Origin of the sequence: Collinsella aerofaciens (assembly GCF_039758965.1) — a bacterium.
Classification (GTDB): Bacteria; Actinomycetota; Coriobacteriia; order Coriobacteriales; family Coriobacteriaceae; genus Collinsella; species Collinsella aerofaciens_BR.
Window position 1 is genome coordinate 1 of the sequence record NZ_JBDMSL010000006.1, and the last position, 57,671, is coordinate 57,671.

A 57,671-nucleotide genomic window follows, 5' to 3' on the forward strand; every position below is an offset into this window, starting at 1 on the left:
GCGCCTTTAGACGCGAGCCCGGGGCCCGTGGGTTATACCCTAAGAGCAAACCACCCTTTTTAAGGGTGGTTCTGATTACAATGCGGCGGAACGTTTTATTGCGCGTTGGGCGGACCGGTAAACCGTTCGGACGATAAATCGAGCCGACTGCGCCTTTGCTTTGCCGGGGGTGTTCGTTAGCGGCTAGTATGGCCTTATTGTTACGACGTGCACCGCGTCAGGAAGCGCGGTGCCGCTTGTTGGGAGGAATGTCATGAAGAAGAAGCTGCTGCTTGCGCCCCTGATGGCTGTTCTGGTCGCGTGCGTGGTTGTGCTTTCCGGCTGCGGAGGTCCTTCGGTTGAGGAGCTTATCACCGAGGATCTTACGACGCAGTTTGACGAGGTCAAGAATGGTGGCGACGACTTCCTCGCCGGCCTGGAAGAGGCCTCGGGCGACGAGTTTGAGCAGCTGGGCATCGATCCCAAGGAGTACGCCAAGAGCTATCTCGAGGGCTTTGACTACAAGATCGGCGACGTGACGGTCGACGAGGACAAGGGTACCGCAACTGCCGAGGTCACCATTACCTGCAAGTCCATGAACCAGATTGTTGAGGATTTTGCCACTCAGTACCAGGAGAAGGTCGCCGCGCTCGATTCGATGCCTTCCGATGACGAGCTGTACAAGATGGCCGGTCAGGTTATGGTCGATGTGACCAAGGCTGCTAAGACCAAGGACACCAAGGTCACCTTCAAGTACTCCTGCAATGACGACGGCGAGTGGTCTGCTGACGATTCCGCAACCAACGAGATGATGAATGCCATGATGAGCTAGTTTGTTGCGGCGTTTTACCAAACGCCGCAACTGCTCGACGCTGCGCGGGCACCAGGGCGACACCTTGTCATTCAAAGAGGGCGGCATGACCAGAAGGTCTATGCCGTCCTCTTTTCATGCCAATTTGTTCGCCCTGGTGCCCGCTAGCTGTCCGTCCTCTACCTGTGGTGTTGCCATGGTAGTCATTGGGGACGTTCTTAAATGACTAGTCAAAAGGGACACTCTTGCGGCACTTGGGGACGTTCCTTTTCTGCCGACAGTTGGGGGCACTCCTTGCACCAGCGCTGCATCGAATGCTCGGGAAAATGCGAGCCGGTTTTTGGGCGAATAATGGGTTGCGGTTTCCGGATGGGATGGGTTGCGGAAAGTGCGACCCGGAATATTGCTCTGAAACGGGATGCCGTTTCCCTGACGCGCCTCAAACGGAAAGCGCATCCCATTCCGGAGCTCCGAAACGGGATGCGCTTTCCGCGTGGAAGAATTGTCGCAGCTGCGTTAAGCGGTGTCTCTCGTTACTCGCCCAGCACCAGTGCTGCGAGCTCGTCCTGGGTGTCCACCACGTAGTCGGCGCCGGCGGCCTCCAGCTCTGCGCGGCCGCGGAAACCCCAGCTGACGCCCGCACTCTTAAGGCCGGCGTTGTGGCCGGTCAGGATATCGACATTGGAATCGCCTACGTAGAGCGTGGTCGCCGGGTCGGCGCCTAGCTCTTCCATCACATGCAGCGTGACGGGTGCTTCGGGCTTGGGCGGAAACGCATCGACACGGCCCTGCACCAGCGCAAAGCGCTCGGAACCAAAATACTTTTCGATAAGCGGAGCCGCCGAGACGTGGTCCTTGTTAGTGAGCACGGCAAGCTGAACGCCCGCGGCGCGCAAGCGGTCGAGCATCTCGATCGTGCCGGCATAGGGAGCGGTGTGGTCTTCCTTGTGCTCGCCGTAGTAAGCCCTAAACTCGGCAAGCGTCTGCTCAAACATGCGGCCGTCGCCTGCGTACTCGGCGGGCATAAAGCGCTCAACCAGCTTGAGCATGCCGTTTCCCACCTTGTAGCGGTACTCGTCAACGGCAAACGTGGGCCAGCCGTGCGCCTCGCAGGTATGGTTGCCGGCGGCCGCCAGGTCCTCGAGCGTGTTGAGAATGGTGCCGTCCAGGTCAAAGATCACATGGGAAAAAGCTGCTGCCATGGGTGCTCCTGCCGCTTGAGTTGTAAAACGCACCCCATGATACTGGGCATGCGTGCCGGGCATGTTTGGAATCTGAATATCTTTAATAGCCCTGAGCCTTTGTCGTTAGCAAATTCTCGGCAGCTGCTCTCCTACGAGCATGTCGAGGATGCGGGTCGAGCCCCAGCCGGTGCGCACGCGCACGGCGGGATGGGCGCCCTCGGCAAGTGGCAGCACGCGGCCGATGATGGCGGCATTCTCGCCGTAGCGGGCGGCGCGCATGGCGCTCAGCGCGGCATCGGCTTGCTCGGCCGGCACGACGGCAACCATCTTGCCCTCGTTTGCCACCTGCAGCACATCGTAGCCGAGCATCTCGCAGGCGGCCTGCACGTCGGGACGCACGGGCACGGCATCCTCGTCGATCTCCATGGCAACGCCGCTGGCCTGCGCAAACTCGTTGAGCGTCGAGGCCAGGCCACCGCGCGTGGGGTCGCGGAAGCAGCGTGTGTCGGGTGCTGCGGAAAGCACATCGGCAATCAGGTGGTTGAGCGGCGCGGCGTCGCTTTCGATGGTGCTCGAAAACGCCAGACCCTCGCGTTGGCTCATGATAGCGATGCCGTGGTCGCCCAGTGTACCCGAGACCAGGATGACATCGCCGGGCTGGCAGTTTGCGCCGCTGAGCGCCACGCCCGCAGGCACCTCGCCCACGCCGGCGGTATTGATATAGACGCCGTCGGCCCCGCCGCGCTCGACCACCTTGGTGTCGCCCGTGATTATGGACACGCCCGCCTCGTGCGCCGTCTCGGCCATCGTCTGCACAATCTGGCGGAGCCTATCCATGGGATAGCCCTCTTCGAGGATAAAGCCGCACGACAGGTAGCGCACGTTGGCGCCCGAGGTCGCGACGTCGTTGACGGTTCCGCACACGGCGAGGCGGCCGATGTTGCCACCGGGGAAGAACTGCGGCGAGACTACAAAGCTGTCGGTCGACATGGCGATGCGCCCGCTCGCGGGCAGCGCGGCGACGCCGGCATCGTTGCCTTCGAGCAGCTCGGGCGACCCAAAGGCATCCAAAAAGACCTCATCGATGATGCGTTTCATCATCTGGCCGCCGGAGCCGTGGCCCAGCAGGACGGTGCTATCGGTAACGCTATGGGACATATCGAAAACTCCAATCGTGGGTGGAATTATATGGGTGAGGTGCAGTGTCGACCGGTCCGCCGTTCGTTAGAACGGCGGAACCCATTAGCCTCGGTATCGGAAATATGCTGCGCAGCTGCCCTCGGAGCTCACCATGCACGGGCCGACGGGGTGTTCGGGCGTGCAGGCGCGGCCAAAGAGCGGGCAGCTGCTCGGCGTAATGGCCCCGCGCAGCACGTCGCCGCAGCGGCACCCGCGCGGCTCGACTGTCGCCTCAACGGGCACGTCAAAGCGAGTGTGGGCATCAAAGCGCGAGAACTCGGGGCGGATGGAAAGGCCCGAGTTGGCAATCAGCCCCAATCCGCGCCATGTGGTATCGCACGGCTCAAATACCTGCTCGACCAGCTGGCGCGCCACGGGATTGCCGTCGGCATTGACGCCGCGACGGTAGGCGTTGTCGATCGCGGGCTGACCCTCAACAACCATCTGGACCAGCATGCAGATACCCTGCAAGATGTCGACCGGCTCAAATCCCGTTACCACGCCTGGAGTCTTAAACTCGTCGACCAAAAAGCTAAAGGGGGCCAAGCCCGTGATGGTGGCGACGTGGCCCGGCAGGATAAAGCCGTCGATGGCGGTCTCGGGGTCGTTGGCGATGGCGCGCAACGCCGGCGGCGTGGTCTTGTGGGCGCAATAGACCGAGAAGTTCAAAAGCTCGCGCGCCTCGGCCTCTAGGATAGCGGCGGCGATGGTGGGCGTCGTAGTCTCAAAGCCCACGCCCATAAAAATGACCGGGCGATCGGGGTTTTGCTCGGCAATGTCGAGCGCGTCGAGCGGGGAGTAGACGATGCGAATGTCATGACCTGCCGCTTTTTGCGCAGCGAGCGAGGTGGATGATCCGGGCACGCGCATCATGTCGCCAAAGGTGGTGATGATGGCGCCGTCTATGTTGGCGAGCGCGATTGCGTGGTCGATGTCGCGGTTGGCGGTAACGCAGACGGGGCAACCCGGACCGCTCAGCAGTTTGAGCCCGGCAGGCATAATGGAGCGAAAGCCATAGCGCCCGATGCTCACGGTATGCGTGCCGCAGACTTCCATAAGGTTGATGGTGCGGTCGCCGACAAGCTCATGAATGCGCTCGATGAACTCGCGAGCCAGCTTGGGATCGCGGAATGCCGAGAAATCGATACCGGAGCGAGCCGGCTGCTCGGGCGCCACTAGTAAGCCTCCGCCGGGTTGGTGGCCAGCTGGTCTTCTTCGACCAGCTCGGACATGGCATTAACAAGCTCGAGCGTTTCCTGTGCTTCCTGCTCGTCGACAATCTGGATGCCAAAGCCGGCGTGTACGAGAATATAGTCGCCAACCTGCGCCGTCGGCACGAGCCGCAGCGACACGGGGCGCTCGATGCCCATCATGTCGACGGTGGCCTTGAGGTCGTCGTCGCGTTTGACTACTTTGCCGGGAACGGCAAGGCACATATTGTTCCCCTTTTATACGCTTTGCGCTGGATGGGCGCTTAATAATCCATCAGTTGATGGTAGCGCTCGCGGGCGCTGCGGGCAAACGCGCTACACCTGTGAGACGGCGGCTTGCGGGCTGGCCGAACAGCCTACTGCGATGCAATCTGCGCAAGACGAGCGCTTGCGACTGCCGCCTGACCGTAGGCGATGCAGCCGTCGTTAACGGGCACGGTTTGGGGAATCAAGACAGTGAGACCCATGCTTTTGAGCTCGCGGGTGAGGAGCTGGAGCAAAAGTCGGTTCATGAACACGCCGCCCGAGAGCGCGACGGTATCGATGCCTTCGCGCGCGCAGATTTCGCGTGCGATTCGTGCCGAAGAGCGCGCGATGGCGATATGGAAGTCGAGCGCGAGCCTGTAGGCGGGCGCTCCGGCTTCAATTCCTCCCAAAAGTGCCTCAAAGAGTGCTTTCTGGTCCAGAACATAGGGGCCGTCCAGCCACGATGGGCCAGATGCGAAATAGCCGGCGTTGTCGTCGGGAAAATGGGCGATTTCGTTGTCGAGCGCGCGCCAGGCGGCGGCCTCAAGCTCGATGGCGGGTTCGCCCTCGTAGGTTGCCTTGTCGCAGATGCCCAGAATTGCTGCCGCGGCATCAAAGAGACGCCCCATGCTGCTGGTACGCGGGCTGTTGATGCCGCGCTCGATCATGGTGGCTGTCACGTTGCGCGTTTGCTCGTTGAGGCTGTCTAAAAGCCGAGCGGCACCTGGGTGCTCGAGCAGGCCGAGCTCACTGAGCAGGGCAAAGGCGTTGCGGCGGGCGTCGCGCACGGAGGCCGCCCCACCGGGGAGCGCCCAGGTGCGCAAATGCGCGGCGCGCTCAAAGCCGCCAAGGCTGGCAACAAGAAACTCGCCGCCCCAAATGGTCCCATCGGTGCCGGCGCCGGTGCCGTCAAAGGCGATGCCAAGGACGCGCGCGTCGGTTGTAAGCTGGCCCGCGGCGATGGCCTCGGCCATTACGCTCGCGATATGCGCATGATGGTGCTGCACCTCGACGAGCGGCAGATTGCATTTTCGCGCCTGCTCGCGCGCCCACTGGCCCGATAGATAGCTGGGGTGCACATCGCAGGCCAAGGCGGCGGGCGCCAAGTCAAAGAGATCTTCCAAGCGCGTGCGCGCGGCGTTCCAGGCATCGAAGGTCCCGCCGTTTTCAACATCGCCGATATGCTGCGACACAAAACAGGTCGCCTCGCCGTTCGTCCCTTCACGCGTGAGCGAAATCGTGGCCTTTTGTTGTGGCCCGCAGGCGAGCACGCAGGACGGAGCGCCGTCGAGCGCCGGCAACGGCAGCGGCTGGGGTGCATATCCGCGAGCGCGGCGTACGGGCATAACGGCGCCGTCAACCACGCGCACTACAGAGTCGTCGTAGCGCGAGAGAATCGCGCGATCGTTGCCGAGCAACGCGTCGGCGATGCCGGCGGCAACGAGGTGTTCCCAGGCAAGGTCGTCGTCGGTCTCGATGGGTTCTTCGCTTAGGTTTCCGCTGGTCATGACGAGCGCGTGCATACCGCAGGCTTCTGCCGCGGCAAGCAACAGATGTTGAAGCGGCGTATAGGGGAGCATGACGCCGAGCTCAGGAAGGTCGCGCGCGACGGACGGCGCGAGCGCGAGGGCGTCGGGGGAGCCGCCGCTCTCGCAAGCAGCACGTCGGCGCAGCAGCACAATGGGGCGGATACTGCCGGCGAGAAGCTCGCGCTCAGCGTCGTCGATATGGCACAGGCGCCCGGCATCAGCAAGACTGCGCACCATGACGGCAAGTGGTTTGTTGCTGCGGCGTTTGCGACGGCGCAACTCGCGCACCGCTTGTTCGTTGGCAGCATCGCAGGCCAGGTGGAATCCGCCCAGGCCCTTGATGGCGACGATGCCACCGCTGGCCAGCAGCTCAACGCAGCGCTCGATGATAGTGTCGCTGGCCTCGCGTGTGGTGCCGACGGCCGGTGTCGCGGACGAATTCCCGCACGCATCGCCGTTTACAGCCTCGCGCCACGTAATATGCGGCCCGCAATCAAAGCAGGCATCGGGTTGCGCGTGAAAACGCCGGTCGAGTGGGTCGGCATACTCCGCGGCACACCTGGGACACATGGGAAAACAATCCATCGACGTGGCCGCTCGGTCATAAGGCAACGATCGGATGATGGTAAAGCGTGGCCCGCAGTTAGTGCAGTTGATAAAGGGGTAGTGATAGCGTCGGTCGGCGGGATCGAACAATTCGCGCAGGCAATCGTCACAGGTAGCGATGTCGGGCGAGACGAGCGTCGTGTGCGCGGTCTGGTCCTGCGATGCTACGATGCGAAAGCCCTGTTCATTGGCGGCATCCCAACCGTTGGCTGCCAAGTCCACAACCTCGACATGCTCTACGCGAGCCGCCGCAGGCGCATGCTCGGAAAGCGCGGCAACAAAAGCATCGAGCGCATCGGCCGGAGCGTGCGCCTCGATATGCACGCCGTCGCCCGCATTGAGCACCCATCCGCAAATGCCATGCGCCATGGCCTCGCGATACACAAACGGTCGCATGCCAACGCCCTGCACAATGCCCGTCACATGAATATGCACATGCCGCATGCGACACCCCTCATCAAAACCGACCAAATAGGGACAGGTTTATTTTGGTAGGTAAAACTTCTAAACCTGCCAAAACAAACCTGTCCCTATTTGGCAGGTGCGCTGCGGGAAATCCCGCTACAGCCCCAGGCTCTGCTTGGTGGCGGCGCACGTGAGCTCGCCGTGCTTAACGCCGCGCAGGCCCAGCAGGCGGTCGGCTAGTTCGTAGACGCGCTCGCCGCGACCCTTGAGCGCCAGAATCTCCAAGCAGTTGTGGTGATCCAGATGCACGTGCATGGTCGATACGATCTCGTCGGTGTAGTCGTGCTGCACTTCGTCCAGACGGCGCGTCAGGTCGCCGGTGTGATGGTCGTAAATCATGGTGAGCGACCCGATAACGTGCTCATCGGGCGTGCGCATCTGCTCTTTGGCGATCGAGGCGCGAATCAAATCGCGCACGGCCTCGGAGCGGTTGGCCACGTCGCCGCGGCGCGCGATCTGCTCGTCAAAACGGCGCAGCAGGTCGTCGGGTGCGGTAACCGAAAAACGGACCAGCTCGGAGCCGGAGCCACTACAGTGGCAGCCCGCGTCACCGTCCGCCCCGTGCGGATGCTCGTGCTCGTACCCGCAGCAGTGCTCGTGTTCGGCCACCTTACACCAGCTTCACGGAGCCGACGGAGTTGTGGTCGGCCTCGATGGCTTCCTCGTAGCCCTCGAGCGCGTCATGCGCCTCGTGCAGCGCGGCCATGGCGGCCTCGAGCTTGGCGCCGATGCGCTCCATGTCAAAATTCTCGGTCGCATGCAGCAACTGATGGCTCCATTCGTGAGCGAGCTCGATGGTGTCGTCGACCTGCTTGACGCTCATGGCAAGCTGGCTCATGTTCATTCCAACATCATGCATGGGAAATCTCCTTTTGTATGGGGCAGTTCAGTGGTTCAGATTTTACTACGCCCGCTCTGCGCGCAGCCGCATAAGAAAACGGGTACGAGTCTGTGCGACCCGCACCCGTTCACTGGGGGCTGTTTGTGACTACCATACTATCCGTGGTTGCACTCGGTGCATCCAGAAGTCCGGCGAGCGGTGCAAAAGCGCTCATAGACGGCGGGTAAGTAACAAGCGTATTACAGATGCTTTTCCAGCAGCGCCTGCAGCCTCGCCTTGGGCAGAGCGCCAACTGAGCGGTCAATCTCCTCGCCGTTCTTAAACACAATCAGCGTGGGGATGCTCATGACGCCATACTTCATGGCCAGGTCCTGGTTGTCGTCGACGTTGCATTTGGCAACGGCAAGCTTGCCCGCCAGCTCATCGGCAACCTCGTCAACGATGGGCGAGAGGGATCGACAGGGCCCGCACCACGGTGCCCAAAAATCGACCAGCACGGGCAGGCTGTCGTTAACGATGGAATCGAAGTTCTCGGGGGTAATCTGATTAATGTCAGCCATGGTGACCTCCATAATGCGACGCGGCTTGGCCGCGTAAAACTCAGTACGACCGTGCTTATACCCAGCCGCCCGCAAAGCAACCACTCGCGGGCAGCTCTTTTATATAATGGTGGGCACGCAAACGATTGGAGAGCGCATGTCCACGTCACAAAGCCAGAAAAAAGAAGCCATCGCCCAGGCGGCCGAGCAGGAGCTCACATCGCTTGCGGTCCGTGGCGTGCGTATCGCGGGCAACGCGTGCTCGCCGATCGTGCTGGTCAAAGGCGATTTGGACGAGGCCGAGCGTTCGGGTGGCGAGCTTGCCGCCGGCCCGGATGGCGCGGCGTTGCGCAAGGCGCTTGGGGCCATCGGCTACGCGCCCGAGGATTTTTGCGTGCTGGCAAGCGTCGCCGGCGTGGGTGACGGAGCGGTCGCGGTGGGCGAGACTCTGCCGTGCGAGCTGTTCCGTGAGGCGCTTGAGGCTTTGGACCCCGAGGCGGTGCTACTGCTCGACAACAACGCGGCTGACGCCATGCGCGAGACCTACGCCGATATGCTCGTGGCGATCGATGACTTCGACACCGCCATGCTCAAGCCCGGCTTGGTCGCCCATGTGCAGGGTCGCCGCGTGCTCGCGCTCGACGGTTTTGAGGCGGCGCTCACTGACAAAGCCGCCAAGCAGCGCATGTGGGCATACATCAAGCAGCTGACCCCGGCAGCCGCTCCGCTGTAGCGAGGCTGGCGGCAGCCTCTACATCACGGCGCGCAGCTCAAACCGATCGCCGTTAATGCGGAACTGGCAGTTGCCGTTCATGCGCTCCACGGCAAGTTTGATGCTCCTGGTGCCAAAGCCGTGGCCCGCATGCCGGGTCACGGGCATGCCGTCGACCATGCGCGGCGCGCGGTCAAACGTGTTGGAAACTAACAGCAGCAGCTGGCCGTCCTCTAATCGCAGGTCAAAGTCGACGAATCGCTTTCCTTGGGGTGCGGCGCTTGCGGCGGTGATAGCGTTTTCCAAGGCATTTGAGAGCACGCTAAACAGGTCGGCGTCACCTACGTGGATGGTTTCGGGTACGGCGGCGCGCAGGTTGGCGGTAATGCCGTTTCTATTGATATCCGAGTTAAATGACGAAAGCGCGATGTTTACGGTCTCGTTGGCGCAGAAGCGGCGTACGGCGGTGCGGTCGCCGGCTTCGCAGAGTTCGTCGATGCGATCGAGCGCCTCGTCGGTGTGACCCTCCTCAATTAAAGCGGCCAGGCCGCGTAGGAAGTGGCGCATGTCGTGGCGCAGAATCGACAGCTCGCGCCCAGATTGACGCCAAGCCTCGAGCTCTTTGATGGCGGCGCTGTCGCGGGTTTCGAGCATCCAGCGCTCTCGCTCGGCGGTTTCCTTTTCTTCGTATTCGCGCAGGTAAACGGCAAGAAACATAAGATAGAAGGCACAGAGCGCAAATGCCAAAAACTCAACCGTCACCACCGAGCCCGAGTGGAACAGCGTGGTGTAGACGTTGGTGGCATAGTCAAAGACGTAATAGACGAGCGGCAGGATTAAAAGGATGCCCAGCTCGGTGGTGCTTTTAATCGCCAAGCGTGGACCGATGTCGCCGGCCCAATGCAACAGGACGGCAAAGACGGCGAGTGTGGTCGCGATGCGCGCCAGATAGTACGCGATCTGAGAATCGGTTGCGGCAAATGCGGCGATGCCCATCCAATTGCTGAACTGGCAGCTCAGATAGGCACTCGTAATGCCGAGCACGGCAAGCAGCGGGCTCAGGCGGTAGCGCGCGCACAAATAGATGACGAGCGGCAGATGCACGACGAGCGGATATACCTGGCGGGCGAAAAGCTCGCCGCCGACGGCATTGGCGATCGAAAAGGCAGCGCCGGTTGCGACTCCGACCCCCACCAACTCGAGTGCATGGCGTCGATTGATTTCGATACCGCACAGCGCCGCCGAGGCAAAGACGCCAAAGAGCAACGTCGTGGCGTGGTGGATTGCCCAAAGGATCATTTCGACCGAGGAGACCATCAGTGTCTCCCACCCTCAAAGCGCGCCGCAAAGTAGGCGTCTTGGAATCCCTGCTTGCAGCTGCGCGAAAGCGGGATGCACGCGCCCGAGCGCATGACGATGTCCGTGCGGTCAAAGTGATCGATATTGCGCAGGTTGACCTGGTAGCTGCGGTGGCATTTAAAGAAGGTGGCATTTTGCACCAAACGGTCCTCGACGCTGCGGAATGACTCGAGTGCCTCGATATCGCGTCCGTCGCGCAGGTGGAAGACCACGTGCTTGTTGCGCGCTTCGGCATATTCGATGTCGGACAGGCGCAGGGCGTGGTAGCCAAAGGAAGTTTTGATCACGAGCTCGTCGGTTGCCGCCGGGCGCATGCTCGAAAGCTCGTCGAGTAACTGCGCCAGGCGTTCGTAAGTCACGGGCTTGAGCAGGTAGTCGAAGGCGCGGACCTCGTAGGATTCCAGCGCGAACTCGGGCGACGAGGTGAGGAACACCAGGCGCACGGCGGTGTCGGCCTGGCGCAGTTCGCGTGCGGTGTCCATGCCGTTGACGAGCGGCATGATCATATCGAGCAAGATGATGTCGGCGCGCGATGCGGCATGGCGGGCCAGCAGGTCCTCGCCGCGCGTGACGAGCGCAACATCGACCGCCGTGCCCGTCTCGGTCGACCAACGGTCGATCATCCGGTGCAGTCTATCTAGAAAAGCGACATCATCATCGCAGGCAATAATCTTGAGCATTCGGCCCCCTTAAGTAGTTCGATTTTGCCACATCGGGCACGCGCCGCTTGCGGGGGTGCGGACCGTTTGCGCCCCACGGCGTGCAGCTCGCGCCAAGCGGTGTTGCGGTGGCGAAAGATGCCTCCTGCGCTATCGAAAGCCCGGCTATCCTCAGCTTGCCAGTTCGAAAATGGACTTGCCGCATGATTGAATCTTTATTTCAACTTTACACCTAGGTTTACAGCTGTCTTGTCAGCTGTAAACCTAGGTGTCATACTAAAGCCCCAAGATTCGCCAAAAGAGAGGGGCCTTGATGGCACAGAGCGCGAACATGGATGCGTCGGAGCTTGCACGCGATATCGCGGCCGGCCTGGCATCGGCAACGACGGCAACGGAGCGTGCGGCACTGGTGCCCGCAGAGCTCGTCGAGGCCATTCATCAACTAAAAACCCAACGTGACGCGGTGATCCTGGCGCACTATTACGTGGCGCCCGAGGTTCAAGCCGTTGCCGATTACGTCGGCGATAGCTTCTACCTGGCAAAGCTCGCCAAAAGCCTGCCGCAGCAGACCATCGTGTTGTGCGGCGTGGAGTTTATGGGCGAGAGCGCCAAGCTGCTCAATCCCACTAAGACCGTGCTGCTGCCCGAGCCGGGCGCGGACTGTCCCATGGCGCACATGGTCAAGCGCGAGACGGTCGACGCGGCGCGCGCCGAGTACGGCGACGACCTGGCCGTGGTGTGCTACGTCAACTCCACGGTCGAGATCAAGAGCTGGAGCGACGTGTGCGTCACCAGCTCCAACGCCGTTAAGATCGTGTCCGAGCTGCCGCAGCAGCATATCCTGTTCATTCCCGACCAAAACCTGGGACGCTTCGTAGCCGAGCAGGTGCCGCAAAAGCACGTCATCCTCAACAACGGCTACTGCCCGCGCCATCACATCATCACCGTCGAGCAGATCGTCGACGCGACGGAGGCCCACCCCGACGCGCTCGTGCTGGCGCACCCCGAGTGCAAGGCCGACGTCCTGGCCGAGGCCGACTACATCGGCTCCACCGCCGGCATCATCAAGTATGCCGAGGAGTCCGACGCGAGCGAGTTCATTATCGTGACGGTCCGCGGCGTGCTCTACGAGCTCGAGCGCCGCTGCCAGGGCACCGGCAAGAAGTTCTACTTCCCCGCGGTGCAGCCCACCTGCGTCAACATGGACCTCATCACGCTCGAAAAGCTCGTGCACTGCCTGGAGACGGGCGAGGGCGAGGTGCAGATCGGCGTCTCGGACGAGGCAGCAGGCCAGGCCAAGCTCACGCTCGACCGTATGCTCGAGTACGCAGCACGCTAGAACAATGTTGCATGAGGGACGGTCCCTTATGCCACATTACAAGGGAGAGGATTCCTGTGGAAACCAAGCAATACTCCGATATGGAGTGCGACGTCGTCATTGCCGGCTGCGGCGTGGCGGGTCTGTACGCGGCCCTCAATCTGCCGACGAGCACGCGCGTGATCATGCTCTCCAAGGGCGCGGTCGATGAGTGCGATTCGATGCTCGCGCAGGGCGGCATCTGCGTGCTGCCCGAGGGCTCGGACTATGATGCCTTCTTTGAGGACACCATGCACGCCGGTCACTACGAGAACCGCCGCGAGAGCGTCGACATCATGATCCGCTCGAGCCGTTCGGTCATCAACGACCTGCTAGCGATGGGCGTGGATTTTGAGCGCAAGGCCGACGGCAGCCTCGACTTTACCCGCGAGGGCGCGCACAGCCGTCCGCGCATTGCCTTCCATGCCGACATTACGGGCAAGGAGATCACGACCAAACTGCTCCAGGCCGTTCGCAAGCTGGACAACGTGCAGATTTTGGAGCACGTGGCCATGACCGACATCTTGACGGGCGAGCGTGACGGCGCCACGGTGTGCACCGGTATCGTCGCCGTTCCCGTGGACGAGAACAACTCGGTTCGTCCCGCCGACGAGCTGGTAAATGCCGCCGAGGGCGCGCATGCCGGCGAGCCGTTTAAGATCCATGCCCGCCACACGCTGTGGGCAACGGGCGGCATCGGCGGCGTATACGACCATTCGACCAACTACCCGCAGCTCACGGGCGATGCCTGCTACATTGCTCAGGAGCATGGCATTAAGATGGAGCACCTGGACTACGTGCAGATTCACCCCACGGGGCTGTTCTCGCCGCAGCCGGGCCGCACCTTCCTGATCAGCGAGAGCTGCCGCGGCGAGGGCGCGATTTTGCTTAACGCCGCCGGCGAGCGCTTTACCGATGAGCTCCAGCCGCGCGATGTGGTCGCCGCCGCTATTCGCGAGCAGATGAAGCAGGACGGCACCGAGCACGAGTGGCTGAGCTTTGCCCCCGTCGAGCGCGACGTGGTGACCGGGCACTTTGCCAACATTCGCGCGCGCTGCCTGGAGGACGGCCGCGACATCTTGGACGAGCCCATTCCCGTTACGCCGACGCAGCACTACTTTATGGGCGGCGTGTGGGTCGACAAGGACGGCCGCACCTCAATGCCCGAGCTCTACGCCGCGGGCGAGACGGCCTGCAACGGCGTTCACGGCAAGAATCGTCTGGCTTCCAACAGCCTGCTCGAGGCGCTGGTCTGGGGTCGTCGCGCCGCGTGGTACATGCGCACCGGCGAGTCGCTCGCAGTGGAGCAGGCGGGCGATCCCGCGCTCGATGGCCGTCATCGCGCCCTGGGCGCCGACCCTCTGGCAATCGATGATTTGGCCCGTGCCGCCGGCACGCAGGCCGTGGAGGAGTAGACCATGAATCCCATTACCATGAAGCTCGTCGTCGATGATCTGATTCTGCAGGCCCTGCGCGAGGACATCACGTTTGAGGACGTGAGCACGGCGAGCGTGTGCCCCACGGCGCGTCCCGCCACGGTGGAGCTTATCGCCAAGGCCGACGGCATCATCGCCGGCTTGGATGTGTTTGCCCGCACCTTTGAGCTGCTGGATTCGCAGAGCTCGGTGCTGTTTGATGTCTCGGATGGCGACGAGGTGCATGCCGGCGATCACGTGGGCCAGGTGCGCGGCGACGCGCGCGTGTTGCTTTCGGGCGAGCGCGTGGCGCTCAACTACCTGCAGCGCATGAGCGGCATCGCTACCTATACACACAGCATGGCCGCGGCGCTCGAGGGAACCAAGACCGTGCTCGTCGACACGCGCAAGACCACGCCGGGCATGCGCGTGTTTGAGAAGGCGGCGGTTGAGATTGGCGGCGGCAGCAACCACCGCTACAACCTGTCGACGGCCGTCATGCTCAAGGACAACCACATCGATGCCGCCGGTGGCGTGACGCGTGCGATTGAGATGGCGCGCGCCCATGCATCGTTTACCACGACGGTCGAGATCGAGTGCGAGAACCTGGACATGGTGCGCGAGGCCATGGAGGCCGGCGCCGACATCATCATGTTCGACAACATGACCCATGACGACATGGCCGCCGCTATTGAACTTATCGCCGGCCGCGCCAAGACCGAGTGCTCGGGCAACGTGGATGCCAGCAATATCCGCGCGCTTGCCGACCTGGGCGTTGACTTTATTAGCTCGGGCGCCCTGACGCACTCCGCGCCGATCCTCGACCTCTCGCTTAAGCACCTGCGTCTGCTGGACGGTAAATAATGAACGCCCGCGAGCGTCGCCGTGCCATCATGGCCGTGCTCGAGGGGGCCAAGGGGCCCGTATCGGGCAGCGCGCTTGCCCGCGAGGTGGGTGTGAGCCGCCAGATCGTGGTGCAGGACATCGCCCTGCTGCGCGCCGATGGGCACGATATCGTGGCGACCAACCGCGGCTACGTGCTGCAGGAGGCCCCCAGCAGCCCCGCCGTGCCTACGCGCTTGGTCAAGGTTCGCCACAGCGTGGAGCAGGCAGGCGATGAGCTCACGAGTATCGTCGACGCCGGCGGCGCCGTGCTCAACGTGATTGTCAATCACCGCGTGTACGGTAAGATTACGGCCGACCTGGACATCCGCAATCGTCGCGATGTCGAGCGCTATCTGCGCGATATCGAGAGCGGCAAGAGCTTTCCGCTGCTGACGGTGACCAGCGGCTACCACTTCCATCGCATTGCGGCGGAGGACGAACAGACCCTCGACGAGATCGAGGCCATGCTCAAGGAGAAGGGCTACCTAGCAGACCTGATGCCCTACGAAGACGATTTGTCCTAGCCGACGCTGCATCTATAAGTTGCGGTGAAATAGTTCCTAAAATCGGCATCTAAGCCATAAAACAGGAACTATTCCACCGCAACTGCCAAGGGTCCCGCTCCAAATTAGCTGCCCACATATGCAAAAGGAGGCCTCCGCGGCGATGCGGAAGCCTCCTTTTTGTGCACGGTGTACTTTTGAGTGTGCAAGTGGGGGAGTTGTTACTCCTCGACGATCTCGGTGATCGCGCCAGCGGGGCAAGCGTCCTGGCAAGCGCCACAGGCGACGCAGGAGTCCTCGTCAGCGACGGTAGCGACGTCCTGGAGCTCCAGGACGCCAGCGGGGCAGGAGTCGACGCAAACGCCACAAGCGATGCACTCGTCGGCATCAATTACGGGATGAGCCATGGTAGTTTCCTCTCTGTTGACCGACGCTACAGGCGATGCGCGCCGGTTTGATTCGGGCAAAAACATACCACGGGAGCGACCGTTTGCAATACCCTCTGACCGGCATCTTCATACCGTTCGCCGAGTATGCCAAGGTTTACTAAAAAACACGCAGGTGGGGCCGTTGAGCTGCGTAAATGTTAGCTAAAGGTGACTTGAAATATAGGGCGATTGAGCGTGCTTGCGGAAACCGCATCCCATTATTTTGTCGAAAAACGGGTTGCAGTTTCCGGTTAGGCCCGCTAGCGGAAAATGCGAGCCGGTATCAGCTCCCAAAACGGGATACGGTTTCCGGTTGAGCCTTCAGACGGAAACTGCGACCCGGAATCCACGCTCAAACCGGGATGAGCTTTCCGCAAGACGGCCCCCAGGCACCCCCGGACGCAAACCTCAGCCATCTCTACATAGATCTCGATAGATTTGCCGAGAACTCAAACAGTGCGTCTACCTGCGCATTTAAGAACCTAAACTCTCAGCAATAAGAAATCTTATATGAATTGACTTAGATTTTGTATATTCCGGCCCATAAGGGGATACACTACATCCTGAAAGACAAGCCGAAGCGCCGCGCGACAGATCGTCGAGGCGGCGCGAACGCAAAAGAGAGAGGGAATTTCTAATGAGTAAGATTCTTGGTATCGACCTTGGTACTACTAACTCCGCTATGGCCGTCCTCGAGGGCGGTTCTCCGACCATTATCGTGAACGCCGAGGGCGACCGCACCACCCCGTCCGTCGTGGGCTTCCGTGCCGACGGCGACCGCGTCGTGGGTAAGGCCGCTAAGAACCAGGCTGTCACCAACCCCAAGAACACCGTGTTCTCCATCAAGCGCTTCATGGGCCGCAAGTACTCCGAGTGCACCTCCGAGATCAAGACCGTGCCGTATGAGGTCAAGGAGGGCCAGGGTGGCCGTGCCGTCGTCGACATCGAGGGCAAGGATTACACCGCCGAGCAGGTGAGCGCCATGACGCTCGCGAAGATGAAGGCCGACGCCGAGAAGTATCTGGGCGAGACCGTCACCGACGCCGTCATCACCGTCCCGGCCTACTTCAACGACGCCCAGCGTCAGGCCACCAAGGACGCCGGCAAAATCGCTGGCCTCAACGTCAAGCGTATCGTCAACGAGCCGACCGCTGCTGCTCTTGCCTATGGCCTGGACAAGCAGGGCACCGACCAGCGCATCCTGGTCTTCGACCTGGGCGGCGGCACCTTCGACGTCTCCATCCTCGACCTCGCCGACGGCGTGTTTGAGGTTCTGTCCACCTCGGGCGACAACCACCTGGGCGGCGACGACTGGGATCAGCGCGTCATCGATTGGATGGCCGATAAGTTCCAGCAGGAGAACGGTGTCGACCTGCGTCAGGACCCCATGGCCCTGCAGCGTCTGAAGGAGGCCGCCGAGAACGCCAAGAAGGAGCTCTCCGCCGCCCAGCAGACCACCATCAACCTGCCGTTCATTACCATGAACCAGTCCGGCCCGCTGCACCTCAACTACACGCTGACCCGCGCCGAGTTCGAGAAGATCACCCGCGACCTGCTCGAGCGCTGCAAGCAGCCTGTCACCAACGCCCTGCGCGACGCCAAGCTTAAGCTCTCCGATCTGACCGAGGTCATCCTCGTCGGCGGCTCCACCCGTATGCCCGCCGTCCAGGAGCTCGTCAAGACCATGACCGGTAAGCAGCCCAACATGTCCGTGAACCCCGACGAGGTCGTTGCCGACGGCGCTGCCGTCCAGGGCGGCGTGCTTACCGGCGACGTCGAGGGCATCCTGCTGCTCGACGTTACCCCGCTGTCGCTGGGCGTCGAGACCATGGGCGGCATCATGACCAAGATGATCGACCGCAACACCACGATCCCGACCTCCAAGACCGAGGTCTACTCCACCGCTGCCGACAACCAGACCAGCGTCGAGATCAACGTGCTCCAGGGCGAGCGCGAGCTTGCCCGCGACAACAAGTCGCTCGGTAAGTTCCAGCTGACCGGTATCCCGGCTGCCCGCCGCGGCGTGCCGCAGATCGAGGTCACCTTCGACATTGACGCCAACGGCATCGTCAAGGTCTCCGCTAAGGACAAGGGCACCGGCAAGGAGCAGCAGATCACCATTTCCGGCTCCACCGCTCTGTCCGACGACGAAGTCGATCGTATGGTCAAGGACGCCGAGGCTCATGCCGAGGAGGACAAGAAGCAGAAGGAAGAGGTCGAGGTCCGCAACCAGACCGACAGCCTGTGCTACTCCACCGAGCAGACCCTCAACGAGCTGGGCGACAAGGTTTCCGCCGACGTGAAGTCCAAGGCCGAGGCCGCTATCGCCGACGCCAAGAAGGCGCTCGAGGGCTCTGACGTCGAGGCCATCAAGGCCGCCGGCGAGTCCCTGCAGTCTGTGGCCTACGAGCTGGCTCAGGTTGTCTACGCCGACGCTCAGCAGCAGACCGACGGTGCCGCCGGCGCCCAGCCTGCCGACGATGACGTCGTCGACGCCGACTACGAGGTTGTGGACGACGAGGACAAGTAATCATGTCCGCTCGTAAAGCTCGCACGGAGGCGGCTGCCGCTGGCGCCGCCCCCGTTGACTCTGAGGAGAAGGACGTGAAGATTCCCGTAGAGGCCGTCGACGATACCGAGGCCAACGAGGCCGAGGCCGCCGAGGCTGCCGAGAACCAGGTAGAGGATTCCAACAAGGAGGCGACGATGACCGAGGACGAGATGGTGGAAGCTGCTATCCGCGCCGGTGAGGAAGCCGCCGACAACGACTTTAAGCTCAAGTTCGAGCAGGCTCAGAAAGAGCTTGCCGACGTGCGCAATGAGCTCGATGCTGCGGCAGAGGCTCAGAAGGCCGCCGAGGACAAGGCAAAGGACGCCACCGAGCGCACCGCCCGTCTGCAGGCCGACTGGGAGAACTTCCGTCGCCGCACCGCCAACGAGCGTATCGCCGAGCGCGAGCGCGCGACCGAGAAGCTTGTCACCGCGCTGTTGCCGGTGATCGACGATATCGAGCGCGCGATCGACCATGCCCGCAGCCAAGAGCTTTCCGACGACTTTAAGCAGTTCGTCGATGGCGTTGACGCGGTACATGCCAAGCTGCTGGACGTGTTTGCGCACGAGGGCGTTGAGCCGATCGATCCCAAGGGCGAGGCGTTCGATCCGCTCGAGCATCAGGCTGTGGGTCGCGTCGAGGACGCATCGCAGTACGACGAGACCGTCAACGATGTGTACCAGAAGGGCTACCGCATGGCGGATCGCATCCTGCGTTCCGCGATGGTGACGGTGACCTACGGTGGCGAGAAGCGCCCCGCACCGGAGCCCGAAGCGGCGCCCGAGGATGCTACGGCCGATACGGCCGAGAGCACCGAGGAGTAATTGAGAAGGGCCCCGGGGCAACACCCGGGGCCCTTTCTGGCCTAGTGCCATATGAAAGCATGAGCCGCCGCCCGCTGGGCGGCGGATGAAACAGGAGAGGAGCTACGATGGCTGCAGGCAAAACCTTCTATGACATCCTGGGCGTATCCAAGAGCGCCTCCGACAAAGAGATCAAGAGTGCGTTTCGCAAGCTCGCGCAAAAATATCACCCCGATGCCGGCGGCGACGAGGCCAAGTTCAAGGAGATCAGCGAGGCCTACGAGACGCTTTCGGACGAGAAGAAGCGCAAAGAGTACGACCAGATGCTCATGTTTGGCGGCATGCCGGGCGCGGGCGGCGCGTATGGCGGAGGCTACGGTGCCGGCGCGGGTGCCAGCGGCTGGGGCGACATCTTCGACAGCATCTTTAGCGGCAACGGCGCCTGGGGCAGCGATTGGGGCTCGGGCTTTGCCGGGGCTGCGGGCGCTGCCGGTGCCGGCGCGGGTCGCAGCCGCGCTCGCAAGGGCGGCGACCTGTCGCTGACCGTTGATGTGACGGCCGAGGACGCGTTTCGCGGCGTGACGCACAAGGTCACCTATCGCATTCCCTCGACGGGCGAGCAGCAGACCATTACGGTCTCGGTGCCTGCAGGCGCGGTCGACGGCGGCAAGCTGCGCTACAAGCGTCGCGGCGAGTATGGCGTTGCCGGCGGCGAGCGCGGCGACCTGGTCGTGACCACGCACGTGGAGGAGCACCCGCTGTTTAAGCGTAAAGGTGCCGACGTGACCATGGAGGTGCCGGTCTCGGTCTATGAGGCGGCGCTCGGCTGCACGGTGGACGTGCCGACGCCCGGCGGGGCGACGGTCCGTTTGAAGGTGCCCGCGGGTACCCAGACGGGCAAGAAGTTCCGTTTTAAAGAGATGGGCGCGCCCGACGTTAAACACCGTGGCCGCACGGGTGCGCTGCTCGTCGAGATCAAGGTGCAGGTTCCCACGAACCTGTCTGATGACGAGCGCGACGCGATGACCAAGCTGCGCGAGGCCGATACGCGCGACTACCGCGAGAAGGTCAACCGTTACAAGGCGACGTACTAGGGCGGTCGCGGCACACGCCCGCGCCCGCGGGCTTATGATGGACGATAACGAGACGGAAAGGGGTCAGGTAGCATGGCCGAGGACAATAGGAACAAACCGCTGTACATGATCAGCGTGGCGGCCGAGCTGACCGGCATGCATCCGCAGACTCTGCGCGTCTACGAATCCAAGGGCCTGGTGAACCCCCAGCGCTCGGGCGGCAACACGCGCCTGTATTCGCGTGCCGATATCGAGCGCCTGGAGCTCATCAACCAGCTGACCGACGAGGGCATCAACCTTGCCGGCGTGGTGCGCATCCTCGATATGAAGGAGCGTGCCGAGGAGCGCGAGCGCGAGAACGAAAAGCTCCGTGCTCGCGTGCGCCAGCTCGAGGACGAGCTGCACGAGTACAAGATGCAGAAGAAGATCACCGCCCTGGCCCCGCGCGACGGCTCGGTTAACCCCGAACAAGTCATGCGCAAGCTGCTGGGCGCCGGCGGAGATCTCTAGGTTACGCCGTTCTGCCGAACGGCGTAACGGCTCGACGCTGCGCGGGTCGCATTTGGACAATCTGACGTTCAACTTCAAGGGCGCGACCAGAAGGTCAGCGCCCTTTCGTTTCACGTCACCTTGTCTCAAATGCGGCCCGCTCGCTGTCCGTCCTCTACCTGCGGCGTTGCTTTCTCCGGATACGGTAGGGTAGTCATTGGGGACGTTCTTAAATGACTAGTCGAAAGGGACACTCTTGCACCAAATCTGCCGGTCCTGCACCGGGTTCGTCCTTTGCTTTACCGAGATAAAGTGAACGTGCAGATTCGTAACCCACTCGCAACCGTTCTATGGCACGATATTGAACGAATGTATGCTATGCGCCCGAGCCTTTCGGGCAGAGTGGGAGACAGTATGGTCAAGCTGTACGAGGGCGGCATCTACTTGCGTAACGGCAGCGAGGTTGTGCCTGCGGCCGAGGCTGCCGAGCGCGGTATTACGCAGACGCCCGAGGATGCCAAGCGTGGCACCATCGCGTATTCGATCCTTCAGGCACACAACACGTCCGGCGACCCCGAGGCGCTCAAGATTCGCTTCGATGCCATGGCGAGCCACGACATCACCTTTGTTGGCATCATCCAGACGGCGCGCGCCTCGGGCATGGAGCAGTTCCCGCTGCCCTACGTGCTCACCAACTGCCATAACTCGCTGTGCGCCGTGGGCGGCACCATCAACGAGGACGACCACGTCTTTGGCCTCTCGGCTGCCAAGAAGTACGGCGGCATTTTCGTCCCGCCGCATATCGCCGTCATCCACTCCTTTATGCGTGAGAACTTCGCCGGTTGCGGCAAGATGATTCTGGGTTCCGACTCGCACACCCGCTATGGCGCCCTGGGCACCATGGCCGTGGGTGAGGGCGGCGGCGAGTTGGCCAAACAGCTGCTGCGCGACACCTACGACGTCGCCTATCCCGGTGTCGTTGCCATCTACCTCACGGGCGCCCCGCGCCCCGGCGTCGGCCCGCACGACGTGGCGCTCGCCATCATCCGCGCCGTCTTTGCCAAGGGCTACGTTAAGAACAGGGTCATGGAGTTTGTGGGCCCGGGCATCGCGAGCATGACGACCGATTACCGCAACGGCGTTGACGTCATGACCACCGAGACCACCTGCCTGTCGAGCATCTGGGCCACCGACGAGGACACGCACGCGTTTTTGACCATGCACGGCCGCGGCGAGGACTACCGCGAGCTCAAGCCCGCCGATGTTGCCTACTACGACGGCTGCGTCGAAGTCGATCTGTCGAGCATCAAGCCCATGATCGCGCTGCCGTTCCATCCTTCTAACGGCTTTGAGATCGACGAGCTCAACGAGAACCTCGAGGACATCCTGCATGAGGTCGAGCTCGAGGCCGCCAAGATCGGCGAGGGTAAGACGCACTTTAGCCTGCTCGACAAGATCGTCGACGGCAAGCTGCACGTGCAGCAGGGCGTTATCGCCGGCTGCTCGGGCGGCAACTACGACTCCGTGGTCCAGGCTGCCCGCGTGCTTAAGGGCGCCAACACCGGCTGCGGCGAGTTCTCGCTGTCGGTCTATCCCACAAGCCAGCCCGTGGCGCTCGAGCTTACACGCCGCGGCTATATCTACGACCTTATGGAGGCCGGCGCGATCGTGCGCACGGCGTTCTGCGGTCCGTGCTTTGGCGCCGGCGACACGCCTGCCAACAACGGCCTTTCGATCCGCCACACTACGCGCAACTTCCCCAACCGCGAGGGCTCTAAGCCGGGTAATGGCCAGCTGAGCGCCGTGGCCCTGATGGACGCTCGCTCCATTGCGGCGACGGCTGCCAACGGCGGCGTCCTGACGCCGGCGACCGACCTGCCCGAGGAGACTTGGGACGAGGCCTGCGAGTACACCTTTGACGACGCGCCGTACAAAAAGCGCGTGTACTGGGGCTTTGGCAAGGCGGAGCCTGCCGACGAGCTGGTCGAAGGCCCCAACATCAAGCCGTGGCCCGCGATGGAGCCCCTCGGCGACGACATCCTGCTCAAGGTGTGCTCCAAGATCATGGACCCGGTTACCACGACCGACGAGCTCATCCCCTCGGGCGAGACGAGCTCCTTCCGCTCCAACCCGCTGGGTCTGGCCGAGTTTACGCTCAGTCGCCGTGACCCGGCCTACGTGGGTCGTTCCAAGGAGGTCGACGCGGTGGAAAAGCGCCGCGTGGCCGGCGAGGCCGCGGGCGACTTGGCCGCGCTCGATGCCGAGCTTGCCGGCGTGTTTGAGGCGCTGGCCGGCGCGGGTGTCGCGGCCGATGCCAAGGCGACCGAGTACGGCTCTATGCTCTATGCCAAGAAGCCCGGTGACGGTTCCGCCCGCGAGCAGGCCGCGAGCTGCCAGCGCGTGATCGGCGGTCTGGCCAACATCGTCCACGAGTACGCTACCAAGCGCTATCGCTCCAACGTGATGAACTGGGGCATGGTGCCCTTCCAGATGGAGGCCGAGCCCAGCTTTGAGGTGGGCGACTACGTCTTTGTGCCGGGTATCCGCGCCGCGCTCGATGGCGACCTGAAGGACATTGCCGCCTACGTGGTACGTGCCGATGGTGCGGTCGAGCAGATTGGGCTCTACATTGCCGATATGACGGCAGAGGAGCGTGCCATCGTCAAGGCCGGCTGCCTGATCAACTACAACAAGTTCAAGGCCGCTGCCGAGTAACGCACATACTTGTCCGCCCCGGTTATACCTTTCCCTGCCGCTCACGCGCTTCGCGAGGGTCGCGTCAGAGAAAGGTATAACCGGGGCTACTTGTTAAGTGCTGCTCGTTGGGTCTTGAGGGCGCTAAAATCGAGGTTGCAACTCTCCTCTATGGGGGAGTGCGCCTTTGTTCATATGCTATCTAGAATTGACAGTATGAAGTTGGCGCTTTAAAGTGAGCTCAAAACACTCTCGTTTGTGGAGTTGAAGATGAAGCGTTGCACTTCTGTTTTGTTGCTGTTGGTGGCTTGCGTCGTCGCTGCTGCGGGCGTGGTCCTATTTGGCTCGCTTATCTTCTATGGGCCGAGTGGGGTTGAGCAGACGGTTGAGATGGCGTCCCTTGTTGCATCGATGCCCGGGCAAATGATTTCGGACGTTACAAAGCCCGATGAGATAACGCTCGATATCGAGGAAACGCCGGGCATTCTAAGCATAAGCAACTACCCCATGATTGAACTTGGCTCGTCTCGCTATACCAAGGACGAGAAGTTGTCCCGACAGGCGCTGGACTTGCTAAACGGGCGTTCGTTCAAACGCTGGGACGGTTGGGATGCCTATGAGCGCCGACGTGGTTCTGTGAACGGTGGCTACTATACAACGCTGAAGTTGTATTCATCTGATGGCAAACTGATGCGCACCGTTAACTACAATCCGGAATACGCAAAAGCCGGAGGTGGGGACGGCGTCTATATCCAAGATGGCGGCGTGACCTACATTCTTGAAGGCGACCAGCAGCAGGTGATCGATTTTTTGGATCGTTGCGTGATGGACGCGTACGACCAGACCTGCCTGCCCGACCCGCAGACTGCACGCGATGGTGGATCTGCTCGTACATGGCTATTCGAGGATGAGATGCCCTGGACCGCCGAATCGGGAAGCACGGGCTCGGCAAAAGAGTAGAGAACGCGACCACCACAAAGGTGCCCCTTTGCGGTGGTTTTCAGTCTGTCTCGATCTGTAACATCTGGGCCGTTAAAAGTGGGCTTGGTGTTGCAGATTTAGATTATCGATTCGGGTGTCTTCTGTTTATCTCGATCTGTAACAGGTGGACCCTTATTTGCCGAGTAGTTGTTACAGATTTAGATAAACGGGCGCCGCTGAGCATTTCATCTCAATCTGTAACATCTGGGGTCAAAAACGGCCGCTAGATGTTACAGATCGAGACAGATGAGCGCCGGAGTCGAAAATCACCACAAAGGTGCCTGTCCCCTTTGTGGTGGTGGGGGGCGGGCTCGATGTTATTGTGATCGCTGGGCAGCATTTTAATGAATGTCTCTACAGGATTTCATCTGGGGTGGCGGGTTTGGTTGTTTTGGGGATGCCGAGTTTGGACGACGCGAAATCGTCAACATTGTCCTTAATTCCGTCTTTGGTGTAGACGGTGACCATATAGGTGCTGTGTCCGAATTCGCTCTTGTCGCGTGTTGCCCAGGCCTGCCAGTAGGCGGCCCCACTTCGCCCTTCGATTTTTCCGACACGGCGGAGTTCTGTTCGCTTTAATTTCTGGTTGCTATAGATGGTTCGACCGTCCTCCTCGGTGAGCCCGCACTGTCCAAGCATCTTGTCGAGGACTTGGTTCATGTGGCGCTCATCGGTGTTTGGTGCGTAGTCGTAGGCGAGGGTGATGGAGTCGAGTGGCTGGTCGTCGATCAGATAGTTTAGCGCCTGAGGTTCAAGGCAGAAATGGGGGGAGCATCCGTCGATCTGACCGAGCAGTGGCAACTTTGACTGCCAAAATCCGGTGGGAATTCTATCTTCGTAAAACACGCCGCGGCAGATAAAGGAGAGCGAGGTGGCACGCGAGCCGGCGTCGACCATCCCGCACAAATCGAAGGGCGAGGCGATACCGAGAGAAAAGGGCGTGATGACGATAAGGAAGAGCATCACGATGGGTACGGCGAGAATGGCGATGACGTTGCGACCGGTGGAATGAGACGGCTTCATATGATCTCCCCGAAACAAAAAGCTGTTGAGGATAGATAGAAATAGATAAATTCAGATAACAAATTAAGTTTAATCTCATGGCGTGAGATGGTCGACCGTTAGCGTCGAAACCCACCACAAAGGTGCCTGTCTCCTTTGTGGTGGTGGGGAGCGAGCGGCTTCTTTTGGTGATAGTGTTAGCTGACGGTATCATTAGGGCAAATGACGCAGATCTGCATTGCGAGGTGTTTTGCTGTGAGTCGCTCTGCCCGTATTGGATTGATTGCTCTGGCGCTTGCGATCGCCGTGGTTGGTGTGGGCGTTGTCGGTATGGCATTTCTGCCTGCTGCGGTGACGGAGCCGGTGGTTAAGCCTGTGACTCAATCAGTCGAACTTCTGACCGGCGACGAAAAACCCGAGACCATTACTGTTGATTTTGATGAGAAACCGGCAGCGCTGGGCATTAGCAATTATCCGCGCATTCAGCTTGGGGCCATGCGCTACACCATGGACGCGAGCCTAATCAGCAAAGCAACCGAGCTGCTCAAAGGCAAAACCTTTAAGCGTTGGTACGGATATGCGTCCTATCGGGCAAAAGCGAACGACATGGTTGGCGGATGCCACTCTTCCATCGAGCTGGACACTGCAAACGGCGCAAAGTTATGTGATGTCTCGTACGATCCGGGCTACGAGGGCAATGAGGGTCCGGGCATCTACATCATGGACGGCGATGTCGCCTATGTCATGGAGGGCGACCAGACCGAGCTCAACGATTTTATGGGTCAGTGTATCCAAGATGCCTATAAACAGACCTGCTTGCCTGACCCGCAGACTGCACGCGATAGTGGGTCTGCCCGTACATGGCTGTTCGAGGATGAGATGCCCTGGACCGTCGAATCGGGAAGTACGGGTTCGGCGAAGGAGTAGAGACCGCGACCACCACAAAGGTGCCTGTCCTCTTTGTGGTGGTTTTCGGTCTGTCTCGATCTGTAACATCTTGGCCGCTAAAAGTGGGCCTGGTGTTACAGATTTAGATTTTTGATCCGGGTGTTTTCTGTTCGTCTCGATCTGTAACAGTTAGACCCTAATTTGCCGATTAGATGTTACAGATTGAGACAAACGGGCGCCGCTGAATAATTCGTCTCGATCTGTAACATCTGGAGCCGGAAACGGTCGATAGATGTTACAGATTGAGATAGTGAGGGGACGAGGCCGTAGCGGGTGAGCGTGCCTGTCCCCTATCTCTTAATCACTCATAAAATCTTATATATAGAGACTTAGATTTATGTATAAGATCGCGCAAAGCTGGCAACAATACATCTCGAACAACGTGAAGCCGCCCCGTAGGGCGGCCACCCCAAGAGAGGTGATTCCATGAGAATCGATAAGCTAGCAATGACGTCGCGCGAGGCGCTGCAGACCGCCATGAGCACGGCTGCCGACGCGCAGGCCGGCGCGGTGGAGCCGATTCATCTGCTGTCTGCCCTGCTCGGTGCCGGCGAGCGCAATATCTCCGTGATCATCGAGCGCATCGGTGCCGACCCGGCTCAGCTCGCACGCTCCACACAGGATGCCATCGACCACGCGCCCAAGGTTTCGGGCGAGGGCCAGCAGATGGGCCTGTCCAACGAGCTCGTCCGCGTCATCGAGAAGGCCGAGAAGAAGGCCACCAAGATGGGCGACAGCTTTGTGGTGACCGAGCATCTGCTGATGGCGCTTGCCGAGGACAAGGGCGAGGCGGGCCGCGTACTGCGCGACGCCGGCGTCACCAAGGAGCGCATCGAGCAAGTCTACGAGGAGCTGCGTGGCGATGACCGCGTGACGTCTGCCGAGGACAAGACTCAGTTTGAGGCACTGGAGCAGTACGGTCGCAACATCTGCGATCTGGCCCGCGCCGGCAAGCTCGACCCGGTCATCGGCCGTACCGATGAGATTCGCCGCACCATCCAGGTCCTGTCCCGTCGCACCAAGAACAACCCCGTGCTCATCGGTGAGCCGGGCGTCGGCAAGACGGCCATCGTCGAGGGCATCGCCCAGCGTATCGTGGCCGGCGACGTGCCGAGCACCCTGCGCGACCGCGACCTTATCGAGCTCGACATGAGCGCGCTGGTCGCCGGCGCCAAATACCGCGGCGAGTTCGAGGACCGCTTGAAGGCCGTGCTCAAGGAAGTGCAAAAGTCCGAGGGCAAGGTCATCCTGTTCATCGATGAGCTCCACACCATCGTGGGCGCGGGTGCCACCGAGGGCTCCATGGACGCCGGCAACATTCTCAAGCCGGCGCTTGCCCGTGGCGACTTGCACGCGATCGGCGCGACCACGCTCGACGAATACCGCAAGTACATCGAAAAGGATGCGGCGCTCGCGCGTCGTTTCCAGACCGTGATGGTGAGCGAGCCTACCGTCGAGGACACCATCTCGATCCTGCGTGGCCTCAAGGAGAAATACGAGATCTTCCACGGTGTGCATATCACCGATAGCGCGCTCGTGGCAGCTGCCGACCTCTCCGATCGCTACATCGCCGACCGCTTCCTGCCCGACAAGGCCATCGATTTGGTCGATGAGGCGGCAAGCCGCCTGCGCATGGAACTCGACAGCATGCCGGTCGAGATCGACGCCACCACGCGTCAGCTCACTCAGCTGCAGATCGAGGAACAGGCGCTCATGAAAGAGACCGATGACGCCTCCAAGGAGCGTCTGGAGGCCCTGCGCCAGGAGATTGCCGAGGTCCAGGAAAAACTCAACGTGCAAAAGGCCGGCTGGCTCAACCAGAAGAACGCCATTGACCACGTGCAGGAGCTTAAGAGCCAGCTTGACGAGGCCAAGAGCGAAGAGGAGCGCGCGACGCGTAACGGCGACCTGGGCCGTGCGTCCGAGCTGCGCTATTCCGTGATCCCGGGTCTGCAGCAACAGATTCAGGATTCCGAGGCTGCGCTCGAGGCACAAAAGCAGCAGGACGGCGAGGGCCTCAACGAACAGGTGACCTCCGATGAGATCGCCGAGGTCGTGAGTGCCTGGACCGGCGTGCCCGTGTCCAAGATGATGCAGGGCGAGCTCGACAAGTTGAAGGGCTTGGAGGGTGAGCTGCATAAGCGCGTCATCGGCCAGGACGAGGCCGTCTCCGCCGTCGCCGCAGCTGTGCGCCGCAGCCGTGCGGGCCTCTCCGATCCGGACAAGCCCATTGGCAGCTTCTTCTTCCTGGGCCCCACCGGCGTGGGTAAGACCGAGCTCGCCAAGGCTCTAGCCGAGTGCCTGTTCGATGACGAGCGCGCACTCGTGCGTATCGACATGTCCGAGTACATGGAGAAGTTCAGCGTCCAGCGTCTGATCGGTGCGCCCCCGGGATACGTGGGATACGACGAGGGCGGCCAGCTCACCGAGGCCGTGCGCCGTCGTCCGTATTCCGTGATCTTGCTCGACGAGATGGAGAAGGCTCACCCGGATGTCTTCAACGTGCTGCTGCAGGTGCTTGACGACGGCCGTCTGACCGACGGTCAGGGTCGCCAGGTATCCTTCAAGAACACGATCATCATCATGACGTCTAACGTGGGCTCCAAGGCTATCGCTGAGCTTTCCGGCAAGGACGAGGAGGAGATGCGCCATCAGGTCGACGCGGCCATGGCTCAGACCTTCCGCCCCGAGTTCCTCAACCGTATCGATGATATCGTGGTGTTCCATCCGCTTGGCATGGCGCAGATCGAGAAGATCGTCGACATTCAGCTCGCCGACGTCCGCGCGCGTCTGGCCAAGGAACGCATGACGCTTGCCATCACCCCGGCGGCCAAGCAGCTGCTCGCCGTGGGCGGCTTGGACCCGGTCTTTGGTGCCCGTCCGCTCAAGCGTCTGGTGCAGCGTGAGGTTGTCGATGCCATCGCAGCGGCCATCATCGACGGCACGGTGCGCGAGGGCGATCAGGTGACGGTCGATGTCGACAAGGACGGCGGCTTTACCGTCGTGTGCGATAACACGCCGGCGGCCACCTACGAGGTTCCCGACGCCGAGTAGATTTTGGGCAATGCCTTAAAATCTGCCAGTCGTCTCTAAACGCCAAGGGCGGTGGATCCAATCGGGTCCGCCGCCCTTTTTCGTGCGACAATCGATGATGTTGAGCGGATGCGATGCAAGGAGCTATGCAGATGAAAGACGAGAACAAGACGAACGCACCGGCGGCTGAGATAGCGTCCGCCGCACCAAAGCCCGCGCCGAAACCGGCACCCAAGCCGCGCGACCCCTATATCCGTGCCGAGAACGAGGACGATGACGGTTACGACCCCTACAGCGACCGACGCCCCGAGCGCGAGCCGATGTTCGAAGCCGATCCGTGGCGCTAAGTGCCACCCAAAAGGCCACCAATTAAGTTGCGGTGAAATAGGGACTGTTTTTGCAGTTTGACCAGCAAAAACAGTCCCTATTTCACCGCAACTGCGTTAGGGATTTTTCTACAGGGGGAGGGTAGTCAAAAAAGCCCCGTCCCAAATTGACTGCTCGGGGAGTCGCATTCGAGCTCGTGTCCTCTTGGCCACTCGATATCCTTCGGAGCAATAACAGTGAAAAAACTTGCTTAAGTGTTAATCAAGCTACACACAATCTTGCTCTCTAATTAATCAAGAATCAGTATAATTTTGATTAGCTAGAGAGCAAGATTGGAGAATCATGGCATTCAACGACTTGATCGCCCAGAAAATAAAGGACTTTGAACAGCAGGGGGTTCCGCAGGTCTTTGAGCGAGACCTTGATCTAGGAAACCCACAGGAGCCAAAGCGCGACAACATCGTAAATGTGATTGTGGGGGCCCGCCGTTGTGGAAAGACGTATCGCCTGTATCAGGAGATGCGGCGGCTTCAGAGCCGGGGCGTCGAGCTTGACCGGATGCTTTACTTCAATTTTGAGGATGAGCGCTTGCGCCCGTATGAGCCATCGCTGCTGGCGGACGTGCTCGACACGTTCTATGCGCTGTATCCTGTTGCTCGAACCGAGGGCGCTTACATTTTCTTTGACGAGATCCAGGAAATTCCCGAATGGGGTGCGTTTCTGCGGCGTGTAGTCGATACGGAGAAAGCGACCGTCTATGTGACGGGATCTTCTTCTAAGATGCTGTCCTCAGAACTTAAGAGCGAGTTCAGGGGTCGTTCTCTTGTGCGAGAGCTTTTTCCGTTGAGTTTTTCGGAATACGTTCGATATAAGACGGGGAGCGTTCTCGAGTCAGATGCGACCTTTTCCCCGAGCGATGCAGCGCTGCTTCGACATCATCTGATCGGGTATCTTGAACGAGGGGGATTCATCGCGACACTTGAGCAGACGCCTGCAGACGCGATTCAGCTGCTACAGGAATATGCTTCGCGAACGGTCGCCATGGACGTCGTTGAACGTTACGACGTCAAGAACCCTCGCCTGGCATCGCTGTTCTTGACGCGGTGTATGGCATCTTCGGGACGAGAGCTGTCAGTGAACAAAGTGTACAACGAGTTCAAGAGCAGACAGATACCCGTCAGTCGTAATTCGCTCAGCGACTTACTTGAGTATTATGAGGACGCCTACCTGTTATTTTCTGTGCCGGAGTTCACGCGTTCACTGGCAAATAACATGCGGTCTGCGTCTAAGGTCTACGCTGTCGACCCTGCGATGTTTGGAGCATTCTCTCCCGCATCGGCATTGGACCAGGGCCAGAGGCTCGAGACCGCAGTGTTCAATGCGCTAAGAAGAAGGACTCCCGCGGTGAGGACCGGCTCGGTCTGCCGCCTGCTAATCAAAGAGAAGAGCAAAAGCCATGAGGTGGACTTTGTGGCTGGGGATGCGCTTCTCATGCGGGCTTATAGCCTGATTCAGGTGAGTGCGGATATGGCAAGTGAGAAAACGCGCGAGCGCGAAATCGCCGCGCTTGATGCCTCGATGGCCCAGTTTGATCTTGGCGAGTCGGCAATCGTTACCATGGATGAACAGACCGATATTCCATGCGAGCACGGTGTGGTACACGTTATGCCCGCATGGAAGTGGCTCCTTGCCTAATCATCTATGGGCCTGTGGGGTCAGGACCTCCTGGCTCCTTCATCACGGTTGGGGAGCACCTTGCTGCGCCAGGCTAGTCCTGGGCTTTGATACTCGGCAGCAGGATCTGCGCGAGGTAGTCGCATTCGAGCTTAGTGGCACCATCGGCCTTGCCGTCTTTACCCACCAGGTCGTTCTTGATCTGGCTATACGTATAGCGGTTGCCGGTCGTCAGCTCGACAAGCTCAATGGCCGTATCCATGGGGTAGGTCGACACGGGATTCTGCGTCCGCCCGTTGATGGTCTGGGGCACCACGTACGGATAGACGGGGCCGTTGGCGTAGACGGTATAACCGTTGCCTAGATTGGCCGCACCCAAAACCGTATCGCCTTCATCGGGCGTAAAGCTCTCGCCCTCGCGCACCGCGACGAGCGTCACGAGCGGCGTATTGGCGTCGTCGCCCAGATAGATGCATAGCGTGTTTCCGTTTTGCCAAGTTGCGACCTTGCCGTACCACTCGACGGGAATATCGAGCTGGTAGAGGTCGGTTGCCTTGTGGCGAGCGTCAGCATCACGGGACGCCTGTGCCTTTTGCGCGCTCACGGCATTGACGGCGGCGTCGCGCCGCGCGGTTGCTGCCTGCTGGAGCACTTTGGCAGCCGCGGCGGAGCTCGCACCGCCCTCCTCGGCATACTTGGCGGCGGCATCGATCTGGTCGTCAGTCACCGTGTCGGCCGAAGGCACCTTGAGCTTAAAGGTGGCCTGGGCACTTAAATCCTGTCCATCGCTCTTAACGGTGACCTGCGTCTTGGTGGTCGGGACGGTATAGATGGTGCCGTCGGCCGCGATGGGGGAGGCAGCGATGGAGAGCGTGTAATCGCCGGGCAGCAGTTTGATGCCGCGGCCGTGCTCGTCAACATAGAGCGTTTCGCTCACGGAGGAGCCGTCAGAATCCTGACCGCTCACCTGTACGGGAATCTTGGAGCCAGTGGAACAGTCGAGGCCCGCGGCATGCATGCCAATCTGCACCGACATCATCGTGTGGGCATTGGCGGCGACAGCGGCAGCCTGCTCTTGCTGATATCCGTTCCAGGCAGCATAGCCTGCACCGCCGGCGACGAGCGCGACGGCCACGACACCGGCGACCATCAGATTGCGGCGCTTGGGCGACATCTTGCGATGGCGGACCTCGGCCTCGCGTGCCGAGGGAACGGACGGCAGGGGTATATCGCCCATGGCGATGGTCTCGTCCACGGCTGGTGCGGAACCCAGGCCAGGAAGCTCGCGAGTCAGCGAATCCTCGGCCGGCAAGCTGTCGAGCAAGACGGTTTCCTCGCCCGTGTCGGATTCGGGCTGGTTGCCGGCCTCGCTTTCGGTGCCTTCGTGATCTGCCTCATCCTCGGCAGGCTCAACGTCGCCTGCATCCTGATTATCGGATTGCGCCTCGGTTTCCGGCTCATCCTGCACATCAACGCCCGAATCGTCAAACGCAATCTCATCGAGTGAAATCCGGTCTAAGCTCTCCAAGGCCTCAGCGCAAGCTTCTGCATCTTGGGCCGCATCCTCTTGGCCCATCGTCTCATCATTCATACATCCCCCAAGCTCAATATCGGGACAACACTGTACCCAAAAATGGAGCCATATAAAGCGCGTGCGAAATATAAGATCCGATTTAACCTGAGCGCATCGTTCGGCCGCATCCTCGCGGCGGCAAAAGGCCCCCGGAAAGCGAACGAATCACATTCCGGGGGCTCTACAATGCGTTGAGTTGCGCGGAGCCGACTATGCTGCTTCGTGCTCAAGCGATGTCTGCGCCAGGCGCGTTACTCAGCGTGCGCGTAATCAACCTTGGCGCGGCGAGCGGTGGCCTTCTCCCAATCGTTGGTGCCCTCAAAGACATCCTGCTTGTAGGGATTGCGGCCGAGCTTCTTGGCGCGGTAGGCGATGTAGATGATCGCGGCGATGTTGGCGACCAGTGCGGCGATCGAGACCGCGGTAGCGGCGCCGGGGTCGAGCGTGGAGTGGGTCACAAAGATGGACTCCTCCTGGAAGTAGGGGAATACCTGGGCAAACATGCACCAAATAGCCAGCGTAAAGGCGCGGTTCTGGATCCAGCCGCCCTTGTTCCAGATAAAGGCGGCGACGGTGGGCGCCAGCAGCAGCGCAAAGCCGCAGAACCAGGAGTGGGTGGGCAGGCAGTTGTAGGTGTAGCAGAAGTTCCAGATATCGTAGGCGATGATGTAGACCCAGGTCATATCGGGCCACAGCATGTCGGTCTGATCCTCGGAGGCGTAGACGCTCCACCAACCGGTCATGCAGAAGATGTTGATGATACCGGCGATGCCGTTGAACACGTTGTTCCAGCCGGCCAGCTGCGTAGCACCTTCGGAGGTGACCCAGGTGGACTCGCCCAGGACAAAGAAGTGATAGGCGCTCTCGAAGTCGGACACGACGGCGATCATGATGTTGATGGCGACGATCACAAACGGCCATGCGCGGAACCAATGCGCCTTGCCGATCTTGCCCCACTGATACTTAATGGCAATGAAGCCCCAGCAACCGGCGAGCGCCGCGTATACCTTGGCGTAGTGGAACCAGCTGTTCTGGTACACATGGGTGGGGTTGGTGAGCGCCCACTCGGCGCCCTGCGAAACGCCGATGGCGATGGCGACGCAGTAGATGGTCATGGCCAGCGGAGCCACGCCAAAGATGATTGCCGCGCCCAGCTTGGTGCGGCGGCCGACCTCGTTGAGCACGATGAGGCCAATAAAGACCATGGCCCAGCCGGCCCAGTGGATAAGGGTATCGCTACCCCAAACATCGAACAGCATGCTGCTCTCCTTTCACACGCCCGCGGCCCCTCTTCCGATCGCGGGCAGTTTGGCCAAATGTCGTCAGTTCTGGGGCTTGCGCTCCGGATACTTGGCGGTATAGCCCTCGATGTGGAGTGTCGAGGCGATGATTTCCTTGACCGTCTCGTCGGGCACATCGGGGTGCGTGCGGATATACATCAACAACCCCATGATGAGGGTGTAGAACGTCTCGTAGACATGGTCGATGCGTAGCTCATGATGGGCGACAAAATCCACCACGGTGGTGTCGCAGATATACTGCGCCACGCGCTGGACCACGTTGTGCAAAAAGCCGCCGTAGAGCGCGCCGCTGCTTGAGGTGAGCGTACTCGGCAGCTCGTGGCCGCTGACGACCAGGCGCTTGAAGAGCGGGGCGACGGTGTCGAGTGCGCCCTCGATATCACCGACGATGCGGCTGGCATTCCACTGCTCGAGCTCGGCGATAAAACCGTCGATTGCCTCGTCCATGACAGCGGTGACGGCGGCGTCCATATCGGCAAAGTAGTGGTAGAACAATGAGCGCGTGCAGCCGGCGCGTTTGGTCACGGCCGAGACAGATAGATGCGACACACCCAGCTCGGAACTCACGGCGCGCACGGCGGCGAGGATCTCGCGACGGCGTTCGTCGCCCGTCAGACGTTTGGCCGTGCTGTCGGGCGCGGGGACGGCATCGGCCACAGAGGTATCTGCTGTGTTGTTGCCCATGTTTTGTCGCCTTTCATCCTCTTTTGCCTGACCGTTCACCTAACAGTCTTGAATATTGTTGACGGTTCGTCAATACTATTTTTGACACAATGTCAACAATGGCGGGTGAACGGCATGGGGCATGCTCGACCTGCAAAAAAAGAGGGGCGCTGCGGCCTCGTCGGGCTGCGGCAAGAGAAGGGACAACCATGATTCTCAACGGACCGGGAATTAGCTACACCGAGCCCGACATCGGTTCGGAGTTCGTGCCGCCGCTGCCGGAGCATCCGCGCGAGGCAATCGTCAAGCTGTGCGAGCACTGCACTAACCGCCTGCTGCATCGCGACGAGCTGCTGGGCTACGAGTACTGGTCGTTTGCCGAGGCCGCGACCGACGAGCAGGCCGAGGTGCTCTGCAAGATGAAGATGCGCCGTCCCTACACGCTGCCCGAGATGGTCAAGCTCACCGGCATGCCCGAGGCCCAGATCGAGAAGATGCTCGATGACATGAGCTACACGGGTCTGCTCGAGTACAACTGGGAAAACCCCGAGCGCGCCAAGCAGTGGGTACTGCCCATGCTGGTACCGGGTTCCGCCGAGTTCCTCAACATGCGCGTGAGCCAGCTCGAGGAGCACCCGGTCTATGCCAAGTTCTTTGAGCAGGCGTCCAAGGGACCGCTGTCCAAGGCCACGCCGATGGTGCCGCCCGGTGGTGCCGGCATCGGCATGCATGTCATTCCGGTCGAGAAGGCTATCGATGCCGCGAGCACGTCGGTGCCGATCGAGCATATCGAGCATTGGCTCGACAAATACGATGGCAAATATGCCGCTAGCACCTGCAGCTGCCGCGCGAGCCGTCGCGTGATGGGTGAGGGCTGCGCCGACGACCCGGCCGACTGGTGCATTGCCGTGGGCGATATGGCCGACTATGTGGTTGAGACCGACCGCGGCCATTACGTGACGCGCGACGAGGTCTACGACATCCTGCGCCAGGCCGAGGACAACGGCTTTGTGCACCAGATCACCAATATCGACGGCGAGAACAAGATCTTCGCTATCTGCAACTGCAACGTCAACGTGTGTTACGCCCTGCGCACCTCGCAGCTGTTCAACACGCCCAACCTGTCGCGCTCGGCCTATGTCGCCAAGGTCGAGAAGGACAAGTGCGTTGCCTGCGGTCGCTGCGTTGAGGTGTGCCCGGCCGGCGCCGCCAAGCTCGGCCAGAAGCTCTGCAGCAAAAAGGCCGGCGGACAGGTGCCCGAGTATCCGCGCCAGGAGCTGCCCGACGCCACCAAATGGGATCACACCAAGTGGTCGCCCAACTACCGCAACGACAACCGCATCGAGACGCATGAGTCCGGCACCGCTCCCTGCAAGACGGCCTGCCCCGCGCATGTCGCCGTTCAGGGCTATTTGAAGCTCGCGGCTCAGGGTCGCTATGACGAGGCGCTGGCGCTCATCAAGCGCGAGAACCCGCTGCCCGCTATCTGCGGCCGTGTGTGCAACCGCCGCTGTGAGGATGCCTGCACCCGCGGCCGTGTGGACGCCGCCGTGGCTATCGACGAGGTCAAGAAGTTCATCGCCCAGCGCGATTTGGATGCCGCGACCCGCTATGTCCCGCCTGTGGTGACCCCGACGCGTGCCGGCGGCTTCGACCAGAAGATCGCCATTATCGGTGCCGGCCCGGCCGGTCTGTCCTGTGCTTTCTATCTGGCCGAGAAGGGCTACAAGCCTGTCGTGTTCGAGAAGAACGAGCGCCCGGGCGGCATGCTCACCTACGGTATTCCCAGCTTTAAGCTGCAGAAGGACGTCATCGAGGCCGAGGTCGAGATCATTCGTCTGATGGGTGCCGAGTTCCGCTATGGCGTGGAGGTCGGTCGCGACGTGACGCTCGACGAGCTGCGCGAGCAGGGCTTTAAGGCCTTCTACGTGGCTATTGGCTGCCAGGGCGGCCGCCTTGCCGGTATTCCGGGCGAGGATGCCGAGGACGTGACCGTGGCCGTCGACTTTTTGCGCGAGGTCAACAGCGGCAAGATCGACGCGCTGCCCGGCCGCACCATCGTAGTGGGTGGCGGCAACGTGGCTATCGATGTCGCGCGCAACGCCTGCCGTCTGGGCTCCGAGCATGTTGAGATGTTCTGCCTGGAGAGCGAGGCGCAGATGCCCGCCAGCGAGGAGGAGCGTCGCGAGGCCGTTGAGGACGGCGCTCACATCAGCTGCGGCTGGGGTCCCAAGGAGGTTCACCTGGACGAGGCCGGTCGTGTGTGCGGTATCACCTTCAAGCGCTGCACGCGTGTCTTTGACAACGAGGGCCGGTTTGCGCCCGAGTACGACGAGAACGATCTGCGCCGTGTCGATGCCGACCGTGTCGTCATGTCGATTGGCCAGTCCATTGTGTGGGGCGACCTGCTGGCTGGCTCCAAGGTGGAGCTTGGCCGCGGCCAGGGTGCTCTTGCCGATCCCCAGACCTACCAGACCGCCGAGCCCGACATCTTTGTGGGCGGCGACGTCTACACTGGCCCCAGCTTCGCCATCGATGCCATCGCCGCCGGCCACGAGGCCGCCGTATCCATCCATCGCTTTGTGCAGCCGGGATCCACGCTCACCATCGGTCGCAACCAGCGCCGCTACACCGCGCTCGACCGCGACGATGTCGTGATCGAGAGCTACGACAACGCGAGCCGCGAGGTTGCCCACGTGGACCGCGAGCGCGAGAAGGCCGCGCCGTTTAGCGAGTATGTTGAGACCTTTACCGAGGAGCAGGTGCGCGCCGAGACCGCCCGCTGCCTGGGCTGCGGCGCCTCGATCGTCGACCCCAACAAGTGCATCGGCTGCGGCCTGTGCACCACCAAGTGCGCGTTCGACGCCATCCATCTGGATCGCGACCGCCCCGAGTGCTCCACGATGGTCAAATACGAGCAAAAGCTCCCAAGCCTTGGCAAGTATGCTCTAAAGCGTGCCATCAAGATTAAATTTGGTCATTAGGTTCCGCCGTTCTAACGAACGGCGGCACTGCCGACGCTGCGCGGCGCCCAGGCACCCCATCTTGCCCCTCAACTTCGGCGCCGCGGGCAAAAGCCCAGCGGACGCCTTGTTTCGGGGCAACCTGGGGCACCTGGATCGCCGCTCGCTGACGTTTGGCTGACATCGCATCAACCATTGTTGAAAGGTATTCGCCTTGCATGAATTGGGAATCGTCTATCACATCATTCGCGATGTCGAGAATGTGGCGCGCGCTCATGGCGTGCGTCGCGTTTCGAGCGTGACGTTGCTACTGGGCGAGGTCTCGGGCGTCGTTCCCGACTTGCTGCTCGACGCTTGGCGCTGGGCTGCAGATAAAAAGCCTATCGCGCAGGGCGCGGAGCTTATCGTGGAGCCCGTCGAGGCCGTGACGCATTGCGAGGTATGCGGCCGCGACTACGCGACGGTCGAGCATGGCAAGACCTGCCCCCATTGCGGTAGCGGCGAGACATACCTGCTGCAGGGCCAAGAGGTCATGATCAAGCAGATCGAGACCCCCGACAAGGATCCGGCAGACGCTGCTCCTGACGGCCTCTCCGACGCCCCCGACGCCGTCGACGCCGCCAACCCCCTCCACATCGTCTAGGATCCCCTATAAGTTGCGGTGAAATAGTTCCTAAATCCAGCCTTCTGGCTCTTAAACAAGAACTATTCCACCGCAACTATTTTGAGTGGTTTCGTAGACCATAAGTCACGAAAAAAGTCAAGCCATGTCTGTTTAAACAAAATGGCGGCAGTACAAGCGCATTCGCGCTTGCCTAAAATCGATATTAATGAACAGCCTGCTTGTATCTGTAAAAGGCATGGCTTGATGAGCGACGCCTTGTCGTGTAATGAGTCAAAAAGCAGTAACGTAATCAACTTGTAACAAACTTAGACGTTTAAACAAATAATCCAACCTTTTGCGGATTCAGCTATAATTCCACAATCCAAACAGGTATACTCCTTTCATGTCGTGTAGGAAATACGTAGACAAAAAGGAGGTTATGTGATGGTAAGTATTGTTCTTGCTAGCCACGGGGACTTGGCAGCTGGAATCAAGCAGACGGGCTCGATGGTCTTTGGCGATCAGCCGTCTGTTGCCGTGGTCTCGCTCGAGCCGAGCATGGGCCCCGACGACTTCCGTGCCAAGGTCGAGGAAGCAGTCGCTTCCTTCGAGGACCAGGAGCAGGTGCTCTTCCTCGTTGATCTGTGGGGCGGCACGCCGTTCAACCAGATCAGCGGGCTCATCGAGGGCCACGATTCCTGGGCTATCGTCACCGGTGTCAACCTGCCTATGCTCATCGAGGCATATTCGCAGCGCTTTGACGCAAAGAACACTGCACATGCGATCGCAAAACATCTCGTGACTGAGGCTAAGGCTGGCGTGCGCGTCAAGCCCGAGTCTCTGGAGCCCGAGGAGAAGAAGCCGGCTGCGGCCGCCGCTGCTCCTGCAGGCGCCATCCCTCCGGGAACGGTCATCGGCGACGGGCACATCAAGATTGCCCACGTCCGTATCGACACCCGTCTGCTGCATGGTCAGGTGGCCACCACGTGGACCAAGCAGATCAACCCCAACCGCATCATCGTGGTTTCCGACGGCGTTGCTCACGACGAGCTCCGCAAGACCATGATCGAGCAGGCTGCCCCTCCGGGAGTCCATGCCAACGTCGTTCCCATCAAGAAGATGGCCGAGGTCGTCAAGGACACGCGCTTTGGTGACACCAAGGCCATGCTGCTCTTCGAGAACCCGCAGGATCTGCTCAAGGCCATCGAGGCCGGCGTCGACATCAAGGAAGTCAACATCGGTTCCATGGCTCACTCCAAGGGCAAGGTCGTCGTCACCAACGCCGTCGCTATGGGCGATGACGACGTTAAGACTCTCGAGGCTCTCAAGGCCAAGGGCGTCAAGTTCGAGGTCCGCAAGGTTCCTTCGGATTCCTCCGAGGATCTCGACGCCATGTTGAAGAAAGCTAAGGCCGAACTGGCCGCTCAAGCATAGTAAAGGAGGGTCCGATACATGTCTGCAATCACTATTCTGCTTGTTGCGATTGTCGCGTTGCTTGCCGGTATGGAAGGCATTCTGGATGAGTTCCAGTTCCATCAGCCGCTCGTGGCATGCACGCTTATCGGTCTCGTAACCGGTCACCTTCAGGAGGGCATCCTCCTGGGCGGTTCGCTCCAGATGATGGCCCTTGGCTGGGCTAACGTTGGCGCCGCTGTCGCGCCTGACGCCGCTCTGGCCTCGGTCGCTTCTTCGATCATCATGGTGCTCGCCCTCAACGGTGGCGCCACCGATTCGGCAAAGGCCGTTACCGCCGCCATCGCCGTCGCCGTCCCGCTGTCGGTCGCTGGTCTGTTCCTGACCATGATCTGCCGTACCCTGGCTACCGCTATCGCTCACGCCATGGACGGTTGCGCCGAGAAGGGCGACTTCTCCGGCATCGAGCGCTGGCAGTACGCTGCTATCCTCATGCAGGGCCTTCGTATCGCCATCCCGGCAGTACTTCTGTGCATCATCCCGGCCGAGGCTGTTACCAACGCGCTTAACGCTATGCCCGACTGGCTGTCCGGCGGCATGGCTGTCGGCGGCGGCATGGTCGCTTCCGTCGGTTACGCCATGGTCATCAACATGATGGCCACCAAGGAGACCTGGCCGTTCTTCATCCTCGGCTTTGTCCTTGCTGCCATCCCTCAGCTCACGCTGATCGCCCTTGGCCTCATCGGCATCTCCCTTGCCCTCATCTACCTTGGCCTTAAGGATCTGGCCAAGCAGGGTGGCGGCATGGGCGGCGGCTCCGGTGACCCGCTCGGCGACATTCTGAACGATTACGAGTAGGAGGGGAGTGATACATATGGCAGAGAACAAGATTCAGCTCACCAAGGCTGACCGCAAGAAGGTTTGCTTCCGTCATCAGTTCCTTCAGGGCTCGTGGAACTACGAGCGTATGCAGAACGGCGGCTGGTGCTTCGCAATGATCCCTGCGATCAAGAAGCTCTACACCAACAAGGATGACCAGATTGCCGCTCTTAAGCGCCACCTGGAGTTCTATAACACCCATCCCTATGTTTCCGCCCCCGTCATTGGCGTCACCCTCGCTCTCGAGGAGGAGCGCGCCAACGGTGCTCCGATCGACGACGTCGCCATTCAGGGCGTCAAGGTCGGTATGATGGGCCCGCTCGCCGGCGTCGGCGACCCCGCCTTCTGGTTCACCCTTCGCCCGATTCTGGGCGCTCTGGGCGCTTCCCTGGCCCTGTCCGGCAGCATCGCCGGTCCGCTGCTGTTCTTCTTCGCGTGGAACATCATCCGTTACGCCTTCCTGTGGTACACGCAGGAGTTTGGCTACAAGGTCGGCTCCTCCATCGCCAAGGACCTCTCCGGCGGTCTGATGGGCAAGGTCACCGAGGGTGCATCCATCCTGGGTATGTTCATCATCGGCGCCCTGGTCGAGCGCTGGGTGTCCATCTCCTTCACCCCGGTCGTCTCCAAGGTCACGCAGTCTGCTGGCGCCTTTATCGACTGGGCTAACCTGCCCTCCGGTTCTGAGGGTGTCAAGGAAGCACTGACGATGTACAACTCCATCGGTGCTAACGCCCTTGATCAGGTGAAGGTCACCACGCTTCAGGCCAACCTCGATCAGCTCATCCCCGGCCTTGCCGCCGTGTGCCTGACCCTGCTGGTCTGCAAGCTCCTCAAGAAGAAGGTCAGCCCGATCGTCATCATCCTGGCTCTCTTCGCCATCGGCATCATCGGTCGCGTCTGCGGCTTCATGTAAGCACGTTTCGGCTTAAGACCGAGAATTGCTAGGCAAGGGCTTTTGAGCCATTGAAACGGACCGCACCCGGTGGGTACACTGGATGTGGTCCGATTGTTTTATTTGGAGGGCGAGGTGCGCATGGCGCAATCTCAGAACAGCACGGTCGATCTGGCAACGCCGGCAACCTGCCTGATGGGGCTTACCAGCCACGGCAACGTGATGGTGGGCAATAAGGCGTTTGAGTACTATAACGAGCGCAATCCCGAGGATTATATTCAAATCCCGTGGGACGAGGTCGACTATATTGCCGCCGAGGTTTTGCGCGGCACCAAGAAGATTACGCGTTTTGCCATCTTCACCAAGGACAACGGTCACTTTACGTTTTCGACGCGCGATGACAAAGAGACGCTTCGTGCTGTTCGCAAGTACGTCGACGAGGATAAGCTCGTGCGTTCGCCCGACTTTATCGATGTGACGGCCAAGGGCGCCAAGAGCATCCCCTCCGTCATCAAAAACCTCTTCCACAAAGGCGACTAGTCGTCTGCGATAGATGGCGGAAAATGCATCCCGGAATTCGTTCTCATTCCGGGATGCATTTTCCTTTTGAGGGCCAGTTGGGAAAGCTTGTCCCATTATTTCGCGTTATTCCGGGTTATTCTTTCCGATATTGAGGATTGCCCTCGGAAACTATTCGCTATAGAGCCTTCTCGATGAGTGGCCATGCGCTACATGGCAAAAGGGTAAATCTGCTACACTAGTACAACATGCCTCCGTAGCTCAGGGGATAGAGCACCGCTCTCCTAAAGCGGGTGTCGACGGTTCGAATCCGCCCGGGGGCACCAGAGGAATATCGAGCCCGGTACCGCTACGGTGCCGGGCTCTTCTGGTCTAAGGGCAGGATTCGGACCGCCGACACCCGCGTCACCAATTTCCCCGCGGGGGGAGTTTTCGAATCCGCCCGGGGGCACCAGAGGAATATCGAGCCGGTACCGCTACGGTGCCGGGCTCTTCTGGTTCATGCCATGTCAAAAACGAAGCGCCCACTTGCTGGGGGAGCAAGCGGGCGCCTGTGAGCGAATATGTTTGCGGTGAGAGCCGTGATGAGCGGTGGGGTGGCGACTAGTTGGTCGTACCGGAATCGTCACCCGTGCCCGAGCCAGAGCCCGAACCCGAGCCAGAAAGTGCGACCGTCAGCGTAATCGTGCTGTCGGTGGACTGCTTGCCAGTGGGGGAGACGCCCGTAACGGTGGCATCCTCGTTACCGCTCACGGGATTGCCGTTCTGGTCGCAGAAGCCAATGTTATAGAAACCGGCGTTGTTGAGCGCGGTGACGGCGGCGGAGATGCTCTTGCCGTACAGGTTGCCCGGAACACTGGCCTTGCCGGACTTCTTGGCAATGACGACGGTAATCGTGGCGCCGGGCTTCTGCTTGCCGCTGGGGTTCCAGCTGATCACGGTGCCCTCGGTAACCGAGTCGTTCTCCTGGTAGCTCACGTCGACGCCAAAGCCTGCCATATCGAGGGCGTTGCGCGCCTGGGCCTCGGTCATGTCGGTCAGGTCGGGGACGGACGTGGTATCCGGGCCGCCCGAGACCTTGTACGAGATGGTCGTGCCTTTCTCGACTTCCCTACCGGCTTCGGTGCCCTGCTCAAAGACCTGGCCCTCATCGGCCTCGTTGGCCTCCTCGGAGGCGTTGCCCTTCAGGCCAACGCTTGCCAGCGCGGCTTCTGCCTGGTCCTTGGTCAGGCCGACAAGCCGGGGAACCTCAACCTTCTCGGAGGGCTTGGGGCCCTTGGAGATTACCAGGTTCACCTTGGTGCCCTTGGCCTTCTTGGTGTTGCCGTTGGGTGTCTGCTCGGCGACCTTGCCCTCGTCGACATCGTCGTTGTAGCTTTGGTCGATGGTGCCGACCTCGAGGCCGGCTTCCTTGATCAGCTCGACGGCAGTCTGCTGGTCCTTGCCCAGCACATCGGGCACGGTGACCTGCTCGCCGCCAAAGAGTCCTGTGGCAAAGGCCACCACGATGCCGATGACGGCAACCGCTGCCACCACGGCGGCGATGATCTTGTTCTTGTTGGATTTGGGCTCTTCGACCTCGTAGGAGCCGGTGGAGCCCGAAACCGAGCTACGGGCGGTATTCTGGCCGCTCACGCCCGAGACGGGACGCACCATGGCGCGCGTCTGGTCGGAAAGCTCGCGAGTCTTGGTGGCGCCCAGCTCACCGGGGGCACCGATGATGCGCGTGGGCTCCGAGACGTTGACGGCACGGCCCGACAGGTAGCTGTTGAGCACCTGACGCAGCTCGTCGGCGGTCTGGAAGCGGTTTGCCGGGTCCTTCTCCATGCACTTGAGGATGATGCGCTCAAGGTCGGCGTCGACACCGGAGTTGATCTGGCTCGGCGGAATTGGCAACTCGTTGACTTGCTTGAGTGCGACCGAGATGGCGTCGTCGCCGTCAAAGGGTACGCGGCCGGTGGCGCACTCGTACATGACGACACCCAGCGAGTAGATATCTGAGGTAGGACCGAGGTCCTGGCCGCGGGTCTGCTCGGGGCTTACATAGTGGGCGGTGCCCAGCACGTTGTTATCCTGCGTGAGATGACTGTTCTTGGCGCGTGCGATGCCAAAATCCATGACCTTGATGTTGCCGTCGGGCAGCACCATGATGTTTTGCGGCTTAATGTCGCGGTGGATGATCTCGTGCTTGTGTGCGACCGAAAGCGCGGAGCTGATCTGCGAGCCAATCTGTGCGACCTTCTTGGGATCGAGGGCGCCGTGGCTCTTGATGCCGCTCTTGAGGTCGGTACCGCGCAGGTACTCCATGACGATGTAATAGGTGTCGCCGTCCTTGCCCCAGTCGTAGACGCCCACGATATAGGGGGAGGACAGGCCGGCGGCTGCCTGGGCCTCCTGCTTAAAGCGGGCGGCGAAGGTGGCGTCGCCGGCATACTGCGGCAGCATGATCTTGACGGCAACCGTGCGGTCGAGGACCTGATCCTGTGCACGGAAGACGGTCGCCATGCCGCCTGTTCCCACCTTATCCTTAAGGAGGTATCTTCCCCCGAGGACCCTCTGTTCCATTCCTGCTCCTAACATAATTATTCGCTCAACGATGTGTGTAGTACCTACGATGTGGCCGCTGGGGCCGTGTGGCGCGTTGCCGCTAACTCTTCGGCCGCGGCGCGCCTCGGGTGTCCGATTCGATCATGGGCATCACGCTCCCTGTGCGGCAAGCGCCGCGGTCAGGACGATACCGGCGATCTTGGCGGCCTCGACGTCGTGTTTGTCGTAATCCTCCAGGGCCACCGAGATGGCAACCGTGGGTGAATCGTAAGGTGCAAAGCCAACAAACATAGAGTTGACGTTGGTGCCGCCGGTCTCGGCCGAACCGGTCTTGCCGGCAACCTTGACGCCCGGAATCTGGGCATCGGTACCGGTGCCGGACTGGACGACGGCGAGCATGGCCTGCTTGACCTGATCGGCCGTGGCAGAGCTGACAGCCTGGCCCAGCGAGCGGGACTGCGTGGTCTTAACCACGGTCCCGTCCGGGGCGAGTATCTGTGACACAAAGAACGGGTCCATGACCACGCCGCTGTTGGCGATAGCGGCAGCGATCACGCAATTCTGCATGACGGTGGTCTGCGGGCCAGGCGTGTGGTCCATGCCGACGGGCTGGCCGGCGCCTGCCCAAGCGGTCTCCCACTCGGTCATAAGCGACGGGTCGGCCATGATGGAGGCCGCGGCGGTAAGGTCCTGACCCAGCTTTTGCCCATAGCCAAAGGCGTTGGCAAACTGTACCAGCGAGTTGGCGCCGACCTCGTTTGCCACCTGGCCAAAGACGACGTTAGACGACACGGCGAAGGCCTGCTGCAGGCTGATGGTGCCGTAGCTCTCGTTGGCAGAGTTGGTGACCGGCGCGTTGCCGATGTCCATGGAGCCGGGCGCCTGGTACGTACTGGTAAGGCTGGCGGTGCCGGTTTCGAGCGCCGCGGAGAGTGTGACGACCTTAAAGGTCGAGCCCGGGGTGTAGAGCGCGTCCATGGCGCGGTCGTACATGGAGCCGTCCTCGCCACCGCCCGACTGCATCAGGGCATCGATGTTGGTGTTGTCGTAGGTGGGCGAGCTCGCACACGCAAGGACCGCACCGGTGCGCGGATCCATGACCACCACAGCGCCCTTAAAGCCCTTGAGCGCCTGCTCGGCAGCCGTCTGGATGCGCGAGTCGATGGTGAGCTTGGCGGTATTGCCCGGCTGGGTCTGCCCCGCGAGCGATGCAATGGCGTTGTTCCAGCTGGAGTAATCCTTGGAGCCGGTGAGCGTATCGTTCATGACGCTCTCGATGCCGGCGGTGCCGTATTGCTGGCTCACGTAGCCCACCACGTGCGCGGCCATGTTGTCGTTGGGGTAGGAACGGGCGTAGGTGCCGTCCTCCTGCTGCAGCGACTCGGCTAGCGTCACGCCGTCGGACGTGATGATGGAGCCACGCTGGATGTACTTGGAGCGGGCGATGGTGTGGTTGTTGGTCGGCATATCTTGATAGTCCTTCGCCTTGATGACTTGGACATAGGTGAGGTTGCCGATAAGGATGGCGAACAGCGCCGTGAAGGCAAGCACGGCACGAGTCAGACGGTTGGCAAGCGCCACGCGGCCGAGCACGCCGGACTCAGGCGTGTCGAGCAGGCGACGACGCATGCGAGAACCCGCGGAGTGGTTGCCGTGGCTGTAGGAAGGTGCGTTGGCAAAACGCGTACCGGTCGGGGCAGCGGCGGATGCGACCTGGTCATCGGTGATGGCGGCCATGGTGCCGGTGCCGGTGAGCTCGGCTTCGCGTCCGGTTGCCTCGTCGCCGGCGCGCAGCAGCAGCGCGACGATGATAAAGCTCGCCAGCAGCGAGGAGCCGCCCTGGCTCATAAAGGGCAGGGTAACGCCGGTCAGCGGAATCAGGCGGGTTACGCCGCCAACGATTAAGAATGCCTGGAAGCTGATGGCCGCCGTAAGGCCGGTCGCGCTAAAGGCGGCAAGGTCGGACTTGGCGCGGGCTGCCGTGGTGAGGCCGCGCACGGCAAAAAGCATAAACAGGATGAGCACGGCGCCGCCGCCCAAAAGCCCCATTTCCTCGCCGATGGCCGAGAAGATAAAGTCGGACTCGACGACAGGGATGTTGTTTGCCATGCCGTTGCCGATGCCGACGCCAACCAGGCCGCCGTCAGCCAGCGAGTAAAGTGACTGTACGATCTGGTAGCCCTGGCCCTGGGCATCCTTAAACGGGTCGACCCAGACCTGAAAGCGCACTTGCACGTGAGACAGGAACTTGTAGGCGCCCACGGCTCCAACGGCCAGCAGCGCAAGGCCGATGATGACGTACGAAAAGCGCCCCGTGGCGACGTAGAGCATCAGCAAGAAGATGGTGTAGAACAGCACGGCCGAACCCAGATCGCGTTCGAAGACGACGACGAGCAGGCACACACCCCACACGGCAAACAGCGGCAGCAGCAGTCGCAGGCGAGGGATCTTAAAGCCCAGGATCTTGCGGTTGGAGATGGAGAGCAGTTCGCGGTTCTCGGCCAGGTACCCGGCCAGGAACAGCACGATAAAGACCTTGGCGAACTCGCCGGGCTGGATGGTAAAGCCCGCGATGCGAATCCAGAGCTTGGAGCCCGAGATCGTGGTGCCGATAAAGATGGGCAGCATCAGCAGGATGATGCCGATAATGCCAAAGGTGTACTTGTAGCGCATGACCACGTCGAGGTTTTTGACCAGTGCGAGCGTTCCCACCATCAGGGCCACCGAGACAAACAGGATGATGAGCTGTGAGATGGCGAGAGCGGGGGCGAGACGCGTCACGAACGTGATGCCGATGCCCGAAAGCACAAAGACAATGGGCAGGATGGCGGGGTCGGCACCGGGCGCCAAGATGCGCACGGCAATGTGGGCCGCGGCAAAGGCGGCAAAGAGGCCGATCGGTACGGCGAGCGTCTCAAAGGAGATGGCAGCGCCCGCGGTGAGGACGTACATCGCATACAGCAGGATGACGGGGAACGCCGAGGCGATGAGCAAGAGCAGCTCGGTGTTGCGGCGACTCATAAGCGGCACTCCCTTTCTAATTCTTATCGGAGGCTTCGGCCTCGGCGGACTGTTCGGCGGTTTTCTCGGAATCTGATTCGGAGGTCGATCCCTGATTGGTGTTGTCGCGAATCGTTTGCGCGTCGATCACCTGGCGGGTCTGCTCCTCGTCGATCTGGTGGCGGTACTTGGATATCGTGTCCTGCGCATCGTCGACACTTGTTTGCGGAATACCCGCCTTGAGGCGGTTTTGCGTGTCTTCGGGCAGGTCGGATAGCTTGATGCTGGTTTCGCTTTCGAGCCAGTGGAGTTTGAGTCCGAGCGGCTTGCCGGGCAGGCCGCGCCAGACGGCGACATTGCCCTGGTAGGTACCCAGGTAGTACGAGCCGGTGACACCCGTGTAGGCCCAGATGCCAGCTGCCAGCACAAAGACGAGGGCCAGGATGGCGGCGATAGTAATGTTGCGGCGACGCACGCGCTGCGCCTCGCGCATAACGCCATCGTCAACCAGGTCAACGACTACTACGGTCACGTTGTCGTGGCCGCCGGCGGCAAGCGCCGCGTCCACTAGGTTGTCGACGCAGATTTGCGCGGTTGAGGACTGCGTGGCGATGTTCTCGATATCGCTATCGGGAATCATGCTCGAAAGGCCGTCGGAGCACAGGATCAGACGGTCGCCTTCCTCGATATGCAGAGTGAAGTGGTCGGCATACATAGCGGGGTCCGAGCCCAGCGCGCGGGTGATGACCGAACGGTTGGGGTGGACGCGAGCCTCGTCTGCCGTGATCTCGCCGGCGTCCACGAGCTCCTCCACGTAGGAGTGGTCGCGGGTCACGCGGATGAGCGTGCCCTCGTGGAGCAGGTAGGCGCGAGAGTCACCCACGTGGGCGATGGCGAGCGTGTCGTTTTCGATATAGGCGCAAGTGGCTGTGCAGCCCATGCCGGGCTTGCCCAGGCCATTCAAGGCAGCCTCGATTACGGCGGCGTTGGCGGCCTCGACGGCTGCCGCCAGGCGTGCGGCGTCGGCAGACTGAGGAGCTGTCTTGGCGATGGTCTCGACAGCGATAGAAGAGGCCACCTCGCCGGCAGCGTGACCACCCATGCCGTCGCATACGCAAAAGAGCGGCGACTGCACCAGGTAGGAATCCTCGTTGTGCGGGCGCACGCAGCCAACGTCAGAGCGGGCGCCCCACATGAGTTGCGTGGTGGTGCCGGCATCATAGGTCGAGTCGGTCTCGATGCGTTCCTCGGTCAGGGGCTCAAAGCTCATGGTCGAGCCGGGGTCTTTGAGCTTGGCCTCAACGGCGGCAACGTCGATCTCGGCAGTGTCACCGGGAGAGACGGTGTCGGTCTCGGCGTTTGATTCGGAATCGCCGGTGTCCGGGGAGTCGGGCTCCTCGGACACGCGGGCGGTCGACTCGTCATCTTGCGGGCTGACGTCTATAGGCTCGGGCGCCGGCGTAGACGCGGGCGCAACCTCGGATGCCGGGGCTATGGGAAACGCCGGCGCGGCGGGCTCGGGTGCCGCAAACACCGCAGCGCTCTCGTTGATTGCCGCGGCGACGGGCTCTGCAAAGTGAGCCGGCGCCGGGGTTGCTTCGGGCGCTGTGGGCTGTTCCGCAGCATGTGCGCCGATGGGCGCCGCTACGGCATCCTCTTCGTCCTCGTTATCGGCGAGATCCGAAATATCATGCGTTACATGCGAAAGAGGCAGGGAGAACACGGTGTCCTCGGGCTCCACGGGTGCGGAGCCCGCCGGAGCGGCGTGGGCCGGCGCAGCTGTGGCGGCGGCCGGTGCCTCGGTCATAGTTGCGGACTTGTTCTCCTCGTCGATCATCGACGGTTCACCTTCATGACCACGTCGCCAATCTGGACTTCGTCGCCCTCGCGCAGCGTTGCGGGCTCAACAAGCTGGCGGCCGTTGACGAGCGTGCCGTTAAGCGAGTTGAGGTCCTCGATGATGAGCGCCGGGCCCTGCAGCGAAAAGCGCGCATGTGAGGCCGAGACGAACGGTTCGTTGATGCAGATGTCCGAAGATGGCGAGCGACCGACGATGACGGGGCCGAGCATGTCTACGTGGATGCCGCGGATACCGCGCGGACCCTTGTCCACATCAATCGTCCAGATAGCCGAGTCGCGGCGCTGCCCGCGCACAAGTCCCACGCCGGTCTTCATGACGGCGAACAGGAAGATATAGAGCAGGGCGACCAGGACGATGCGGCCTGCAAAAAGGACGATATCGATGTTCATAAGCGACTATCCCCTAAATTCAAAGGTGCTCAGGCCAAACGTCAGCAGATCGCCGTTGCGCAGCGGGCAGCGCGTAATGCGGCGGTTGTTGACGAGCGTGCCGTTGGTGGAATTGAGGTCCTCGATCGACCAATCCGAGCCCGTAAAGGTGAGCTGGGCGTGGCGACGCGACACGTTGGGGTCGCGCAGGGCAATGTCGGAAACCGAGCGCTCGCGACCGATAGTCACCTGTGCGGAGGTGATGCTATGGCTCTCGCCGCTCACGACGTCGACGAGCTGGGCGAGCGGGCGCTGCGGGGCGCGAGTGCTCGCCATGTTGGAGGCGATGCCGGCTGCGGCACCTAGGCCCACGGCGGCACCGGTCGCGGCGGCTCCGCCCATGCCGGCAAGCGCGTCGCGCGAGACGGTCTGCGGCACCGGGATAGGAGCGGCGGGGTCGGGGACGCTAGGCGCGAAGGGATCTGCCACGGCAAGCGGGTCGGGAGCGGCGGCGCGGGGCGTCGGCTGCTGCTGGGGCATGGCGGCGGGGCGCTGCTGCTGCGGGGCAGCAAACTGCTGCTGGCCGGCGCGCGGGGCGCTGGCGGCACGGCTTGCCGCGGAGTTGTTCTGGCCCAGGCCGTTTTGATAGGCGCGCTCTTCTTCGTACAGGCGGCCGAGCGTGGGGGCATCGACGTTCTCGGCAAAGACCGAGAACTTGCCGGCGCGCAGCTGCGGATCGATCATAAAGCGCACGAGGGGCTCGCCGACAAAGACATAGCGGCGCTTTTCGGCCTGCGCCTTCACAAACTCGCGGACCTCGCGCGAAAGCTCGGGGTAGAACGGGGCGAGCATGGGATCGTCGTCGGCGGCGATAAGGATGGTATAGAGTGCCGGCGCCGTGTTGACGCCGTTAATCACCAGAGTCTGATCCTCCATGTCGCGAGCGGCCTGCTTGGCAAGCTTCTTAAAGGAGAACGGGGCACGGGTGGCACCGAAGATGCCGGCCACGTGGTCCTCGAAGATGTTCAGGAAGTTCACGAAAGATCACTCTCCGTATAGGTTCTTTGGTATCCGAGCAAATATAGGCATATCCCAACGATTATAGAGGATAGGGTTCCCGCAACCGCCGCCTTGGCGACGACCGCGGCTGCAAGGCTGGCAATTTCCATATGGTGTGCAAGACAGGACGCCGCTGCGCAGCCGATGCCGGTGACAGCGATGGCGGCGATTGCGGCAAGGTTTGAGCCCTGATCGGCACGCTTGGCATGGGCATTGAGCAGCGCGGATGACGCTGCGGCAGTTGCCGCGACCAGCACAAAGGCAGCCCAAAGGAGCGGGTCTCCCAGCGCTGCGGCAACGTTACCGAGCCCCAGCACGCCTCCGGCTGAAAGCGCGACCGTGGCCAGACGGGCAAAAAGCGCGCCCATGCCCGTTGCCGCGGCGGCGCTTGCCGGGCCGAGCCAAAATGACGCGACGCCGGCGGCGACCCCAGCTGCCAGGAAGGTATTGCCGGTCAGACAGCCAAGCGCGAGTGCACAGGTGAGCGTGGCGCTCGCGGCAGTCTCGGTGCGACCCCAGGCGATCCACCAACCGGACATGGCGGCGGCAAAGATCACCGCGACGGGCAGCATCGACAGGATGCCCTGTGCCTGCATGGTGGCGTTGGCCATGAGCACCAAAAAGCCCACAGCCGAGATGGCCGAGCCAATCTGGGGGGCCAGGCCAGCCGCCGCTCCGATCGCGATGGCCGCAATGACCAGGCCGGGAAGCGCCGCGACCCCGGCCGTTTGCATCAGTAAAAAGCTAAAGGTGCCGCACGTTAGCGCCGAGATAGTGCGCATGGCGTAGTCGCGCGCATGGCTCCAGCGCGTGCCCGCCCAGCCGAGTGCGGGGTCGACCTCGATGGCGTCGTCCTCGTAATACGACGGCTCGATATCGTCGAGCTCCTGCTCGTCATCCGAAAGTTCGCCAACCATTTGCTCCAGGCTGCGACGGCCTTCGCGCACGCTGCCCAGACCGGCAAGGAGCTGGTCGCAAAATGCCTCGATGCTGTTGGGGCGGTCCTGCGGCATGGGGGAGAGCGCGCTCATGAGCGCGGCCTCGGCTCCCGGGGGAAAGTGTGGTATCAGCTCGCTGGGATAGGTGGCGCCGCCGATGATGCGGTCGAGCGAGTCGGCGGGCGTGGCCGCCATAAAGGGAGCGCTGCCGCACAGGCCCTCGTAGATCACACAGGCGAGGGCAAAGACATCGGCGCGCTCGTCGACCGTGCCGGTCTCGATATCGAGCTGCTCGGGCGGCATGTAGCCGATGGTGCCGCCGCGTGAGCCGCCAAAGCCACCGGCGGACGACAGTCGCGCCATGCCAAAGTCGGTGAGCTTTACATTGCCCGAGTGGTCGATGAGCACGTTGGCGGGCTTAATGTCCAGGTGGAGTACGCCATTACTATGGGCGAAGGTGAGCGCCTGGCCCAGGGCATCGGCAATGGCCGCGGCCTCGTCAAAGGTAAGTGAGTGGCCGTCCACGCGGTGCAAAAACTCGGCCAGCGACATGCCATCGACATATTCCATAACCAGGTAGGCATAGGCGGTGTCGTGCGTAAAGTCGATGACCTGCACGATATTGGGATGTTGAAGCATGGCGGCAGTGTGCGCCTCGCGCAGGACATCCATGATGTCGCTGGCGGGCATGCCGGCACCGTTGATAAGGGGGATGCGCTTGATGGCGACGCGACGGCGCAGGTGCGTGTCGCGGCAGATCTCGATGGAGCCAAAACCGCCGGTCGCAAGCGTCTCGAGCGGCTGGAACCGCTTGAGCAGCTCGCGAGAGCTGGTGCCCTCCAAGGGAACGTCCGGCGAGAACCGGGCGGTATGTTGCGAGAAAAGCGGCATGGCCAACCCTCGTGCGTTTAAAGTTCGTTTGCGAGTGGCGGGCGCGGAGCCGAGCCGTTCGCGGTGGCATAGATGCTGCTAGTGTAGCACGCTCGGGTGCATGGGGAGGATAGCGGGATGCGAGGCTGCCTGTCTGGCTTGGCCTTAGCGCTTCTTCTTGTTCTTCTTCTGCTTGCGCTGCTTGCCCTTGGTCTCCTGGGGCTTGTCGCCCTGTTTGGCTTCGGCGGCGGCCTTTTCTGCCTTCATTTTCTTCTTCTTGGTCTCGATGCGGAGTTTTTTGTTGATGCGCGCCTTAAGGAAGGTGCCAAACTGCTCGGCATCGCCGCGAACAAAGGTGTCCTTAGGGATCGTCACGCCCTGGTCGGCGAACATGGCCACAAAGATGCGCTCGCCGTCGAGCACGTGGTCGAGCTTTTCAAAAGGGAAGAACTGCGATTTGCCGCTCTTGCCCCAAACCATCAGGCCGTCCTCGTTGGCGGCGACGCGGCGATAGCGGCCACCCATGGACTCGTCGGCCTCGACGGCGTCGATAAAGTCGCGGGCGAGGGTGTGGTGCAGGTTTTTGCTCCACCAGGCCAAAAAGGCGCCGAATACGATCAGGACGACGCCAAACTTGATCCAGTTGCCGCCGGCCACCAACATGCCGATGCCGATGAGCGCGGCAATCGCGGCGGCGACATACAGCGAGCCACGGCGCCTGGGCGAGGCGACCAGGCGGGCGAAGTCGGTGACGAGGTCGTTTTCGTACTGGTACTCGTTGAGGTACAGGATGCCGTCGTCGGCTGCGGCCTGCTCCTCGAGCGCGACCTCGACCTGGTCGGCTGCTTCGGAGGGAACGAGGTTGCTCTCTGCGTCTGCCATGCTCTTTGGACTCCTATCGCGGCGGGCTCGCCGTACGGGTTATTATGAATGCAGTATGCCGTGCGACCGCATGGCCGCCGCGGCAACAAGACTCAGTATACCCGGGGGAGCACCCATGGAATCGTTGTACCGAAAGTATCGCCCGCTCACCTTCGACTCCGTGGTGGGCCAGCAGCATATCGTCTCGACGCTCGAGCACGCCATCACCGAGGGACGCCTGTCCCACGCGTACCTGTTCTGCGGACCGCGCGGCACGGGCAAGACCACCATGGCGCGCATTCTGGCCAAGGCGCTGCTCTGCCGCAATGCCGAGGCGGCGCGCGCCGAGGGTGCGAGCGGCTGCATGCCCGACGGTACTTGCGAGGAGTGCGGGCTCATTGCCGAGGGTAACCACCCCGATGTTTACGAGCTCGATGCCGCCTCCCGCACGGGCGTGGACAATGTGCGCGAGGAAATTATCAACTCCGTCAACTTTGCCCCGGTGCGCGGCAAGTACAAGATTTATATCATCGACGAGGTCCACATGCTCACGACGGCGGCGTTCAACGCGCTGCTCAAGACGCTTGAGGAGCCGCCGGCGCACGTGATCTTTGTGCTGTGCACCACCGACCCGCAAAAGATTCTGGAGACCATCCTCTCGCGCTGCCAGCGTTTCGATTTCCATCGCATCGGCAACGAGGATATTGAGCATCGTCTGGCATACGTGTGCGAGCAGGAGGGCTTCGATTACGACGACGAGGCGCTGGCTATCGTGGCGCGCCATGCCAAGGGCGGCATGCGCGACGCGTTGTCCACGCTGGAGCAGCTGAGCGTCTTTGGCAACGGTTCTGTGCATGCGGACGACGCCCGCTCGCTTTTAGGCGAGGTTTCGGACCAGATCCTGGGCGAGTTTGCCCGCGCCATCGCCGAGCGTGATGTCGCCGAGCTATATGGACTGATTCGTGCGCAGGTCGAGGAAGGAAACGACCTGCTGGAGCTGACGCGCGACCTGGTGGCGCACGTGCGCGACGTGTATGTTGCCTGCGTTGCCGGTGCCCGTGCCGAGTTGTTTGAGGGCGGTGCTGAGCAGGCCGAGGCGCTTGCTGCCGAGGCCGCTGCCTTTGGCGAGCATCCTGCCGACCGCCTGGCCCGTGTACTGACGGTGCTCGACGATGCCGCACTGGAGATGAGGGGCGCGAGCGACGTGCGCCTGGTGCTCGAGATTGCCTGCACGCGTCTGGCGCGTCCCGAGGCTGATTTAACGATTGAGGCATTGGCCGAGCGCGTGGCTCGCTTGGAGGCCATGGTTGCCAACGCCGCCGTTCCGGCGAGCGTGGCTGCTGCTCGAGCGAGTGCGCCTGCTGCATCCGCACCCGCTGTCCAGCAGCCGACGCTGATCTCGGGTGCCCGAGCTGCTACTCCTGCGGCGACCGCCGCCCCCGCTGCTACGTCTGCGCATCAGGGTGGCATGCCTTGGGACCGCGGCGCTGCTGCTCCGGCGGCCCAGTCTGCGCTCAAGTCCGCGGCTCCGGCTCCCGCGCCCAAACCTGTAACGCCTGCACCTCAACCCGTTGCGGCTCCGGCTCCCGCGCCTGCTGCATCGACCGTGCCGGTGTCCAAGCCCAACAACGCCGCCCAGGTTGCCGCCGCCGGTGCTGCCGAGACCCCCGCGGTCGAGGACGCCGGCGAGCTCCAGCGCAAATGGGCCGAGGTCGTCGAGCGCGTCAAGGCGCGTCAGGCTTCCTACGCGGGACTTTTGCTCAACGCCCGCGCCACGGCCGACGACGGCTCCAAGCTCACGGTCTCGTTCCCCGCGGGCTCGACCTTTGCCATCAAGATGCTCGGTCGCGCCGACACGCAGTCGGTGGTCCTGCCGACGGTCTGCGCGGTATTCGGTCGTCGCACCGTCGACTATGTCCTGGATGGAGGTGGCACGCCGGCTCCTCAACATGAGGAGCATTCTCCATCTGCACGGGCTGCGGCATCTGCGGACCCGCAGCCCGTGTCCTCGGCGGCCCCTGTATCCTCGAGCGCCAGCGCGCCGCAGCAGCAAGCGGCACCGGTAGCGGCACCGACCCTGTCGGCGCCTGAACCCGCTGCGCCCAAACCGGCTGCCCCGGCGCCCGCGCCCAAGCCCGTCGCGCCTGCGTCCGAGTCGTCCGACCTGGGCAAAGCCCCCTGGCTACGCTCCGACAACCCTGCCGGCGCTCCTGCCACGGGCAAGCTCCCGACCGAGCCCGCGCCCCGTGCGCCCGAGCGCTCTGCCGCTCCCAAGGCTCAGCCTGCCGCACCGTCTGCGCCGTGGGAATCCGAGCGGGTTCCCTACGACGATGCCATGGTCGGCGGTTTTGCTGCCGATGCCGGCGGGGACGATCTGCCCCCGTTCGACGTGCCGGCCGCGGCGTCCGCGCCCAAGCCCGCTGCAACTGCCCCCAAAGAGGAGGACGCTCCCGCCGCTCCCTGGGAATCCAATCCCGGTGCTGGCAGCCCCTTCGGCCATCAGGGCGCAGCCCCGAGCATCCCGCAGACCGAGGACGAGGCCAAGGCCCTCATCCGCAGCGTCTTTGGCCAGGCCACCATCTTCAAGCCGGTGGAGTAGCTGCGCAGGCGGGTATACTGCTCAAGAAGAGGACCCCTTGTCCGGGCGCATCTGTATTTCGGACATGTGTAGTGTGGTGCCGCGTATGTCGCATTTGAGCAGACAGGTGCGTGACGGTCGGCCTAGGATGCTGAGGTCGATACGATACGTCGCATGGCTGTCCGTGTACTCGACTTGCTCGGCGTTAATGGTTGCTCCGATTGCCAAATAAACGCCTAGCTCGGCATCGACAATCTTGAAGTCCTTTATCTTGACCTTGAACTCTTGATAGAGGGACGGGCTGTTGTAGTAGACGGTTCGGGTTCCGTCGGTGCACTCATCGGTCGTCTCCCATTTGACGACGGGCTGGTCCGAGCTGGCTATCAGCAGTTCTGCTCCAAAAGCTATGGCATGGGTGATGACAACCAGCAATGCCCAGCCGACAAAGAGATAGAGAACCACATATGCAACGGGGTGTTTTGAGCGGATGTTTTGGAGCGCGTTGGGGGCATTCATGGGGCACCTCCAAATTACTATCTATGGCAATCAAATTATACCCCGCTGCCATGCGCGTCACCGTGAGCAACGGATCGGCATGCAGGTCTTTAGCGGTGCACATGAAATGTCGGATTCCGGCTCTACAAGATTTAGCTTTCAATATTATGCAGATGCGAATTATTCAACTTTGCATAATCTTCGGGTGCGGCTTGCACTCCAGGACATGTATATCGACTGAGGTAGCGTGACCGCCCCGCTTGCTGGCCTCGCGCCGTGGTACGATTTTTGAGTTTGAAAGTCCCGCCGCGCCCCGGCTGCCCTTGCAGCTCGTTGCGCGGCCGCACGCAAAGGAGCCATCATGGCCGGTATGAACATGCAGCAGATGATGAAGCAGGCTCGCAAGATGCAGGAGCAGCTTGCCGCCGCGCAGGAGAACCTCAAGTCCCAGACCGTCGACGCCTCTGCCGGCGGCGGCATGGTCAAGGTGACCGTTAACGGCGAGATGGAGCTCGTCAACCTCACCATCGATCCCGATGCGCTCGATCCCGAGGACGTCGATATGCTGCAGGACATGATCATGGCTGCTGTTAACGAGGCCGTTCGCGGCGTCAACGAGCTCGCCAACAAGCAGATGGGCGCCATCACCGGCGGCCTCAACATCCCGGGCATGCCGTTCTAAGACACACATATATATGAGCGCGAATCACAGTCTGCAAAAACTGCTCGATGAGCTGGGTCGTCTGCCGGGCATTGGTCCCAAGTCGGCCCAGCGCATAGCCTATTACCTGCTCGAGGCCG

General features: G+C 61.6%; 48 protein-coding genes and 1 tRNA gene (1 of these 49 running past the window's edge). 26 read left to right on the plus strand and 23 right to left on the minus strand.

From position 1 onward, the window contains the following. The first annotated feature begins 253 nt into the window (after nt 1-253). The gene (locus ABHU32_RS02770) at nt 254-811 is read left to right on the plus strand and encodes a hypothetical protein (RefSeq protein ID WP_117634513.1); all 558 of its coding nucleotides are present in this window, start codon (nt 254-256) and stop codon (nt 809-811) included. A gap of 512 nt (nt 812-1,323) precedes the next feature. Here ABHU32_RS02770 and ABHU32_RS02775 read toward each other — a convergent pair. The 8 genes from ABHU32_RS02775 to trxA form a co-directional block, all read right to left on the minus strand. Then, complete coding sequence (locus tag ABHU32_RS02775) at nt 1,324-1,992, minus strand: HAD family hydrolase (RefSeq protein ID WP_346978843.1); 669 nt, start codon at nt 1,990-1,992, stop codon at nt 1,324-1,326. A 105-nt stretch (nt 1,993-2,097) separates the two neighbouring features. Then, entirely contained in the window at nt 2,098-3,132 is a 1,035-nt protein-coding gene (gene hypE / locus ABHU32_RS02780; RefSeq protein WP_035136616.1) for a hydrogenase expression/formation protein HypE, read from the minus strand. An 84-nt stretch (nt 3,133-3,216) separates the two neighbouring features. Beyond that, nucleotides 3,217-4,329: a hydrogenase formation protein HypD gene (gene hypD, locus ABHU32_RS02785; protein ID WP_346978844.1), complete on the minus strand. Its 1,113-nt coding sequence runs from the start codon at nt 4,327-4,329 to the stop codon at nt 3,217-3,219. After that, nucleotides 4,329-4,589, minus strand: coding sequence for a HypC/HybG/HupF family hydrogenase formation chaperone (locus tag ABHU32_RS02790; RefSeq protein WP_006235228.1), 261 nt, complete (start codon nt 4,587-4,589; stop codon nt 4,329-4,331). The genes hypD and ABHU32_RS02790 overlap by 1 nt, the downstream gene beginning before the upstream one ends. A 131-nt stretch (nt 4,590-4,720) precedes the next feature. Then, nucleotides 4,721-7,189, minus strand: coding sequence for a carbamoyltransferase HypF (hypF, locus tag ABHU32_RS02795; protein WP_346978845.1), 2,469 nt, complete (start codon nt 7,187-7,189; stop codon nt 4,721-4,723). Between the two features lie 117 nt (nt 7,190-7,306). Beyond that, the gene (nikR, locus tag ABHU32_RS02800; RefSeq protein ID WP_198019884.1) at nt 7,307-7,819 is read right to left on the minus strand and encodes a nickel-responsive transcriptional regulator NikR; all 513 of its coding nucleotides are present in this window, start codon (nt 7,817-7,819) and stop codon (nt 7,307-7,309) included. A gap of 1 nt (nt 7,820) precedes the next feature. After that, nucleotides 7,821-8,069, minus strand: coding sequence for a hypothetical protein (locus ABHU32_RS02805; protein ID WP_006235225.1), 249 nt, complete (start codon nt 8,067-8,069; stop codon nt 7,821-7,823). Nucleotides 8,070-8,290: 221 nt separating this feature from the next. Further along, nucleotides 8,291-8,611 (minus strand): thioredoxin, encoded by a 321-nt coding sequence (gene trxA, locus ABHU32_RS02810; protein WP_022093990.1) that lies wholly within the window; start codon nt 8,609-8,611, stop codon nt 8,291-8,293. A 136-nt stretch (nt 8,612-8,747) separates the two neighbouring features. On the opposite strand from trxA, the gene ABHU32_RS02815 reads away from it, so the two are divergent. After that, nucleotides 8,748-9,323: a hypothetical protein gene (locus tag ABHU32_RS02815; RefSeq protein WP_161115202.1), complete on the plus strand. Its 576-nt coding sequence runs from the start codon at nt 8,748-8,750 to the stop codon at nt 9,321-9,323. 18 nt (nt 9,324-9,341) lie between these two features. Here the strand turns inward: ABHU32_RS02815 and ABHU32_RS02820 are convergent, their stop codons facing one another. Beyond that, a complete protein-coding gene (locus ABHU32_RS02820) occupies nt 9,342-10,619 on the minus strand; it encodes a GHKL domain-containing protein (protein ID WP_346978847.1) in 1,278 nt (425 codons plus the stop codon). Then, nucleotides 10,619-11,341, minus strand: coding sequence for a LytR/AlgR family response regulator transcription factor (locus ABHU32_RS02825; protein WP_138341713.1), 723 nt, complete (start codon nt 11,339-11,341; stop codon nt 10,619-10,621). Before ABHU32_RS02825 ends, ABHU32_RS02820 begins: the two co-directional genes overlap by 1 nt. Nucleotides 11,342-11,633: 292 nt before the next feature. Here ABHU32_RS02825 and nadA point away from each other — a divergent pair, with 292 nt between their 5' ends. From nadA to ABHU32_RS02845, 4 genes are read left to right on the plus strand one after another with little or no spacing between them, the layout of a single operon-like run. After that, nucleotides 11,634-12,659 carry a quinolinate synthase NadA gene (gene nadA / locus ABHU32_RS02830; RefSeq protein ID WP_346978848.1) on the plus strand — a complete coding sequence of 342 codons (1,026 nt, stop codon included), beginning with the start codon at nt 11,634-11,636 and terminating at the stop codon, nt 12,657-12,659. A 56-nt stretch (nt 12,660-12,715) separates the two neighbouring features. Then, nucleotides 12,716-14,092, plus strand: a complete 1,377-nt coding sequence (locus ABHU32_RS02835; RefSeq protein WP_346978849.1) for an L-aspartate oxidase — start codon at nt 12,716-12,718, stop codon at nt 14,090-14,092. 3 nt (nt 14,093-14,095) lie between these two features. After that, nucleotides 14,096-14,956, plus strand: a complete 861-nt coding sequence (gene nadC / locus ABHU32_RS02840) for a carboxylating nicotinate-nucleotide diphosphorylase (RefSeq protein WP_161115198.1) — start codon at nt 14,096-14,098, stop codon at nt 14,954-14,956. Beyond that, nucleotides 14,956-15,501, plus strand: coding sequence for a transcription repressor NadR (locus tag ABHU32_RS02845; RefSeq protein WP_006235217.1), 546 nt, complete (start codon nt 14,956-14,958; stop codon nt 15,499-15,501). Before nadC ends, ABHU32_RS02845 begins: the two co-directional genes overlap by 1 nt. Nucleotides 15,502-15,701: 200 nt before the next feature. Here the strand turns inward: ABHU32_RS02845 and ABHU32_RS02850 are convergent, their stop codons facing one another. Continuing rightward, nucleotides 15,702-15,953 carry a ferredoxin family protein gene (locus ABHU32_RS02850; RefSeq protein WP_158564522.1) on the minus strand — a complete coding sequence of 84 codons (252 nt, stop codon included), beginning with the start codon at nt 15,951-15,953 and terminating at the stop codon, nt 15,702-15,704. 592 nt (nt 15,954-16,545) lie between these two features. Here ABHU32_RS02850 and dnaK point away from each other — a divergent pair. From dnaK to ABHU32_RS02880, 6 genes are all read left to right on the plus strand, one after another. Beyond that, entirely contained in the window at nt 16,546-18,438 is a 1,893-nt protein-coding gene (gene dnaK / locus ABHU32_RS02855) for a molecular chaperone DnaK (RefSeq protein ID WP_055310046.1), read from the plus strand. Nucleotides 18,439-18,440: 2 nt separating this feature from the next. Then, nucleotides 18,441-19,283, plus strand: a complete 843-nt coding sequence (locus ABHU32_RS02860) for a nucleotide exchange factor GrpE (RefSeq protein WP_271737415.1) — start codon at nt 18,441-18,443, stop codon at nt 19,281-19,283. Nucleotides 19,284-19,390: 107 nt separating this feature from the next. After that, nucleotides 19,391-20,356, plus strand: coding sequence for a DnaJ C-terminal domain-containing protein (locus ABHU32_RS02865; protein WP_055285310.1), 966 nt, complete (start codon nt 19,391-19,393; stop codon nt 20,354-20,356). Nucleotides 20,357-20,428: 72 nt separating this feature from the next. Then, nucleotides 20,429-20,845 (plus strand): heat shock protein transcriptional repressor HspR, encoded by a 417-nt coding sequence (locus tag ABHU32_RS02870; RefSeq protein ID WP_006235210.1) that lies wholly within the window; start codon nt 20,429-20,431, stop codon nt 20,843-20,845. Between the two features lie 393 nt (nt 20,846-21,238). After that, complete coding sequence (locus tag ABHU32_RS02875; RefSeq protein ID WP_346978851.1) at nt 21,239-23,539, plus strand: hydratase; 2,301 nt, start codon at nt 21,239-21,241, stop codon at nt 23,537-23,539. A gap of 249 nt (nt 23,540-23,788) precedes the next feature. Further along, nucleotides 23,789-24,478, plus strand: a complete 690-nt coding sequence (locus ABHU32_RS02880) for a hypothetical protein (protein WP_195502996.1) — start codon at nt 23,789-23,791, stop codon at nt 24,476-24,478. 375 nt (nt 24,479-24,853) lie between these two features. Here the strand turns inward: ABHU32_RS02880 and ABHU32_RS02885 are convergent, their stop codons facing one another. Then, nucleotides 24,854-25,522, minus strand: coding sequence for a hypothetical protein (locus ABHU32_RS02885; protein WP_195544654.1), 669 nt, complete (start codon nt 25,520-25,522; stop codon nt 24,854-24,856). 234 nt (nt 25,523-25,756) lie between these two features. Between ABHU32_RS02885 and ABHU32_RS02890 the strand changes: the two genes are divergently transcribed. From ABHU32_RS02890 to ABHU32_RS02905, 4 genes are all read left to right on the plus strand, one after another. After that, nucleotides 25,757-26,428 (plus strand): hypothetical protein, encoded by a 672-nt coding sequence (locus tag ABHU32_RS02890; RefSeq protein WP_346978853.1) that lies wholly within the window; start codon nt 25,757-25,759, stop codon nt 26,426-26,428. A 447-nt stretch (nt 26,429-26,875) separates the two neighbouring features. Then, nucleotides 26,876-29,503, plus strand: a complete 2,628-nt coding sequence (gene clpB, locus ABHU32_RS02895) for an ATP-dependent chaperone ClpB (RefSeq protein WP_117746526.1) — start codon at nt 26,876-26,878, stop codon at nt 29,501-29,503. Between the two features lie 125 nt (nt 29,504-29,628). Then, entirely contained in the window at nt 29,629-29,829 is a 201-nt protein-coding gene (locus ABHU32_RS02900) for a hypothetical protein (protein WP_117746527.1), read from the plus strand. 322 nt (nt 29,830-30,151) lie between these two features. Then, nucleotides 30,152-31,504, plus strand: a complete 1,353-nt coding sequence (locus ABHU32_RS02905; RefSeq protein WP_117770272.1) for an ATP-binding protein — start codon at nt 30,152-30,154, stop codon at nt 31,502-31,504. A gap of 73 nt (nt 31,505-31,577) precedes the next feature. Here the strand turns inward: ABHU32_RS02905 and ABHU32_RS02910 are convergent, their stop codons facing one another. The 3 genes from ABHU32_RS02910 to ABHU32_RS02920 form a co-directional block, all read right to left on the minus strand. Then, complete coding sequence (locus ABHU32_RS02910) at nt 31,578-33,074, minus strand: hypothetical protein (protein WP_346978855.1); 1,497 nt, start codon at nt 33,072-33,074, stop codon at nt 31,578-31,580. A 233-nt stretch (nt 33,075-33,307) separates the two neighbouring features. Next, nucleotides 33,308-34,315, minus strand: a complete 1,008-nt coding sequence (locus ABHU32_RS02915; RefSeq protein WP_346978857.1) for a DUF5692 family protein — start codon at nt 34,313-34,315, stop codon at nt 33,308-33,310. 63 nt (nt 34,316-34,378) lie between these two features. After that, a complete protein-coding gene (locus ABHU32_RS02920; protein ID WP_346978858.1) occupies nt 34,379-35,041 on the minus strand; it encodes a TetR/AcrR family transcriptional regulator in 663 nt (220 codons plus the stop codon). 188 nt (nt 35,042-35,229) lie between these two features. On the opposite strand from ABHU32_RS02920, the gene ABHU32_RS02925 reads away from it, so the two are divergent. The 7 genes from ABHU32_RS02925 (at nt 35,230) to ABHU32_RS02955 (ending at nt 42,619) form a co-directional block, all read left to right on the plus strand. Then, a complete protein-coding gene (locus ABHU32_RS02925) occupies nt 35,230-38,004 on the plus strand; it encodes an FAD-dependent oxidoreductase (protein WP_346978859.1) in 2,775 nt (924 codons plus the stop codon). Nucleotides 38,005-38,197: 193 nt separating this feature from the next. Beyond that, on the plus strand, nt 38,198-38,626 hold the full coding sequence (locus ABHU32_RS02930) for a hydrogenase maturation nickel metallochaperone HypA/HybF (protein ID WP_346978860.1): 429 nt from the start codon (nt 38,198-38,200) through the stop codon (nt 38,624-38,626). 405 nt (nt 38,627-39,031) lie between these two features. Beyond that, on the plus strand, nt 39,032-40,021 hold the full coding sequence (locus ABHU32_RS02935) for a PTS sugar transporter subunit IIB (RefSeq protein WP_148332486.1): 990 nt from the start codon (nt 39,032-39,034) through the stop codon (nt 40,019-40,021). 18 nt (nt 40,022-40,039) lie between these two features. Further along, nucleotides 40,040-40,858, plus strand: a complete 819-nt coding sequence (locus ABHU32_RS02940; RefSeq protein ID WP_055285302.1) for a PTS mannose/fructose/sorbose transporter subunit IIC — start codon at nt 40,040-40,042, stop codon at nt 40,856-40,858. Between the two features lie 16 nt (nt 40,859-40,874). Then, nucleotides 40,875-41,795 (plus strand): PTS system mannose/fructose/sorbose family transporter subunit IID, encoded by a 921-nt coding sequence (locus ABHU32_RS02945; protein ID WP_195364104.1) that lies wholly within the window; start codon nt 40,875-40,877, stop codon nt 41,793-41,795. Between the two features lie 120 nt (nt 41,796-41,915). Then, the gene (locus ABHU32_RS02950) at nt 41,916-42,314 is read left to right on the plus strand and encodes a DUF956 family protein (protein ID WP_346978863.1); all 399 of its coding nucleotides are present in this window, start codon (nt 41,916-41,918) and stop codon (nt 42,312-42,314) included. A gap of 229 nt (nt 42,315-42,543) precedes the next feature. Continuing rightward, nucleotides 42,544-42,619 (plus strand) — tRNA-Arg (locus ABHU32_RS02955). Nucleotides 42,620-42,896: 277 nt separating this feature from the next. Here the strand turns inward: ABHU32_RS02955 and pknB are convergent. The 7 genes from pknB to ABHU32_RS02990 all read right to left on the minus strand — a co-directional run bounded on the left by pknB (nt 42,897) and on the right by ABHU32_RS02990 (nt 53,818). Next, on the minus strand, nt 42,897-44,858 hold the full coding sequence (gene pknB, locus ABHU32_RS02960) for a Stk1 family PASTA domain-containing Ser/Thr kinase (RefSeq protein ID WP_346978865.1): 1,962 nt from the start codon (nt 44,856-44,858) through the stop codon (nt 42,897-42,899). Nucleotides 44,859-44,990: 132 nt separating this feature from the next. After that, nucleotides 44,991-47,861 (minus strand): FtsW/RodA/SpoVE family cell cycle protein, encoded by a 2,871-nt coding sequence (locus ABHU32_RS02965; RefSeq protein WP_346978867.1) that lies wholly within the window; start codon nt 47,859-47,861, stop codon nt 44,991-44,993. 16 nt (nt 47,862-47,877) lie between these two features. Beyond that, on the minus strand, nt 47,878-49,677 hold the full coding sequence (locus ABHU32_RS02970; RefSeq protein ID WP_195240995.1) for a Stp1/IreP family PP2C-type Ser/Thr phosphatase: 1,800 nt from the start codon (nt 49,675-49,677) through the stop codon (nt 47,878-47,880). After that, nucleotides 49,674-50,090, minus strand: a complete 417-nt coding sequence (locus ABHU32_RS02975; RefSeq protein WP_006235180.1) for an FHA domain-containing protein — start codon at nt 50,088-50,090, stop codon at nt 49,674-49,676. Before ABHU32_RS02975 ends, ABHU32_RS02970 begins: the two co-directional genes overlap by 4 nt. 6 nt (nt 50,091-50,096) lie before the next feature. Then, nucleotides 50,097-51,107: an FhaA domain-containing protein gene (locus ABHU32_RS02980; RefSeq protein ID WP_070097545.1), complete on the minus strand. Its 1,011-nt coding sequence runs from the start codon at nt 51,105-51,107 to the stop codon at nt 50,097-50,099. After that, nucleotides 51,104-52,957, minus strand: coding sequence for a serine/threonine-protein kinase (locus ABHU32_RS02985; RefSeq protein ID WP_346978870.1), 1,854 nt, complete (start codon nt 52,955-52,957; stop codon nt 51,104-51,106). The genes ABHU32_RS02980 and ABHU32_RS02985 overlap by 4 nt, the downstream gene beginning before the upstream one ends. A 144-nt stretch (nt 52,958-53,101) precedes the next feature. Then, nucleotides 53,102-53,818, minus strand: a complete 717-nt coding sequence (locus ABHU32_RS02990; protein ID WP_346978872.1) for a hypothetical protein — start codon at nt 53,816-53,818, stop codon at nt 53,102-53,104. 115 nt (nt 53,819-53,933) lie between these two features. On the opposite strand from ABHU32_RS02990, the gene dnaX reads away from it, so the two are divergent. Further along, nucleotides 53,934-56,396, plus strand: a complete 2,463-nt coding sequence (gene dnaX / locus ABHU32_RS02995; RefSeq protein ID WP_346978874.1) for a DNA polymerase III subunit gamma/tau — start codon at nt 53,934-53,936, stop codon at nt 56,394-56,396. 21 nt (nt 56,397-56,417) lie between these two features. On the opposite strand, the gene ABHU32_RS03000 is transcribed toward dnaX, so the two are convergent. Continuing rightward, complete coding sequence (locus tag ABHU32_RS03000; protein ID WP_006235175.1) at nt 56,418-56,891, minus strand: hypothetical protein; 474 nt, start codon at nt 56,889-56,891, stop codon at nt 56,418-56,420. A 340-nt stretch (nt 56,892-57,231) separates the two neighbouring features. Between ABHU32_RS03000 and ABHU32_RS03005 the strand changes: the two genes are divergently transcribed. After that, entirely contained in the window at nt 57,232-57,552 is a 321-nt protein-coding gene (locus tag ABHU32_RS03005; protein WP_006235174.1) for a YbaB/EbfC family nucleoid-associated protein, read from the plus strand. 13 nt (nt 57,553-57,565) lie between these two features. Beyond that, nucleotides 57,566-57,671, plus strand: the 5' end (the start) of a protein-coding gene (recR, locus tag ABHU32_RS03010; protein ID WP_006235173.1) for a recombination mediator RecR. The gene runs 491 nt beyond the window's last position; 106 of the gene's 597 nt are visible here — the first part of the coding sequence; the start codon lies at nt 57,566-57,568; the stop codon falls past the right edge of the window.

Bases quoted from the DNA above. Each gene is read 5' to 3' on its own strand.
- nadA (WP_346978848.1), top strand. From the start codon at position 11,634: ATGGCACAGAGCGCGAACATGGATGCGTCGGAGCTTGCACGCGATATC.
- ABHU32_RS02905 (WP_117770272.1), top strand. From the start codon at position 30,152: ATGGCATTCAACGACTTGATCGCCCAGAAAATAAAGGACTTTGAACAG.
- ABHU32_RS02945 (WP_195364104.1), top strand. From the start codon at position 40,875: ATGGCAGAGAACAAGATTCAGCTCACCAAGGCTGACCGCAAGAAGGTT.
- ABHU32_RS02805 (WP_006235225.1), bottom strand. From the start codon at position 8,069: ATGCATGATGTTGGAATGAACATGAGCCAGCTTGCCATGAGCGTCAAG.
- ABHU32_RS02950 (WP_346978863.1), top strand. From the start codon at position 41,916: ATGGCGCAATCTCAGAACAGCACGGTCGATCTGGCAACGCCGGCAACC.
- ABHU32_RS02940 (WP_055285302.1), top strand. From the start codon at position 40,040: ATGTCTGCAATCACTATTCTGCTTGTTGCGATTGTCGCGTTGCTTGCC.
- ABHU32_RS02820 (WP_346978847.1), bottom strand. From the start codon at position 10,619: ATGGTCTCCTCGGTCGAAATGATCCTTTGGGCAATCCACCACGCCACG.
- trxA (WP_022093990.1), bottom strand. From the start codon at position 8,611: ATGGCTGACATTAATCAGATTACCCCCGAGAACTTCGATTCCATCGTT.
- ABHU32_RS02985 (WP_346978870.1), bottom strand. From the start codon at position 52,957: ATGCCGCTTTTCTCGCAACATACCGCCCGGTTCTCGCCGGACGTTCCC.
- ABHU32_RS02970 (WP_195240995.1), bottom strand. From the start codon at position 49,677: ATGATCGACGAGGAGAACAAGTCCGCAACTATGACCGAGGCACCGGCC.
- ABHU32_RS02870 (WP_006235210.1), top strand. From the start codon at position 20,429: ATGGCCGAGGACAATAGGAACAAACCGCTGTACATGATCAGCGTGGCG.
- ABHU32_RS02900 (WP_117746527.1), top strand. From the start codon at position 29,629: ATGCAGATGAAAGACGAGAACAAGACGAACGCACCGGCGGCTGAGATA.
- ABHU32_RS02910 (WP_346978855.1), bottom strand. From the start codon at position 33,074: ATGAATGATGAGACGATGGGCCAAGAGGATGCGGCCCAAGATGCAGAA.
- ABHU32_RS03005 (WP_006235174.1), top strand. From the start codon at position 57,232: ATGGCCGGTATGAACATGCAGCAGATGATGAAGCAGGCTCGCAAGATG.
- pknB (WP_346978865.1), bottom strand. From the start codon at position 44,858: ATGGAACAGAGGGTCCTCGGGGGAAGATACCTCCTTAAGGATAAGGTG.
- nadC (WP_161115198.1), top strand. From the start codon at position 14,096: ATGAATCCCATTACCATGAAGCTCGTCGTCGATGATCTGATTCTGCAG.
- ABHU32_RS02975 (WP_006235180.1), bottom strand. From the start codon at position 50,090: ATGAACATCGATATCGTCCTTTTTGCAGGCCGCATCGTCCTGGTCGCC.
- ABHU32_RS02925 (WP_346978859.1), top strand. From the start codon at position 35,230: ATGATTCTCAACGGACCGGGAATTAGCTACACCGAGCCCGACATCGGT.
- ABHU32_RS02965 (WP_346978867.1), bottom strand. From the start codon at position 47,861: ATGAGTCGCCGCAACACCGAGCTGCTCTTGCTCATCGCCTCGGCGTTC.
- hypF (WP_346978845.1), bottom strand. From the start codon at position 7,189: ATGCGGCATGTGCATATTCATGTGACGGGCATTGTGCAGGGCGTTGGC.
- ABHU32_RS02865 (WP_055285310.1), top strand. From the start codon at position 19,391: ATGGCTGCAGGCAAAACCTTCTATGACATCCTGGGCGTATCCAAGAGC.
- ABHU32_RS02775 (WP_346978843.1), bottom strand. From the start codon at position 1,992: ATGGCAGCAGCTTTTTCCCATGTGATCTTTGACCTGGACGGCACCATT.
- ABHU32_RS02825 (WP_138341713.1), bottom strand. From the start codon at position 11,341: ATGCTCAAGATTATTGCCTGCGATGATGATGTCGCTTTTCTAGATAGA.
- ABHU32_RS02915 (WP_346978857.1), bottom strand. From the start codon at position 34,315: ATGCTGTTCGATGTTTGGGGTAGCGATACCCTTATCCACTGGGCCGGC.
- dnaK (WP_055310046.1), top strand. From the start codon at position 16,546: ATGAGTAAGATTCTTGGTATCGACCTTGGTACTACTAACTCCGCTATG.
- ABHU32_RS03000 (WP_006235175.1), bottom strand. From the start codon at position 56,891: ATGAATGCCCCCAACGCGCTCCAAAACATCCGCTCAAAACACCCCGTT.
- ABHU32_RS02850 (WP_158564522.1), bottom strand. From the start codon at position 15,953: ATGTTTTTGCCCGAATCAAACCGGCGCGCATCGCCTGTAGCGTCGGTC.
- ABHU32_RS02860 (WP_271737415.1), top strand. From the start codon at position 18,441: ATGTCCGCTCGTAAAGCTCGCACGGAGGCGGCTGCCGCTGGCGCCGCC.
- ABHU32_RS02885 (WP_195544654.1), bottom strand. From the start codon at position 25,522: ATGAAGCCGTCTCATTCCACCGGTCGCAACGTCATCGCCATTCTCGCC.
- ABHU32_RS02790 (WP_006235228.1), bottom strand. From the start codon at position 4,589: ATGTGCCTTGCCGTTCCCGGCAAAGTAGTCAAACGCGACGACGACCTC.
- ABHU32_RS02880 (WP_195502996.1), top strand. From the start codon at position 23,789: ATGAAGCGTTGCACTTCTGTTTTGTTGCTGTTGGTGGCTTGCGTCGTC.
- ABHU32_RS02990 (WP_346978872.1), bottom strand. From the start codon at position 53,818: ATGGCAGACGCAGAGAGCAACCTCGTTCCCTCCGAAGCAGCCGACCAG.
- ABHU32_RS02875 (WP_346978851.1), top strand. From the start codon at position 21,239: ATGGTCAAGCTGTACGAGGGCGGCATCTACTTGCGTAACGGCAGCGAG.
- ABHU32_RS02770 (WP_117634513.1), top strand. From the start codon at position 254: ATGAAGAAGAAGCTGCTGCTTGCGCCCCTGATGGCTGTTCTGGTCGCG.
- dnaX (WP_346978874.1), top strand. From the start codon at position 53,934: ATGGAATCGTTGTACCGAAAGTATCGCCCGCTCACCTTCGACTCCGTG.
- clpB (WP_117746526.1), top strand. From the start codon at position 26,876: ATGAGAATCGATAAGCTAGCAATGACGTCGCGCGAGGCGCTGCAGACC.
- ABHU32_RS02920 (WP_346978858.1), bottom strand. From the start codon at position 35,041: ATGGGCAACAACACAGCAGATACCTCTGTGGCCGATGCCGTCCCCGCG.
- ABHU32_RS02845 (WP_006235217.1), top strand. From the start codon at position 14,956: ATGAACGCCCGCGAGCGTCGCCGTGCCATCATGGCCGTGCTCGAGGGG.
- ABHU32_RS02815 (WP_161115202.1), top strand. From the start codon at position 8,748: ATGTCCACGTCACAAAGCCAGAAAAAAGAAGCCATCGCCCAGGCGGCC.
- ABHU32_RS02935 (WP_148332486.1), top strand. From the start codon at position 39,032: ATGGTAAGTATTGTTCTTGCTAGCCACGGGGACTTGGCAGCTGGAATC.
- hypE (WP_035136616.1), bottom strand. From the start codon at position 3,132: ATGTCCCATAGCGTTACCGATAGCACCGTCCTGCTGGGCCACGGCTCC.